Below are 57671 nucleotides of genomic sequence, written 5' to 3'. Positions count from 1 at the left end.
GAATTACCAACAAACCGGCGCCGCGCAGCCAATCGGCGAATACCACGCGGCCGCCATGCACGGCGTGAACCGCGCTGCCGGCGGAGGCGCTGATCATCACCCCATCCCACTTGGCGCGGGTGTCGTCGCCACGGGTTTCACCAAAGCGTGCCAGTAATCGACCATCAACCGGCCATGGAAGTTTGCCGCGCGCTGAAGCAAAAGGGCCGCCGAACGACTCGCCGGCGCTGGAAACCAGCGGGCCAGGGGGTGCATGCGCCGGTTTGCGCGGGGTCGGGGCGTCCGAGGTGGCTGCCAGTTCGGCCTCACGCTGGCGCTTTTTTTCGGCTTCCTGCTGGGCGATCAGCGCTTTCTGCCGCGCTTCCTCCGCCTCGCGTGCCTGGCGCGCCAGGGTTTCCTCGATGGTCTTGAGTACTTTGGCCAGGTCGGCCTGGTCCTGCTCACGGGCCTGCAGCTTGGCATCGCGGGCCTTTACGTCGTCATTGAGCTTGGCCAGGGCCAGCTGGCGCTCCTTGCGCACTTTGTCCAATTCGTTGCGCTGGGTGTCGAGGGCGCTCTTCTGATCTTGCAACTGCGACTGCTGGTTGGCGATTTCCTGCTCGACGTTGACCAACTGGCGCAACGTCTCGTTGAAGCTTTTAAGCTGCTCCAGGCGAGCTTTGCTCAGGTAATCGTAGTAGGTCAGGGTGCGCGCGAATTTCTCCGGGTTCTGCTGGTTGAGCAGCAGCTTGAGGTATTCCTGGCGGCCGTTCTGATAGGCGGCACGGGCCTGGATCGCGATCAAGCGTTGCTGTTCAACGCGTGCGCTCTGGAGTTTTTTTTTCTCAGCGTCGAGTCGCTCCAGTTCCGACTCGCTCTTCTTTAGTTCTTTTTGCAGCTCCTGGACCTGCTTCTCCAGCTTGCCCATTTCGGTTTCCGTGCCGCGCAGGTCTTTCTGCACCCCGGATTTTTCTTCCTGGAGCTTGCCCAGCAGCTTTTTCAGCTCGGCAATGTCCTGACGCGTAGCGTCCAACTGTTGTTGGGTTTGTGCACGCTCATCGGCAAACGCCGGTTGGAGCAGGCAGACAAGAGCAAGGGTAATCAAGGCGCGAAGCATAGAGGCGGGCGACACCAGGGAAAGGGACGCTCTAGTATGCCCGGCCCACGCTGCAAAAAAAACGCCCAATTCGGGCTGAGAGGCAAGATAGGTACCGAGTGGCGCTGGTATGGCGAATGGCTATCTTGGAATCGCCGCACAACCCATGTGGGAGCGCGCTTGCTCGCGAATGCGGTGGTTCAGTCAACATCTTCATCGACTGACCCTCCGCATTCGCGAGCAAGCCCGCTCCCACAATGGTTTCGCGGTGAGGCTGAAATCAGACCAGTATCGAAGTCCCGGTCATTTCCTGCGGCTTCTCCAACCCCATCAACATCAACATCGTCGGCGCCACATCCGCCAGCACGCCGCCTTCACGCACCTTGAAATCACGCTTGCCGACGTAAATGAACGGCACCGGCTCGGTGGTATGGGCGGTATGGGCCTGGCCGGTGGATTCGTCGGACATTTGCTCGCAGTTGCCGTGGTCAGCAGTGATCAACGCTTCGCCGCCAACTTTTTCCAGGGCTTCAACGATGCGGCCGACGCACAGGTCCAGGCATTCCACGGCCTTGGTCGCAGCCTCCAGGTTGCCGCTGTGGCCGACCATGTCGCCGTTGGCGTAGTTGACCACGATGACGTCGAAGCGCTGGTGCTCGATGGCGTCGACGATTTTGTCGGTGACTTCCGGCGCGCTCATTTCCGGCTGCAGATCGTAGGTGGCAACTTTAGGTGACGGGATCAGGATGCGCTCTTCGCCCGGGAATGGCTCTTCGCGCCCGCCGGAGAAGAAGAAGGTGACGTGGGCGTATTTCTCGGTTTCGGCGATACGCAGTTGGGTCTTGCCGTTTTTCGCCAGGTAGTCGCCCAGCACGTTGTCCAGGCTGCCGGCTGCAAACGCGGCCGGGGCCGGAATGCTGGCGGCGTATTGGGTCAGGCCGACGTACTGCACCTTCGGCTGGCGCGCACGCTCGAATTCCTTGAAGCCGTCTTCCACGAACACACGGCTCAGCTCGCGGGCACGGTCGGCGCGGAAGTTCATGAACACCACGGCGTCGCCGTCTTCAACTTTAACCGGCTCGCCGATGGTGGTGGCTTTGACGAACTCGTCGCTCTCGCCACGGGCGTAAGCGGCTTCCAGGCCCTGTTGGGCGGTGGCGGCGTTGAATTCTGCCTGGCCGTCGACGATCAGGTTGTAGGCCTGGGATACGCGGTCCCAGCGATTGTCGCGGTCCATGGCGAAGTAACGCCCCACGATGCTGGCGATGCGCCCCTTGCCCAGGGCGGCGAAGGTGGTATCGAGCAGTTCAATGGACGATTGTGCACTTTTCGGCGGGGTGTCGCGGCCGTCGAGGAAGGCGTGCAGGTAGATCTTGTCGGCGCCGCGCTTGAACGCCAGTTCGGCCATGGCCACCAGGTGGTCCTGATGGCTGTGCACGCCGCCGTCGGACAACAGGCCCATGAAGTGCACGGCCTTGCCGGCCGCCACTGCTTTATCTACCGCCGCGCAGATGGTCGGGTTCTCGAAGAACTCGCCATCGCGGATCGCTTTGGTCACACGGGTGAAGTCCTGATAGACCACTCGTCCGGCGCCCAGATTCATGTGGCCGACTTCCGAGTTGCCCATCTGGCCGTCCGGCAGGCCCACGTCCATGCCGGAGCCGGAGATCAGGCCGTTGGGGACGGTGGCGGTCAGGCGGTCCAGCACGGGCTTGCGCGCCGCGTATACCGCGTTGTCGTGGTGGCTTTCACTGTGTCCGAAGCCATCGAGAATTATCAGGACCAAAGGTTTAGGCGTGGTAGTCATAGATCCTCTCGCGGCGGTAATAAAGGAAGGCAATTGAAAAGGGAGTGGCAGTTTAAAGCGAAGTTCCGACCACGTCACCGCTTTACGGGGGTTGGCCCCCCCTGGCGGCTGTGTATACTTACCGCCATTTTAACGCCCTGGAACCTCCTTGATGGTTGATCACCTGATTGCATTTGCCACTGCCCACTACCTGCTTGTGGGTGCCTTCGTCATCCTGCTCGCGCTGCTGATCGCTCATGAAATGAGCCGTGGTGGCCGCAGCCTGAGCACGGCGGAGCTGACCGCGCTGGTCAACAAGGATGAAGCCGTTGTCGTCGACATCCGTCCGGCCAAGGATTTCGCCACCGGCCATATCGTCGGTGCCCTGAATATTCCGCAGGACAAGCTGATCGCGCGCCTGGCCGAGCTGGAAAAGCACAAGGCCAAGACCATCATCCTGGTCGACGCCCAGGGCCAGCACGCCGGCACTCACGCCCGCGAGATGCTCAAGACCGGTTTCACCGCCGCCAAGCTGTCCGGTGGTATCAGCAGCTGGCGCGCCGATAACCTGCCTTTGGTGAAGTGATATGAGCCAGGTTGTCGTGTATTCCAGCGATTGGTGCCCTTACTGCATGCGGGCCAAGGCCCTGCTTGAGAAGAAGGGCGTTGCCTTCGAAGAAATCAAGGTCGACGGCAAACCCCAGGTGCGCGCCGAAATGGCCCAGAAAGCCGGCCGCACGTCGGTCCCGCAAATCTGGATCGGCGACAGGCATGTCGGTGGCTGCGATGACCTGTTTGCTTTGGAGCGCGCCGGTAAACTCGATGCGCTGCTCGCCTGAAGCCCAACCCTTAAAGACCTCAAGATAGACAAGGATCTGCGATGACTGACCAACAGAATACCGAAGCAGCAGAAGCTCAAGGCCCACAGTTTTCGCTGCAGCGCATCTACGTGCGTGACCTGTCGTTCGAAGCGCCGAAAAGCCCGGCCATCTTTCGCCAGGAATGGACTCCAAGCGTTGCGCTGGACCTGAACACCCGCCAGAAAGCCCTGGAAGGCGACTTCCACGAAGTTGTGCTGACCCTGTCGGTCACCGTCAAGAACGGCGAAGAAGTGGCCTTTATCGCTGAAGTGCAACAGGCCGGTATCTTTTTGATCCAGGGCCTGGACGAAGCGTCCATGAGCCACACCCTGGGCGCGTTCTGCCCGAACATCCTGTTCCCGTATGCCCGCGAGACCCTGGACAGCCTGGTCACCCGTGGCTCGTTCCCGGCGTTGATGCTGGCTCCGGTGAACTTCGATGCCCTGTATGCGCAAGAGCTGCAGCGCATGCAACAGGAAGGTGCGTCGACCGTTCAGTAATCTCGAACCCGACGCAGATCTAAATGTGGGAGCGGGCTTGCTCGCGAATGCGGACTGTCAGTCAACTGATTTGGCGACTGATCCACCGTATTCGCGAGCAAGCCCGCTCCCACATTTGTTATGCGGTGTTATTTAAAACCGAGTTGGCGCCAGCCTTCATAGACGGCAACGGCTACGGTGTTCGATAAGTTCAAACTGCGGCAACCCTCGCGCATCGGCAGGCGCAGGCGATGAGCGTCAGGCAGTGCATCAAGCACCTCGGCCGGCAAACCGCGACTTTCCGGGCCAAACAGAAACGCGTCGCCCTCGGCAAAGCTGGCATCATGGAACGGCCGCGAACCCTTGGTGGTGAATGCGAACAAGCGTGGGTGCCCCAGGCTTTCCAGGCAGCTGGCCAAATCGGCATGGCGCTTGAGCGTGGCGTACTCGTGGTAGTCCAGCCCGGCACGGCGCAGGCGCTTGTCGTCCATGTCGAAGCCCAGGGGCTCGATCAAATGCAGGTGGCAGCCACTGTTGGCGCACAGCCTGATAACGTTGCCGGTGTTCGGCGGAATTTCTGGTTGAAAAAGGATGACGTGAAACATGCACGGCTCCGAAGGCAAAGATGCGCTGCATTCTACCCCTGAAGAAGACCCGAGGCCGAAGCTATTGCCGAGGGTCATGGGTTCATTGGCGATTGTCGGCCTCATGGTCGGCCTGATGATCGGCCGCCTGACCACCCCCGACCCGGTCGAGCTGCAACAGGTCGAAACCGCAGCGGACGGCGTGGTGGTGTGGTTCAACAGCGAGCCCAAGCTGCACGGCGAGCACATCGACGGCACCGTGGCGCTGCTGTTCGACGCGCAAGGCCAGGCTGCCAGTGGGCAACTCAAGGTCAATGGAAAGGATGTGAACTGGCGTGTGCGCAAGACCGATGCGGGCCTGTTGCTGAACCTGGTGGCGGCTCGGCCCTTGCGAGGGGTGTGGAGTGGTGAGGCGGTCGATGACCGCTGGCGGTTGGAGATCCATCTCCAGGAGCAATAAAAGAGGGAGTTCCCGGCCTGCCTGTACCAGGGCTCCCAAAACGGGGTGAAGCCTTAAGGCTTCGGTGTTAAAGAGGGGATTCTCGGCCTGCCTGTACCAAGGTCCCCGAAACTGGGTTGTACTGGGGTTATTGCAGGGTGCGTGCCAGAGTTGTTGGATCGTCCCAAAAGAATCTTGCAGAAAGCACAAAGCCCCGGAATACGGGGCTTTGGTGGTTTTGGCTTTAAGATTTTTCTTGGCGAAGCTCAGGTTTCAGGACTTGGACCCGTGCCCAATGCCGGTTCATGGTGCATTGAAGCGGTGCACGGCCCCGAAATTATGTGGAGATCCAAATGTGGATCTTCGGTGGATCAGGAAAATTGGGAATCAGCCCTCATCCCCCTCATCATCATCCCCACCGTCCACCTTCATCCCCAGTTCCTTGATCTTGCGCGTCAGGGTATTGCGGCCCCAACCCAGCAGCACGGCGGCATCGCGACGACGGCCAGCGGTGTGCTTCAGGGCCGTCTCGATCATGATCCGCTCAAACGCCGGCACGGCACTGTCCAAAAGGCTCGACTGGCCGCGTGCCAGGGCCTGGTCAGCCCATTGGCGCAGCGCCTGCTCCCAGTTGGTCACCGGTGCGGAGTCCTGTGGCAGGCTCAGCAGCTCCGGCGGCAGGTCGCTGATGTGCACTTCGCGCCCGGACGCCATCACGGTGATCCAGCGGCAGGTGTTCTCCAGTTGGCGCACGTTACCCGGCCACGGCAGGTTCTTGAGGTATTCCTCGGTTTCACTCTTGAGCAGCTTCGGCTCCACGGCCAGCTCCAGGGCGGCGCGGCTGAGGAAGTGGCGGGCGAGGGTCGGGATGTCTTCGCGGCGGTCCGACATACGCGGAATGTGGATGCGGATCACGTTGAGACGGTGGAACAAGTCCTCACGGAACTTGCCCGCGTGCACCAGGGTTTCCAGGTTCTGGTGGGTCGCCGCGATGATGCGCACATCGACCTTGACCGGCGTATGCCCGCCAACGCGGTAGAACTCGCCGTCCGCCAGCACCCGCAGCAGGCGGGTCTGGGTGTCGGCCGGCATGTCGCCGATTTCATCGAGGAACAGCGTACCGCCGTCGGCCTGCTCAAAGCGCCCGCGACGCAGGTTGGCCGCGCCGGTGAACGCGCCTTTTTCATGGCCGAACAGCTCGGACTCCATCAGGTCCTTGGGAATGGCCGCCATGTTCAGCGCAATGAACGGCGAAGCCGCCCGTGGGCTGTGACGGTGCAGGGCGTGAGCGACCAGTTCTTTACCGGTGCCCGACTCGCCGTTGATCAGCACGGTGATGTTGGAATGGCTCAAACGCCCGATGGCGCGAAACACTTCTTGCATCGCCGGCGCTTCGCCGATGATTTCCGGGGTGCGGGTCAGGGCGGGCGGGGCTTGCTGGTTCTGCTGTTCCTGGGCGTGCTGGTTGGCGCGCTTGACCAGCGCCACCGCCTCGTCCACGTCGAACGGCTTGGGCAGGTACTCAAAGGCCCCGCCCTGATAGGACGCGACAGCGCTGTCCAGGTCCGAGTGCGCGGTCATGATGATCACCGGCAGGCGCGGGTGCTGCTCGCGAATCCGCGCCAAAAGGTCGAGGCCGCTGGCGCCGGGCATGCGGATGTCGGAGATGATCACGTCGGGCTGCTGGCGCGCCAGGCGGCTCATCACCCCGTCGGCGCTGTCGAAGCTCTGGGTGGTCATGCCTTCCTGTTGCAAGGCTTTCTCCAGGACCCAGCGGATAGAACGGTCGTCGTCAACGATCCAGACAGTTTCACTACGGCTCATGTCGAGGGGGCTCCTTGTTCCAATGGCAGGAAGATCGAGAACGTGGTGTGGCCGGGATGGCTCTCACATTCGATCAGGCCCTGATGCTGGCTGATGATGTTCTGGGTAATGGCCAGGCCCAGCCCGGTACCGTCCGGGCGGCCGCTGACCATGGGAAAGAAAATGGTTTCCTGCAGTTCCGCAGGAATGCCCGGGCCGTTGTCGATGATCTCGACCTTGGTCACCAGGCGATGGCGCACATGGCCGATGGTGAACTGGCGCAGGGCGCGGGTACGCAGGCTGATGCGGCCCAGGCGCAGCTCGTTCTGGCTGCTGATGGCCTGCATGGCGTTGCGCACGATATTGAGCACCGCCTGGATCATCTGCTCGCGGTCGATCAATACGTCTGGAATGCTCGGGTCGTAATCGCGCACCAGGGTGATGCAACCCTGGCTTTCAGCCTCGACCAGTTGGCAAACACGCTCGAGCACTTCGTGAACGTTGGTCATCGCCAGGGACGGCAGCTTGTTGGAACCGAGCATGCGGTCCACCAAGTTACGCAGGCGGTCGGCCTCTTCGATGATGACGTTGGTGTAGTCCTTGAGGTGCTCTTCCGGTAGCTCGCGGGCCAGCAACTGCGCGGCGCCGCGAATACCGCCCAGCGGGTTCTTGATCTCGTGGGCCAGGCCGCGCACCAGCATCTTGCTGGTTTCCTGCTTGGACAGCTGCGCTTCCTCTTTGGTGATGCGCAGCAGGCGGTCGCGGGGGTGCACTTCGAGCAACAGCAAGGTCGCACCATTGCTCAGGATCGGGGTCACGGCGTAATCGACGGTCAACGTTTGGCCGGTCAGCGCGGTAAGCATCGCTTCGCGCTTGGTGAACGGGTGGGCCTGCTCCACCGCCTGGCGCAAGGAGCTCAAGGCCTCGGCCGACTCGGTGAACAATTCGCTGATGAACTGCCCATGGCTGCGCTGGCCACTGATGGCCAGCAGCATCTCCGCCGCCGGGTTCATGTACTCAAGACGCAGGTCGTCATTGAGCAGAATGGTCGCGGTGGTCAGGTTGTCGAGTAGCAAACGGTGCAGTGCATCGCTGATGGTCATCAGGACCTCTTTTGGAGCAAGGCGCGGGCTTGAGGCACACGCTGATACAAGGAAAATGCAAAAACCAAACCAAGGCTCCGAAAAGAAGCGCAAAGGCGCTGAAATAGGGGTTTCAAGCGCGAAACTGTGGCGTTCTGCCAGCCTTGGCGGGAAGTTTCGAACCAAAATGGTGTGAGTCGGTGGGAAGGGTGCAGAGGGTTGCACCAATATAGTGCTGTTTTGTGAAGGTTGTTCAGGAAGATAAGCAATTCAAATGTGTGGGCTTGCTTCGCGAAAGCGGTCTGTCAGTGGTTGGTGTATGACTGGCACACCGCTTTCGCGAGCAAGCCCGCTCCCACATGTTTGATTGGGTTTGCAGCTTTAGCTCTTGTAAATGCACAGCTCGGCCGTGGCGCGAATCATCGCCAGCTGGCGCAACGGGTCATTCAGCGGTTCATGCACCGCTTCGGCCAGCCACTTGGGGCACTGCGGGTCGGTGCGCTGCGGGGTGAAGTCCGCCAGTTGCTGCAGCAGGCTTTTTTGCAGTTGGTCCAATTGCGGACGAATCTGCTTCACCAGGTCCGGGCGCGAGTCATCAGGCGCCTTGCCTTGGAACTGCCAGTCGGACAGGTGGGTGTACTGCACCAGTTTGTTCGCCTCAATCTGGGCCGAAAAAAACTGCTCGGCGGCGGCGGGGTCCAGTTTGTAGCTCGGTGCCTGGGCGATAACGCTGGCGATTACCTCCTGCTCGCGCTTCTTGTCCTCTACGGGCTTGTGGCTGTCCCATTTGCTCAGGGCGACCTGGTCGGCGATCTCCAGGCGTTCGGCGATGCTGTTGAGCAGAGGCTCAAGGGTGGGCGGCGCAGCGCTCGCACTGGCGCTGAAAAATAACAAAGCGAACGCAAGTCGATGTTTCAAAGCGGATCTCCTGTGGGAGCTGGCTTGCCTGCGATGCAGGCAACTCGGTACATCAGGTATACCCAGCTGATGCCATCGCAGGCAAGCCAGCTCCCACATTTTTGATTGGGTTTGCAGATTGGGCAGTGTGTCAGTCAGAGGCTACCTTAACTTGCGTGCTTGCCTACAGGTGCGCCAGAATCCGCCGGCTTGTACGGCTGGCTTGTCGTCTCTAAGGTTGCTCGGTTGCTGCTCATCAGCGATCAGGTTTAGTAGCCTGAGGGTCAAGTTAAGCGTGTACCGCACCGTTCTTTATGGCGGCTGTGTGCAGGGCATCTTTGGATGCGCCGGTTTTTGCTTAACTTCCCCGGTCTACTAACCTGCGCACAGCTGCCACCTAATCGTTTAGTAGCGAGTCGATGGCGGCCTCATTCGAGGAAGTTAAGACATGTTCAAGCCAACCCCAAATCCACCCCCATCCGTCTTCACCATCGCCGCCGATATCGACGACGAAGCCCTGATGATCAACAGCTTCGAAACCTTCTCTTCGGTCAGCACCTTGTTGCTGGACCTGTCCGAAGACCTGGACGGCAAGCACCGCGATGTCGCGCTGGCCATTCACCAATTGAGTGCCATGGGCACGTTGATGGTCAGTCGTATGCTCGACCGCCAAGCAGCCACCTGACAATCCCCAGGCAAAAAAAGACCTCCCGAGGGAGGTCTTTTCGCATCACGCCACCTTAAGCGGCGCTACCGGATCAGCAGCTGTAGTACAGCTCGTATTCCAGTGGGTGCACGAAGGTGCGCACTTTGATTTCTTCTGCACTTTTGAGCTCGATGTAAGCGTCGATGAAGTCGTCGCTGAACACGCCGCCTTTGGTCAGGAACGCACGGCCCTTGTCCAGCTCTTCCAAGGCTTCTTTCAGGCTGCCGCACACTTGTGGGATCTCTTTGGCCTCTTCAGGCGGCAGGTCGTACAAGTTTTTGTCGGCGGCGTCGCCTGGGTGGATCTTGTTTTGGATGCCGTCCAGGCCGGCCATGACCAGGGCAGCGAAGGCCAGGTACGGGTTGGCAGCCGGGTCCGGGAAGCGCGCTTCGATACGGCGAGCGCGCGGGCTCGACACGTAAGGAATACGGATCGAGGCAGAGCGGTTGCGCGCCGAGTAGGCCAGCATTACCGGAGCTTCGAAACCTGGGACCAGACGCTTGTAGGAGTTGGTCGACGGGTTGGTGAAACCGTTCAGGGCCTTACCATGCTTGATGATGCCGCCGATGAAGTACAGGGCGGTGTCCGACAGGCCGGCATAACCTTCGCCAGCGAAGGTGTTCTTGCCATCTTTGGCGATGGACAGGTGAACGTGCATGCCCGAACCGTTATCGCCGTACAGTGGCTTGGGCATGAAGGTCGCGGTACGGCCGTAGGCAACGGCAGTGTTGTGTACGCAGTACTTCAGGGTCTGGACTTCGTCAGCCTTGGCCACCAGGGTGTTGAACTTCACACCGATTTCGTTCTGGCCGGCAGTCGCCACTTCGTGGTGGTGCACTTCGATGACCAGGCCCATGTCTTCCATGGCGTTGCACATGGAGGTACGGATTTCGTGGTCGTGGTCGAACGGTGGAACCGGGAAGTAGCCGCCTTTGATGCCTGGACGGTGGCCATGGTTGCCGCCTTCCACGTCCTGGTCGGACATCCACGAGCCTTGCTCAGAGTAGATCTTGAACATCGAGCCGGAAATGTCGGACTTGAACTTGACCTGGTCAAAGATGAAGAACTCTGGCTCCGGGCCTACGAATACGGTGTCGCCGATACCGGTCGACTTCAGGTATTCCTCGGCACGCTTGGCGATTGCACGTGGGTCGCGGTCGTAGCCTTGCATGGTCGACGGCTCGATGACGTCGCACACCAGGATCAGGGTCGGCTCTTCGGTGAACGGGTCCAGCACGGCAGTGCTGTCGTCCGGCATCAGGATCATGTCGGAAGCTTCGATGCCTTTCCAGCCGGCAATGGAGGAACCGTCGAACATTTTGCCTTCTTCGAAGAACGCATCATCCAGCGCATCGCGAGCCGGCATGGTCACGTGGTGCTGAGTGCCTTTGGTGTCCGTGAAGCGCAGATCAATCCATTTGACGTCATGATCTTTGATGAGTTGAACCGACTTCGACATAGTGTCCTCCGGGTGGCTTCGGGCTGGGGTAGTGGAGTTAGCCCTTAGAATGTGGGTGATGCCGGCGCGGATAGTCCGCCATGGCAACCTGCCTCACAAGAGAGCAAATTGCATGCCAGTGCGCCAACATGGGTTTTGTGCTCCAAAAGCGACCCTATAAAGGTGCATTGCGACAAAAGCCAGAAAATAGCGCACTGCAATGTGGCGCGACTACCTGCGAACGCACCGCTTTAGTGCGCGGTGGTTGCTGTGCATATTAACTGGTTAAACCTTGAGCGATTTCCGCTATAATCCGCGCCCCCCTTTTTCAGCAGGCCCGGCACGCGCTGTTTCCATGAAATTAATCGTTAAAGTCTTCCCCGAGATCACCATCAAGAGCCGACCGGTACGGATGCGTTTCATCCGTCAGTTGGCCAAGAACATCCGTGCCGTGCTCCGCGATCTGGACCCGGCTGTGGTGGTGAATGGCGTGTGGGACAACCTCGAGCTGGAAACCCGCCTGACCGACGCCAAAGCCTTGAAGGACATGACCGAGCGCCTGAGCTGCATGCCGGGCATCGCGCATTTCCTGCAAGTAGACGAGTACCCGCTGGGTGACTTCGACGACATCACCGAAAAGTGTAAACAGCACTTCGGTAATGAGCTGGAAGGCAAGATTTTTTCGGTGCGTTGCAAGCGCGCCGGCAAGCACCCGTTCAGCTCCATGGATGTGGAGAAATACGTCGGCAGCAAGCTGCGGCGCGAGTGCGGCGCCGTCGGAATTTCCCTGAAAGCACCGCAAATTGAAGTGCGCATGGAAATTCGCGACCAACGGTTGTTTGTGATCCACAGCCAGCACAACAGCATCGGCGGCTACCCGCTGGGCGCCCTGGAACAGACCCTGGTATTGATGTCCGGCGGTTTCGATTCCACGGTCGCGGCCTACCAGATCATGCGGCGCGGCCTGATGAGCCACTTCTGTTTCTTTAACCTGGGCGGGCGTGCACACGAATTGGGCGTGATGGAAGTGGCGCACTTTATCTGGAAGAAGTACGGCAGCTCCCAACGCGTGCTATTTGTAAGCGTACCGTTCGAAGAAGTGCTGGGCGAAATTCTCGGCAAAGTCGATAACAGTCATATGGGCGTGGTTTTGAAGCGTATGATGTTGCGCGCCGCATCCCGGATCGCCGACCAGCTGCAGATCGACGCGCTGGTGACCGGTGAAGCGATCTCCCAGGTCTCGAGCCAGACGCTGCCTAACCTGTCGCTGATCGACTGCGTGACCGAGAAACTGGTGCTGCGCCCACTGATCGCCAGCCACAAACAGGACATTATCGACCTGGCAGAAGAAATCGGCACCGCCGACTTTGCCAAGCATATGCCTGAGTACTGCGGGGTCATCTCGGTGAACCCCAAGACCCACGCCAAGCGCAACCGCGTGGAGTACGAAGAACAACAGTTCGACATGGCGGTTCTGGAGCGTGCGCTCGAGAACGCCAAACTGGTCCCGATCGATCGCGTCATCGACGAGCTGGGCCAGGATGTGCAGATCGAAGAAGTCAGCGAAGCCCTGGCCGGCCAGATCATCATCGACATCCGTCACCCGGATGCCGCTGAAGACGAGCCGCTGGAAATTCCTGGCATCGACGTACAAACGCTGCCGTTCTATGCATTGAACGCGCGTTTCAAGGAACTGGATGACAGCCGTCAGTACCTGCTGTATTGCGACAAAGGCGTGATGAGTCGCCTGCATGCCCACCATTTGCTCAGTGAGGGGCATGCCAATGTGCGCGTTTATCGACCGAGCTAAGAGCCCGGGGCTGTTTGCCTGTGGCCTGCGTCACCGGCCCCCCGACTCTGCCGTCAAGCTGTAACGGCAAGGCCTGACTCTACTGTAAATCGCTGCCACGACCTGTCAGCACACCGAATCCTCTGATCGAGATACACAAGTGATCGAAAATCTACGTAACATCGCCATCATTGCTCACGTTGACCATGGTAAAACCACCCTGGTAGACAAACTCCTGCGTCAATCCGGCACCCTGGAGCGCAACGAGCTCAACGACGAGCGCGTGATGGACTCCAACGACCAGGAAAAAGAGCGCGGTATTACCATCCTGGCAAAAAACACCGCAATCAACTGGAACGGCTACCACATCAACATCGTGGACACCCCGGGCCACGCCGACTTCGGCGGCGAAGTAGAACGCGTAATGTCGATGGTCGACTCCGTTCTGCTGCTGGTTGACGCTCAAGACGGCCCTATGCCGCAAACCCGTTTCGTGACCAAGAAGGCTTTCGAAGCCGGCCTGCGTCCGATCGTGTGCATCAACAAGGTTGACCGTCCAGGCGCGCGTCCGGACTGGGTTCTGGACCAGATCTTCGACCTGTTCGACAACCTCGGCGCCACCGAAGAACAACTGGACTTCCAGGTGATCTACGCCTCGGCCCTGAACGGCATTGCCGGTCTGGAACACACCGCCATGGCCGAAGACATGACCCCGCTGTACCAGGCGATCGTTGACCACGTTCCACCTCCGAAGGTTGACCGTGAAGGCCCGTTCCAGATGCAAATCTCGGCACTGGACTACAACAGCTTCCTGGGTGTTATCGGCGTTGGCCGTATTGCTCGCGGCAGCGTCAAGCCGAACACCCCGGTTGTCGCCATTGGCGCCGACGGCAAGAAGCGCAACGGTCGTATCCTGAAGCTGATGGGTCACCACGGTCTGCACCGCATCGACGTTGAAGAAGCTTTTGCCGGCGACATCGTGTGCGTGAGCGGTATGGACTCGCTGTTCATCTCCGACACCCTGTGCCAGCCGGACACCGTCGAGGCGATGAAGCCTCTGACCGTCGACGAGCCAACCGTTTCCATGACCTTCCAGGTAAACGACTCGCCGTTCTGCGGTAAGGAAGGCAAGTTCGTGACCTCCCGTAACATCAAGGAGCGTCTGGACAAAGAGCTGCTTTACAACGTTGCCCTGCGCGTTGAAGAAGGCGACTCGGCCGACAAGTTCAAGGTTTCCGGCCGTGGTGAGCTGCACCTCTCGGTACTGATCGAAACCATGCGTCGCGAAGGCTTCGAAATGGGTGTGGGTCGTCCTGAAGTGATCATCCGTCAGGTTGACGGCGTGAAGCAGGAACCGTTCGAAAACGTCACCATCGACACCCCTGAAGAATCCCAGGGCAAGGTCATGGAAGAGATGGGCCTGCGTAAAGGCGACCTGACCAACATGGTGCCGGATGGCAAGGGCCGTGTGCGTCTGGAATACAACATCCCTGCGCGTGGTCTGATCGGTTTCCGTAACCAGTTCCTGACCCTGACCAACGGTGCTGGCATCCTGACCTCGATCTTCGATCGCTACGACACCATGAAGTCCGGCGACATGTCCGGCCGTCAGAACGGTGTTCTGGTCTCGGTAGAAACCGGCAAGGCGCTGACCTACTCCCTGGAAACCCTCCAGGCGCGTGGCAAGCTGTTCGTTGAGCACGGTCAAGAGATCTACAACGGTCAGATCGTTGGCTTGAACAGCCGTGACAACGACATGGGCGTCAACCCAACCAAAGGCAAGAAGCTCGACAACATGCGTGCTTCGGGCAAAGACGAAACCATCGCTCTGGTCCCACCTGTTCGCTTCACCCTGGAACAGGCCCTGGAATTCATCCAGGACGACGAACTGTGCGAAGTTACGCCTAAGTCGATCCGCCTGCGTAAGAAGATCCTGGACGAAGGCGAGCGTACCCGCGCTGCCAAGAAAGCCAAGAACTGAGTTAACTCAGGCTGAATGAAAAACGCCCCCGGTCGAAAGGCCGGGGGCGTTTTTTTATGCCTGATCGTTCCCACGCTACGCGTGGGAATGCCTCTTGGGACGCTCCGCGTCCCGCTTTCAGGGGCGGACGCAGAGCGCCCAGGGCTGCATTCCCACGCGGAGCGTGGGAATGATCGGATCAGAACTTATCGAGCGTCTTTAACTTGGTCTCGCGCACCACTTCCTTGGGCTTATACGCACAATACCCCGGCCGCGGCCCGATCTTCGGATGATTGCGGCAAGTATCCGGGCGCTTGTCGTAAATGGTGCAGAAGCGCGTCTTGCGATCCAGGTACAAGCAATCGTTGTTGCTCATGCGCTGCAGGGTAAAAATTTCGGACTTGGAATTGAAGCGCTCGACGATGCCTTCCTTCTGCAAGCGCTTGGCGATGTTCTTCGGCGGGTCGCCGCGCTCGAACTCGTCAACGATGCCAATGCGGATCAGGTCCTTGATCTTCACTTCGACCGGCAGCGTGCAGCAGCTGGACACGCAGCCGCCGCACATGTGGGCGGAATATTTCTGCCAGGTCTCGAGACGGTCGAGTTCCGCGGCGGCGATCAATTGAGGCTTCATCGGGGTTCCAAAAGGTGGGGCTGTATCCGGGCGCGCGATCATACCGGGATTGGTGATTTTTTGAACAATATTTTCAAGATTTTATCTTTGCTCGAAGATCGGGCACGACCCCTGCATCTAATCCTTTCAACAGTGAATGAGTTAAAAAACTGACGAACCAGCGCCTACGCCGTGTGTCAGAGCGTCTAGGCTCTAGCAACTCCTTCTATCTCGCCCGAGGTCGCATTTGATGTCTCAGGAACCACTTGCACGAGAAGCAGAGGTAGCCGCGTTCCGCGATGCCGTCTTGACCAAGCTCACCTATGCGGTGGGCAAGGACCCGGATCACGCCTTCGACCATGACTGGTTCGAAGCCATAGCCTTGGCCGCCCGCGACCAGATGGTCGACCACTGGATGGACCATACGCGGCGTATTTACCGCAAAGGCCAGAAACGGGTCTATTACCTTTCCCTGGAATTCCTCATCGGCCGCCTGCTCTATGACAGCCTGAGCAATCTCGGCGTGCTCGAGATCGCACGCGACGCGCTGTCCGAGTTGGGCGTGGACCTTGAGCGCATCCGTCTGCTGGAACCCGATGCGGCGCTTGGCAACGGTGGCCTGGGGCGCTTGGCTGCCTGCTTTATGGAAAGCATGTCGACACTGGGCATTGCCGGCCACGGCTACGGCATTCGCTATGAACATGGCTTGTTCCGCCAGGCAATTGTCGATGGCTGGCAACAGGAGCAGACCGAACGCTGGCTGGATTTCGGCAACCCGTGGGAATTCGAGCGGGCCGAAGTGATTTACCCGATCGGTTTTGGCGGCAGCGTCGAAACCCTGCCGGACGCTTCCGGCAAGCTGATCCAGGTGTGGACGCCCAGCGAAACGGTACGTGCCGTTGCCTACGACACCCCGGTGGTCGGCTGGCGCGGCGCCAGCGTCAATACCTTGCGCCTGTGGCGCGCACGGGCGGTCGAAGACCTGCACCTGGAACGCTTCAACGCCGGTGATCACCTGGGCGCCGTCGCCGAAGTGGCGCGCGCCGAGAGCATCTCGCGCGTGCTGTACCCGGCTGACAGCACGGAAGCGGGGCAGGAACTGCGCCTGCGCCAGGAATACTTCTTTGTCGCGGCCTCGTTGCAAGACCTGCTGCGCCGCCACAAGAACATGCACGGCTCGGTGCTGAGCCTGGGCGAACACGCGGCGATCCAGCTCAACGACACCCACCCGTCCATCGCGGTGGCCGAGCTGATGCGTCAATTGGTTGACCTGCACGACATCCCGTGGGAAGCCGCATGGGACGTCACCGTCGAAACGCTTTCCTACACCAACCACACCCTGCTGCCCGAAGCCCTGGAAACCTGGCCGGTCGGGCTGATGGAGCGCATGCTGCCGCGCCACATGCAGATCATTTACCTGATCAACGCCCAGCACATCGACTCGCTGCGCGCCAAAGGCGTGCACGATTTCGACGTACTGCGCGCGGTATCGCTGATCGAAGAAGACAACGGCCGTCGCGTGCGCATGGGCAACCTGGCGTTCCTCGGTTCCCACAGCGTCAACGGCGTGTCCGGCCTGCACACCCAGCTGATGCGCAGCACGGTGTTCTCCGAACTGCACAAGCTGTACCCGGAGCGCATCAACAACAAAACCAACGGCATCACCTTCCGTCGCTGGTTGTACCAGGCCAACCCCAAGCTCACCTCGATGCTGGTGGAGGCATTGGGCCCGGACATCCTCGACACCATGGAAACCCGCCTGGGCGAGCTGGAAACCTTTGCCGAGAAGCAGACGTTCCGCAAAGCCTTCGCCGATCAGCGCCTGCACAGCAAGCGCGCGCTGGCCGAGATCATCCATGAGCGCCTGGGCATTTCGGTGAACCCGGCGGCGATGTTCGACGTACAGGTCAAGCGGATCCACGAATACAAGCGCCAGTTGCTCAACCTGTTGCACACCGTGGCGCTGTACCAGGCGATCCGTGCCGAACCCGAGGTCGACTGGGTGCCGCGCGTGAAGATCTTCGCCGGCAAGGCGGCGGCGAGTTATCACCAGGCCAAGCTGATCATCAAGCTGACCAACGACATCGCACGCACCGTCAACAACGACCCGACCGTGCGTGGCTTGCTCAAGGTGGTGTTCCTGCCCAACTACAACGTCAGCCTGGCGGAAAGCATCATTCCGGCGGCGGATTTGTCAGAGCAGATTTCCACCGCCGGCTTTGAAGCGTCGGGCACCAGCAACATGAAATTCGGCCTCAACGGCGCGCTGACCATCGGCACCATGGACGGCGCCAACGTGGAAATGCACGAGCGTGTCGGCGCCGAGCACATGTTTATCTTCGGTCTCAGCGCGCAGCAGGTGGAAGCCCGCAAACAGGCCGGTGAATTCAGCGCCGGGCCTGATATCGCGGCGTCGCATCGACTCAACGATGTGCTGCAAGCGATCCGTGGCGGGGTGTTCTCGCCGGATGATCCAGGGCGCTACGTGGGCTTGATCGACGGGCTGATCGACTACGACCGGTTTCTGGTGTGTGCCGACTTCGATTCGTACTGGGACGCCCAGGCCAAGGTCGAAGCGCATTGGCATGACTCCAAGGCCTGGTGGCGCTCGGCGGTGCTGAATACGGCGCGGATGGGCTGGTTCAGCTCGGATCGGACAATCCGCGAATACGCCACCGAAATCTGGAAAGCTCTCGACTAAACACCGCAATGCCCCCTGTGGGAGGGGGCTTGCTCGCGAATGCGATATGTCAGTTAACAAATATGTCGACTGGCACACCGCATTCGCGAGCAAGCCCGCTCCCACATTAGTTGCGCGTCGATATACTAGGCCCCGGTTTGCCCGCCTCGGGCTGCTCAGGGAATATCGACCATGCAATGGATTTTCATGCTACTGGGCCTGGTGCTCGGTTGGACGCTCGACGAGTCGTTCAGCGATGCGGGCATCGGTGCGCTGTTGGGGCTCGGCATCGGCCAGGCCATCCGCCTGGCCAAGCTGTCGGCCCAGGCGGATCAGCAAGCGCTTGCGTTGGAAACCACCCAGAAGGCACTGATCGCGCTGGGCGAGCGTCTGCGACTGCTGGAAGTGCCCGCGTCGTCAAGCAATGTCATTGTCGAAGCACCCACTCCTGAACTTGCCCCTGAACCGGTACCTGCCGCCGAGGCGCCCGAATTGGTCTGGGAGTTGCCGACCGCAGTGGCGCCCATGGCGAAGGTCACCGAGGCGAGCCAAGCGTTACCGGAACATGTCTGGACACCTCTCCCAACCCTCCATGTGCCGCAAGAGCCGGTCATCCCGCGCGGTCCCAACCTGATCGAACGTGCCATCAGCGGCGCGCGCAATTGGCTGTTCGGCGGCAACACGGTGCTGCGCGTCGGTGTGGTGCTGTTGTTCCTTGGCCTGGCCTTCCTGCTGCGCTATGCCACCGAAGGCATGGTGGTGCCGATCGAGGTGCGTTACGCCGGCGTAGCCGCGGCCGCACTCGGCCTGCTGGGCCTGGGCTGGTGGCTACGGCTGCGCAACAGCAACTACGGGTTGATGCTGCAAGGCACCGGCATTGCGGTGTTGTACCTGACGGTATTCGCCGCGATGCGCCTGCATCCGCTGATCGACCCGAGCGCGGCCCTGGGCCTGCTGGTGGCGGTCACGGTGTTTTCGGCGATCCTGGCGATTACCCAGGACGCGCTGGGGTTGGCTTGCGCGGCGGCATTGGGCGGTTTTGCCGCCCCGATTCTTACGTCCACCGGCGCCGGCAACCATGTGGCGCTGTTCAGTTATTTCGCCTTGCTCAATACCGGCATCCTTGCCATCGCCTGGTTCAAGGCCTGGCGCTTGCTCAACCTGATCGGTTTTGTTGGGACTTTCGGCATCGGCTTCGCGTGGGGCATGCGTTCCTACACGCCGGAACTGCTGTGGAGTACCGAGCCGTTCCTGATCCTGTTCTTCCTGATGTATCTGGCGATCGGCCTGTTGTTCGCCCGGCGCAAGCTGGTGGAAATGGGTGATGCCCCCGAAGGGCGTGATGCGTTGCTGCGTTGGTCGGCAGCCAAAGGTGATTACGTCGACGGCAGTATGCTGTTCGGCCCGCCGCTGGTGGGCTTTGGCTTGCAGTTTGCGCTGGTGCAGCACCTGGAGTTCGCCGCCGCGTTCAGTGCGCTGGGCCTGGGTATTATCTACATGGGCCTGGCGCGGTTGCTGAGCGGCGGGCGTGCCTTGCTGCTGGCGGAAACCTGCCTGGCCCTGGGCGTGATCTTTGCCAGCCTGGCAATTCCCCTGGGCCTCGATGCGCGCTGGACCGCTGCGGCGTGGGCGGTGGAAGGCGCCGGGATCTTCTGGCTGGGCCTGCGTCAACAGCGGCCACTGGCGCGGGCTTTCGGCTTGTTGCTGCAAGTGGGCTCGGCGCTGGCGTTCCTCAGCGAGCTAAGCCTCGGCGAGCACACCTTGCTCGATGGCGCCCCATTGGGTGCGCTGATGCTGGGCGCGGCGTTGCTGTTCAGCTTTGATCAGTTGCGCAAGGCGTCCCCTGAACAGGCGACGGCATCGGAACGTAAAGGCCTGCCGGTTTTGGCGAGCCTTGGCTTGAGCTTTTTGTACCTGCTTGCTCCCATGCTGCTCGATACCCAGGGCACGGCGGTCAGTTGGGCGCTCGCGGGCCTGGCGACGCTGTTCGTTGGCCTGCGCATCGGTTCGCGTACGTTCCTGTTCACGGCGTTTGGCGTGCAGTTGCTCGGCGGTGCGTTGTTCCTGCTGCACCTGCAAGGTGGCGACGGGACGGCGGTGTTCAATGCCGGCTGGAGTGGCTTGCTCACGGCCTCGCTGATCGGGCTGGCCTTGATCGGCGGGATGCTGATGGCGGCGCGCGATGACCAGGTGCGCGGCGATGTGCGCCTGTTGCGCGGCTTGTCGGTGGTGCTGCTTGCGGGCCTCGTCCTGATCAATCTCGCCGTGCTGTTCGTGCTGCCATGGCAAAGCGCTAGCGGTGTGTGGGCGGCCAGCGGTTTGTTGATCATTTGGCTCAGCCTGTACCTGCAACAGCGCGTCAGCTTTGTGTTCGGCTTGCTGTTGCAACTGATTGGCGGCGGCTCATTCCTGCTGTCGGTACCGGAGCTGCTCGGGCCGTTGACCGGTGAAGGCTTGCGCCCATTGGCCCACAGTGGTTTCTGGACGCCGATGGTGCTGGGCCTGGCCGCATTGGTCGGTGCCTGGCGCTTGCAGCGTGAGCCTCATGCGCCCGTGTTCGCCGTGTTGAAACTGCAACGCTTGTCCGACTTGCTGCTGGTGTGGGGGACGGCGTGGTGGACGATGGCGCTGGCCGGTGAAGTGCTGCGGTTTGTTCCAAATGAACTGCGCGGTGCTTTCCTGCTCGGCATCGCTGTCGCCAGCGTGGCGATCTGGACGCTGTTGGCGGCACGTCTGCGTTGGGCGTCGCTGGGCATGCTCTGCACCTTGCTGATGCCAGCGGCGGGCTTGGTGCTGCTGGTCTCGGCGCACACCTATTACCACCCGGCGGCGCAGTACGGCTGGCTGGCCTGGCCGGCCGTGTTCGTGGTGCATTTTGTTTCGCTGCGGCGCTTGGCAACGGTGGTGCCGGGCAGGGCGCTGGGCATCGCCCATGTGCTGGGCTGCTGGATGTTGATCGGCCTGCTGGCGCTGGAATTGCGCTACGGCCTGCTGCGTTTCTCGGCCGAATACAACGCCTGGCGCTGGTTGGGCTGGGCAATTCTGCCAAGTCTCTACCTGGTACTGGCCGCCGCGCCGCGCAACTGGCCGTGGCCGGTGTCGGCCTATCCGCGCGAATATCGCGTGCTCGCGGCACTGCCATTGGCCGTGCTGATGCTCGGTTGGTTCTGGCTGGCAAACAGCTTCAGCGACGGCACGGCCGACCCGTTGCCCTATGTGCCGTTGTTAAACCCGCTGGACCTGGGTCTGTTGTTCGCGCTGCTGGGAGTGTACGTGTGGTCGCGCAGCGTGGCGCCGCAACGCGGGCCGCGGGCCGAGTTGCTTGCCCAAGGCGTGGCGGGGCTTTCACTGTTTGCGTTCTTCACCACGCTGGTGATGCGCACCGCGCACCATTGGGGCGCGGTGCCGTTTGAGCTGGACGCGTTGCTCGAATCGATGTTGGTGCAAGCCGGCCTGTCTATCATATGGACCTTGATCGCCCTGGGCCTGATGATCGGCGGCCACCTGCGCCATCGTCGCGAGGTGTGGTTGATCGGCGCGGCGCTGATTGCGGTGGTGGTGGCCAAGTTATTCTTTGTCGAACTGAGCAATCGTGGCGGCCTGGCGCGGATCGTGTCGTTTATTGGCGTCGGCGGCTTGTTGCTGGTGGTGGGCTATTTTGCGCCGCTGCCGCCCAAGCGTGCCGAACCTGTGCTGGAAACTGAAGGAGCAGCCTCTTGATCGGTAAGTTGAGCGTGGCCCTGTTGGGCATGTGTGCGACGTGGTCGGCGTGGGCCCAGGAGCGCCCGGCGGATTTCGCCAGCCAGGTGCCACTGAGCATCAGCGGCAACGGCCCTTGGTATCGCCTGGAATTGCCGTTGGACGTGCAATTGAATGCGCGTCAGGCCGACCTGAGCGATGTGCGTGTCTTCAACGCGGCCGGGGAACCTCAGGCGTATGCGTTGTCGCGCCAGTCGTCCCAGCGCACCGAAAGCCGCAATGTCACGGACGTGAAGTGGTTCCCGCTGTACGCCGCCGACACCCGGCAGGCCTTGCCCGGCGTGGTGATGAAAACCACCCGCGAAGGCACCCTGGTGGAAATCAAGCCGGGCACGGCGGCGAAAACCGGCAAGCAGGTCCTGCGCGGTTGGGTGCTGGACGCCAGCGCGATCAAGGCGCCCTTGCAGCAACTGAGCCTGGACTGGAGCGGCGAGCAAGATGGCTTCCAGCGTTTCAGCATTGAAGCCAGCGACGACTTGCAGCACTGGCAATCCTGGGGCGATGGGCAAGTGGCGCGCTTGTCGTTTGCCGACGAGCGCGTCGAGCAGCATGACGTCAGCCTGCCGGGGCAATCGGCGCGGTACCTGCGTCTGGTGTGGCAAGGCCAGGCGGCGCCGCTGCTGACCTCCGCCAAACTGGCAAGCGCCACCAGCAGCAGCCTGCCGGCCCCGCTGGGGTGGTCGCAGCCGTTGGCTGGCACGCGACTCAAGGCCGGCGAATACAGCTGGCAGTTGCCCACGGGTCTGAATGTGGAGCGCGTGCGTATCGAACTGAAGCAACCCAACACGCTGGCGCCGGTGACGGTGTCGGGGCGAGGTGATGCCAAGCAAGCGTGGCAGCCCTTGAGCAATGGGTTGTTGTACCGCCTGTCCCAGAACGGCCAGGACCTGGTGCAGGATGAGTTGCAGTTGCCGGGCCAGGTCGTCAGTCAGCTCAGGGTGCAGGTTGACGAGCGCGGCGGTGGCCTGGGCGCGCAAGCGCCAGCTTTGCGTTTCGCGGTACGCACGACCCAGCTGGTGTTCCTGGCGCGGGGAGAGCCGCCGTTCAGCCTGGCATTGGGGAATGCCTCGGTGAAGGCCGCCAACCTGCCGCTGTCGACGCTGATCCCGGACTACAGCGCCGAGCGCCTCAAGGCGCTGGGGCAAGCCAGCATTGCGGGGGCGGTCGCCGTCACGTCGCCTGCGGTTGTGGCGGCTGTCGAGAGCGGGCCGAACTGGAAAAAACTCGGCCTGTGGGCCGTATTATTGCTGGGCGTGGCCGCGCTGGGCGCCATGGCCTACAGTTTGCTGCGCAAGCCGCCGGCGGCAGGTTAAATAAAGTCCATGAACTCTATTGGGTTTAAATCCTCTGATAGGAGGAAATACGCCCAGACTCGCGCTAAACTGCGCGGGTTTTCAAGCCCCCCCATTGTCCGGAGCCTTACATGTCCCGCGTTACCTTGAGTCGCTATTTGATCGAGCAGACCCGCAGCAACAACACGCCTGCCGATCTGCGCTTCCTTATCGAAGTGGTGGCGCGTGCCTGCAAGGAAATCAGCCACGCCGTGTCCAAAGGCGCACTGGGTGGTGTCCTGGGCAGCATGGGCACTGAAAACGTGCAGGGCGAAGTACAGAAGAAGCTCGACGTGATCTCCAACGAGATCCTGCTCGAGGCCAACGAATGGGGCGGTCACCTGGCCGGCATGGCGTCCGAAGAAATGGACAATGCCTACCAGATCCCGGGCAAATACCCCAAAGGCGCCTATTTGCTGGTGTTCGACCCACTGGACGGCTCGTCCAACATCGACATCAACGCCCCGGTCGGCACCATCTTCTCGGTACTGCGTTGCCCGAACGAATACCTGAGCCAGAACGAAGCCCTGAACGAAAAGGCCTTTTTGCAGCCAGGCACCGAGCAGGTCGCTGCCGGCTACGCGATCTACGGCCCGCAGACCATGCTGGTGCTGACCCTGGGCGACGGGGTCAAGGGCTTCACCCTGGACCGTGAAATGGGCAGCTTCGTGTTGACCCACGAAGACATCACCATTCCTGCGTCCACCCAGGAATTCGCGATCAACATGTCCAACCAGCGCCACTGGGAAGCACCCGTCACCCGCTACGTGGGCGAGTTGATGGCCGGCGAAGAAGGCCCGTTGAAGAAAAACTTCAACATGCGCTGGGTCGCCGCGATGGTAGCCGACGTGCACCGCATCCTGACCCGTGGTGGCTTGTTCATGTACCCACGCGACAGCCGCGAGCCATCCAAGCCGGGCAAGCTGCGCCTGATGTACGAAGCCAACCCGATGTCCTTCCTGGTCGAACAGGCCGGCGGCGCCTCCACCGACGGCCACCAGCGCATCCTCGACATCCAGCCCGAAGGCCTGCACCAGCGTGTGGCGGTGTTCCTGGGTTCCAAGGAAGAAGTTGAGCGTGTGACGGCTTACCACAAGAAGTAAGTTGCCGCGATGAGTGATCGGCGTTGTTGTGAGCCGGTTCACCCTTGAAGAAGCCCCGAAACGTTTCAGCGTTTGCGGGGCTTTTTTGTTTTCGTTCGTCGGGAACCAGACACCTCTTTTCCCTTCTAAGCTTCTGGCAGATACCCAGGCTGCTTCGTCCCTCCAGGAGTTTTTCCATGTCGTTACGCCGTCTCGCTCTGCTGGCTTTTTGCGTGCTGTTGGCCGCTTGCAGCAAGGTCAATCAAGAAAACTACGAAAAATTGTCGGCTGGCATGGCCAAGGCAGAGGTGGAGTCGTTGTTGGGCAAGCCGACCGATTGTTCCGGCGCACTGGGCATGTCCAGCTGCACCTGGGGCGATAAAAACAGCTTTATCAGCGTTCAATATGCCGGTGACAAGGTTCTGATGTTTTCCGGGCAAGGCCTGAAGTAAACCGGGGCGAGAGCCTGCGGGAGAAGAAGAATGATGCGTTTTGTTTTGTTCCTTTGCGCCAGCCTGTTTTTGGCGGGCTGCGCCAGCCATTCTGGCGATGATCTGCAACCCAAGACCGCGAACAACGTCAACCTTAAGCGTTACCAGGGCACCTGGTATGAGTTGGCGCGATTGCCGATGTACTTCCAGCGCAACTGTGCGCAGTCCGAAGCCCGCTACACGCTGTTGCCCGATGGCGACATGTCGGTGTTCAACCGCTGCCTGACGACTGAGTGGAAGTGGGAAGAAGCCAAGGGTACCGCCACGCCGCAAGTGCCGGGCAAGACCGATAAGCTCTGGGTGGAATTCAACAACTGGTTTACCGCGTTGTTGCCCGGCGTCGCCAAGGGCGATTACTGGGTGTTGTATGTGAGCGACGACTACAAGACCGCGCTTGTCGGCAGCCCGAGCCGACGCTACATGTGGGTCTTGTCGCGCACGCCGACGGTGAGCGCCGATACTCGCGAAGACCTGCTGAGCAGGGCGCGGCAACAGGGGTATGACACTACGCGATTGATCTGGCGTACTTCGGACAAGCAGATGGCGAAGACCTCGCAGTAATCCAGGATCACCGCTGATCAAACTGTGGGAGCGGGCTTGCTCGCGAATGCAGTCTGTCAGTTGATGAATAAGTCGACTGACACTCCGCATTCGCGAGCAAGCCCGCTCCCACATTGGTTATGCGTCGTTCTTAACCCAGCAGTTCTCTCAAGACTTGCGTAAACGCCCGGCTGCTTTCCTCTTCGCCGGCATGCCGCCCATCGCGCACTACCCACTTTCCGTTCACTAGCACATCACGCACCTGGCGATCGCCACCCGCAAACAACCAGCGGTTGAGAATCCCATCCTCCGTCGCCGTTGCCAGGTACGGATCGTTGCCATCCAGCACCAGCCAATCTGCACGCCTGCCCACTTCCAATCGGCCGATCGACTGGCCCAGTGCCTGGGCGCCACCATCCAGTGCGGCATCGAATAGCGTACGGCCGACCATTGGCTGATCATTGCGATACAGACGATTGCGCCGTTGATCGCGCAGGCGCTGGCCATATTCAAGCCAGCGCAGTTCTTCCACCACGCTCAATGACACATGGCTGTCGGACCCGATGCCCATGCGCCCGCCCTGTGCGAGAAAATCCACCGCCGGGAAAATCCCGTCGCCCAAATTGGCCTCGGTGGTCAGGCACAAACCGGCAATCGCGCGGCTCCGGGCCATGCGCGTGACTTCATCCGCATCGGCGTGAGTGGCGTGCACCAGGCACCAGCGCTCATCCACGTCGACATTGTCATATAGCCATTGCAGCGGGCGCTTGCCGCTCCAAGCCAGGCAATCGTCGACTTCTTTCTGCTGCTCGGCGATGTGGATATGCACCGGGCAGGCTTTATCGCTGGCGGCGAGCACGTGATTGATTTGCTCGGGCGTGACCGCACGCAACGAGTGAAAGCAAAGGCCCAATTGCTGGGCCGGCTGGGCGGCTAGGAGTGGCTTGAGGCGCGCCTGCAGGTCCAGATAATGCTCGGTGCTGTTGATGAACCGCCGCTGGCCTTCATTCGGCGCCTGGCCACCAAACCCCGAGTGGGTATAGAGCACGGGCAGCAACGTCAGGCCGATGCCGCTGTCCGCCGCCGCCTGGCTGATTTGCCGCGACAGCTCGGTACGATCGGCGTACGCCTGGCCCGTGACATCGTGATGGACGTAATGAAACTCGGCAACCGAGGTATAGCCGGCCTTGAGCATCTCGATATACAGCTGACGCGCGATCACCTGCAATTGCTCCGGGCTGATCTGGCCGACCATGCGGTACATCAAGTCGCGCCAGGTCCAGAAACTGTCATTCGGGTTACCGGCCACTTCGGCCAAACCGGCCATGGCGCGTTGGAATGCATGGGAGTGCAGGTTCGGCATGCCCGCCAACACCGGGCCTCTCAGCCTTTCGGCGGCATCGAAGCTGGCATTGGCCTCGACCTTTGTCAGCAGGCCTTCGGCACTGACTTCAAGGCGTACATCATTGGCCCATCCACTAGGCAGCAGCGCGCGTTCGGCGAAAAAAGCGGACATGATCAGAACACTCCGGTCGTGTGTTTATTTGTATATACATATACAGACGTTTGCCTGCTCGGTAAACTCCGGCAATCTATGCATCTTTTCCCCTTGCAAGGATTCCCTGTGCCGACTCCGCCCGCCAAGTCTTCGCTGGCTGCCCACATGGACGAAAGTCCGGCGCCCTTGTATGCCCGCGTCAAACAGATGATCAGCCAGCAGATCCTCAGCGGCAACTGGCCACCCCATTACCGCGTACCGTCCGAGAGTGAACTGGTCAGCCAGCTGGGTTTCAGCCGCATGACCATCAACCGCGCCCTGCGCGAGCTCACCGCCGAAGGTCTGCTGGTGCGCATGCAGGGCGTCGGCACCTTCGTCGCCGAGCCCAAGAGCCAGTCGGCGTTGTTCGAAGTGCATAACATTGCCGATGAGATCGCTTCGCGCGGTCACCGGCATACCTGCCAGGTCATCCACCTGGGCGAGGAGGCTGCCGGTTCCGAGCGCGCTGTTGCCCTGGAAATGCGCGAAGGCGGGCGGGTGTTTCATTCGTTGATCGTGCACTTCGAAAACGATATTCCCGTGCAAATCGAGGACCGTTTCGTCAACGCCCTGGTCGCCCCGGAATACCTGCAACAGGATTTCACCCAGCAAACGCCGTACGCCTATCTCAACCAGGTTGCACCGCTGACCGAAGGCGAGCACGTGGTCGAAGCCATTCTTGCCGATGCGGCCGAGTGCAAGCTGCTGCAGATCGAGCCTACCGAACCCTGCCTGTTGATCCGCAGGCGCACTTGGTCGGGCCGCCAGCCAGTGACCGCCGCGCGTTTGATCCACCCCGGTTCCCGCCACAGCCTGGAAGGACGGTTCAGTAAATGAGTACGCTAAACATCCGGCGCGCCGCCGACTATGTGCGCATGCCATGGAAAAATGGCGGCGGCAGTACTGAAGAAATCACCCGGGATGCCGGCGAGGGCCTTGAGGGCTTTGGCTGGCGCCTGTCGATCGCCGACATCGCCGAGTCGGGCGGTTTCTCCACCTTCGCCGGTTACCAGCGTGTCATCAGCGTGATCAAAGGCGCGGGCATGGTCCTGACCGTGGATGGCGAAGAGCAGCGCGGCTTGTTACCGCTGCAGCCCTTCGCGTTCAAGGGTGACAGCCAGGTGTCATGCCGCTTGATTACCGGGCCGATCCGCGATTTCAACCTGATCTATTCGCCCCAGCGATACCACGCGCGCTTGCAGTGGATGGATGGCGTGCAGCAGTTTTTCAGCACGGCGCAGACGGTGCTGGTGTTCAGTGTGGCGGATGAGGTGAAGGTGTTGGACCAGACGTTGGGTCATCACGATTGCCTTCAGATTGACGGTAACACCGGCTTGCTCGATATCTCTGTCAGTGGCCGCTGCTGCATCATCGAACTGACCGCACGTGGTTAAAAATGTGGGAGCGGGCTTGCTCGCGAATGCGGTGTATCAGTAGCAGATAAGCTGGCTGACCCACCGCATTCGCGAGCAAGCCCGCTCCCACATTGGGTTCTACATCACTCTCACGTCCTGTTTCCAGTGCGCACCATTTTGTTACCGAATGCCCCAGCGTGGCGCAAAACCGCGCTGCCGTGACAAGCCGCCCTCCCAGCAAAACCCCTCAACAAGAAGTTTCATCAGGCCTCAAAGCCCAGATTTTCAAGGCCCCCACGCACTTTCCCGAAAAATCCCAACCGCTCCCCGCAAAAGTTGGCCGCTTGATTGCATATGCTTGTATGTACAAGTAAAGGTGTGTGCGTAAGAGTCGTCTTCGCACCAAAGCATGCGCATCGATCGAGGAGTTTTTGTTGTGACCAAGCCTACTAAATACCGTGATGTCGAAATCCGCGCCGCTCACGGTAACAAGCTCACCGCCAAAAGCTGGCTGACCGAAGCGCCGCTGCGCATGCTGATGAACAACCTCGACCCGCAAGTGGCCGAGAACCCCAAGGAACTGGTGGTATACGGCGGCATCGGCCGGGCCGCGCGTAACTGGGAATGCTACGACCAGATCGTCGAGAGCCTCACGAACCTGAACGACGACGAAACCCTGCTGGTGCAATCCGGCAAACCGGTCGGCGTGTTCAAGACCCACAGCAACGCCCCGCGTGTGCTGATCGCCAACTCCAACCTGGTGCCGCACTGGGCCAGCTGGGAGCACTTCAACGAACTGGATGCCAAGGGCCTGGCCATGTACGGCCAGATGACCGCCGGCAGCTGGATCTACATCGGCAGCCAGGGCATCGTCCAAGGCACTTACGAAACGTTCGTCGAAGCCGGTCGCCAGCATTACGACAGCAACCTCAAAGGCCGTTGGGTGTTGACCGCAGGTTTGGGCGGCATGGGCGGCGCACAACCGTTGGCCGCCACCCTGGCCGGCGCGTGCTCGCTGAACATCGAGTGCCAGCAGGTCAGCATCGATTTCCGTTTGAACAGCCGCTATGTCGACGAGCAAGCCACCGACCTCGACGACGCCCTGGCGCGCATCGCCAAGTACACCCAGGAAGGCAAGGCCATCTCCATCGCTCTGCTGGGTAACGCGGCTGAAATCCTGCCGGAGCTGGTCAAGCGCGGTGTGCGCCCGGACATGGTCACCGACCAGACCAGCGCCCACGACCCACTTAACGGCTACCTGCCGGCCGGTTGGACCTGGGACGAGTACCGCGCCCGAGCGAAGACCGAACCGGCGGCCGTGATCAAGGCCGCCAAGCAATCGATGGCGGTGCACGTCCAAGCCATGCTGGACTTCCAGAAGCAAGGCATCCCGACCTTCGACTACGGCAACAACATCCGCCAGATGGCCCAGGAAGAAGGCGTGCAGAACGCCTTCGACTTCCCTGGCTTCGTACCGGCCTACATCCGCCCGTTGTTCTGCCGTGGCATCGGCCCGTTCCGTTGGGCGGCGCTGTCCGGCGACCCGCAAGACATCTACAAGACCGACGCCAAGGTTAAAGAGCTGATCCCGGACGACGCCCACCTGCACAACTGGTTGGACATGGCCCGCGAGCGCATCAGCTTCCAGGGCTTGCCGGCGCGGATCTGCTGGGTCGGCCTGGGCCAGCGCGCCAAGCTGGGCCTGGCCTTCAACGAAATGGTGCGCAGCGGCGAATTGTCGGCGCCGGTAGTGATCGGCCGTGACCACCTCGACTCCGGCTCGGTCGCCAGCCCCAACCGCGAAACCGAAGCCATGCAGGACGGCTCCGACGCCGTGTCCGACTGGCCACTGCTCAATGCCTTGCTCAACACCGCCAGCGGCGCGACCTGGGTCTCGCTGCACCACGGCGGCGGCGTGGGCATGGGCTTCTCCCAGCATTCGGGCATGGTCATTGTTTGCGACGGTACCGATGAAGCAGCCGAGCGGATTGCCCGCGTGCTGCACAACGACCCGGCCACCGGCGTGATGCGTCATGCAGACGCGGGCTATCAGATTGCGATCGATTGCGCCAAGGAGCAGGGCCTGAACCTGCCGATGATCAAATAACGATTGGTTCGGTTTCTGTGGGAGCTGGCTTGTGTGGGAGCTGGCTTGCCTGCGATGGCATCACCTCGGTTTGACTGAGAAACCGAGTCGCCTGCATCGCAGGCAAGCCAGCTCCCACAAAAAACAGCGCTCCCACAGAAAAACAATGTGCACACCTGACAATCCACCAGAGGTTGAACACACATGGCTGCAAACGACACCACCCCGTTGATCGAAAGGCGTTCGATCGACTACATCCCGGAAGCGGAAAGACACGGTCGTCTCTTGAGCCAATTCACCCTGTGGATGGGCGCCAACCTGCAGATCACCGCGATTGTCACCGGGGCCCTGGCCGTGGTGCTGGGCGGTGATGTGTTCTGGTCATTGATCGGCCTGTTGATCGGCCAACTGATCGGCGGCGGCGTCATGGCGTTGCATGCGGCGCAAGGGCCCAAGCTTGGCCTGCCGCAGATGATCTCCAGCCGCGTGCAATTCGGTGTCTATGGCGCGGCGATTCCGATCGTGCTGGTCTGTTTGATGTACCTCGGCTTCACCGCCACCGGTACCGTGCTGTCCGGCCAGGCGCTGGGCCAGTTGTTCGGGGTCAGCGACAGCGTGGGTATCCTGATCTTCGCCAGCGTCATCGTGCTGGTTACGGTGCTCGGTTACCGGGTGATCCATTTCATTGGCCGTGTCGCCAGCATCATTGGCGTGATTGCCTTTGTTTATCTGTTCAGCCGTCTGATCAGCCAGACCGACGTTGGCGCACTCCTGCAAATCCGTCACTTCAGTTGGAGCAGCTTTCTGCTGGCGGTATCGCTCGCGGCCTCCTGGCAAATCGCCTTCGGCCCTTATGTGGCGGACTATTCACGCTACTTGCCGAGCACTACCTCTTCGGTGAAAACCTTTCTCGCCGCGGGCGCAGGTTCCGTGATTGGCGCCCAGGTGGCGATGGTGCTCGGCGTGTTTGCCGCGGCCATGTCCAACGGCCAATTCGCCGGTCATGAAGTGGCTTACATCGTTGGCCTGAGTGGTACGGGGGCCACCGCTGCGCTGCTGTATTTCAGCATTGCCTTCGGCAAGGTCACCATCTCGACGCTGAACTCCTACGGCAGCTTCATGTGCATCGCGACCATCATCAGCGGCTTTCGCGGACGGCTGGAGGTCACACGGTTGCAGCGCCTGGTGTTCGTGCTGGCCATCGTCGGTACGGCGACCCTGATCGCGCTGCTCGGCCAGCACTCGTTCCTCGGTGCGTTCAAGTCGTTCATTCTGTTCCTGCTGGCGTTCTTCACGCCCTGGAGCGCGATCAACCTGGTGGACTACTACTGCATTACCCGCGAGCGCTATGACGTGCCGGCGCTGGCCGACCCGAACGGTCGCTATGGCCGCTGGAACCTGCTGGGTATCGGCGTGTACGTCTTCGGTGTGCTGGTGCAGTTGCCGTTCATCTCCACCAAGTTCTACACAGGCCCCCTGGTGGCCGCGCTGGGTGACGTGGATATCTCCTGGATCATCGGCCTGGTGCTTCCCGCCGCCGTGTATTACTTGTGCGCGAAAAAATGGCACAGCGCTGTACCCGATCAACTGATCCTGCCGCCAGAGCAGGGCACTACACCCATAAAAGCCGGGCTGGCCGTACAAGCCTGATGGGACGTGGACAGGGCAGGACGCCTACTGACTGCCGTAATCCATTTCAAGATTGGGAGCGTCACAACAATGAAAATGACTAAGACCCTGTTGGCCACACTGTTTGCTACGGGCTTACTGGCCTCTGCGGGCGCCCAGGCGGCCGGTTGGTGCGAATCGGGCAAGCCGGTGAAATTCGCGGGCTTGAACTGGGAAAGCGGCATGTTGCTCACCGACATCCTGCAGACCGTGCTGGAAAAAGGCTACGACTGCAAAACCGACAGCCTGCCGGGCAATTCCATCACCATGGAAAACGCCCTGAGCAGCAACGATATCCAAGTGTTCGCCGAAGAATGGGTCGGCCGCAGTGAAGTCTGGAACAAGGCCGAGAAGGCCGGCAAGGTCATCGGCGTCGGCGCACCGATTGTTGGCGCGATCGAAGGCTGGTACGTGCCGCGTTATGTGATCGAAGGCGACGCCAAGCGCAAGCTTGCGCCTAAGGCACCTGACCTGAAAAACATCGCCGACCTGGCCAAGTACGCCTCAGTGTTCAAGGACCAGGAAGAGCCGTCCAAGGGCCGCTTCTATAACTGCCCGGCCGGCTGGACCTGCGAGCTGGACAACAGCGAAATGCTCAAAAGCTACGGCCTGGAAAGCACTTACACCAACTTCCGCCCAGGCACCGGCCCGGCGCTGGATGCGGCAGTGCTGTCGAGCTACAAGCGTGGCGAGCCGATTCTGTTCTACTACTGGTCGCCCACGCCATTGATGGGCCAGGTCGACCTGGTCAAGCTGGAAGAAAAACCCGGTGTGGATAAAACCGTGAGCATCAAGGTCGGCCTGTCCAAGACCTTCCACGAGCAGGCCCCGGAACTGGTGGCCGTGCTGGAAAAGGTCAACCTGCCGATCGACCTGCTCAACCAGAACCTGGGGCGCATGGCCAAGGAGCGCATCGAATCGCCGAAACTGGCGAAGATCTTCCTCAAGGAACATCCTGAAGTCTGGCACGCCTGGGTCAGTGAAGACGCCGCCAGGAAAATCGACGCGGCCTTGTAGGTCGAGCGCGCCCGGCTACCCTCAGAGGTGGCCGGGCGACTGGCCGCACCCCACTGGATCGAGAGCACGCTATGTTTCCTGAGAGTTTTACGTTTTCCATCGCCGACTGGGTCAACGGTTGGGTGGACTCGCTGGTCACCAACTACGGTGATGTGTTCCGGCATATCTCCGACACTCTGCTATGGGCCATCGTCAACCTGGAAGGCTTGCTGCGCGCAGCGCCCTGGTGGCTGATGCTCGCCATCGTCGGCGCCGTGGCCTGGCACGCCACGCGCAAGGTGGTGACCACGGCGGTGATCGTCGGCCTGCTGTTCCTGGTCGGCGCGGTCGGCCTGTGGGACAAGCTGATGCAGACCCTGGCCTTGATGCTGGTCGCCACGGTGATCTCGGTGCTGATCGGCATTCCGCTGGGCATCCTGTCGGCGCGCAGCAATCGCCTGCGTTCGGTGCTGATGCCGCTGCTGGACATCATGCAAACCATGCCCAGCTTCGTGTACCTGATCCCGGTGCTGATGCTGTTCGGCCTGGGCAAGGTTCCGGCGATCTTCGCCACGGTTATCTACGCCGCGCCGCCGCTGATCCGCCTCACCGACCTGGGCATTCGCCAGGTCGACGGCGAAGTCATGGAAGCCATCAACGCCTTTGGCGCCAACCGCTGGCAACAACTGTTCGGCGTGCAACTGCCGCTGGCGCTGCCCAGCATCATGGCCGGCATCAACCAGACCACCATGATGGCGTTGTCGATGGTGGTAATCGCCTCGATGATCGGCGCCCGTGGCCTGGGTGAAGACGTACTTGTCGGCATCCAGACCCTCAACGTTGGCCGTGGCCTCGAAGCCGGGCTGGCGATCGTGATTCTCGCTGTGGTCATCGACCGCATTACCCAGGCCTATGGTCGTCCACGGCACGAGGCGAACAAATGACTACTGTCAGCAAAATCGAAGTCAAGAACGTCTTCAAGATCTTCGGCAATCGCGCCAAGGATGCGCTGGCCCTGATTGGTCAGGGCAAGACCAAGGACCAGGTGCTGGCCGAGACCGGTTGCGTGGTCGGCGTCAACGACCTGTCGCTGAGCATCGCCACCGGAGAGATCTTCGTGATCATGGGCTTGTCGGGCTCCGGCAAGTCGACCCTGGTGCGCCACTTCAACCGGCTGATCGACCCCACCAGCGGCGCGATCCTGGTGGACGGCGAAGATATCCTGCAACTGGACATGGAAGCCCTGCGCCAATTCCGTCGGCACAAGATCAGCATGGTGTTCCAGAGCTTCGGCCTGCTGCCCCACAAGAGCGTCCTCGACAATGTCGCCTACGGCCTCAAGGTGCGTGGCGAAACCAAGCAGGTGTGCGCCGAACGCGCATTGCACTGGATCGAAACCGTGGGCCTCAAGGGCTACGAAAACAAGTACCCGCACCAGCTATCCGGCGGCATGCGCCAGCGCGTCGGCCTGGCCCGCGCGTTGGCGGCGGATACCGACATCATCCTGATGGACGAGGCCTTCAGCGCCCTCGACCCGTTGATTCGCGCCGAGATGCAGGACCAATTGCTGGAGCTGCAAAAGACCTTGCACAAGACCATCGTATTCATCACCCACGACCTCGACGAGGCGGTGCGCATCGGTAACCGCATTGCGATCCTCAAGGACGGTAAGCTGATCCAGGTCGGCACGCCGCGCGAGATCCTGCATTCGCCGGCGGATGAGTATGTGGATCGGTTTGTCCAGCGGCGGGCGGCGGTGGTCTGACCCGGTTTTTGTGGTGAACCGGCTGGCGCCATCGCGTGCAAGCCCGGCTCCCACATTTGATCGGGTTCACACAGTCCACATGTGGGAGCTGGCTTGCCTGCGATAGGGCCGGTAAGGCTGCAAAAGAACTCAAGAAGGTGTGAAGATGCCCCAGGCACAAACAATCACCATCGCCGACACCCCGCTACGCTGGCAGGACGTGGTCGCCGTCGCCCGCCACGGTGCATTGCTCGAACTTTCGGGCCAGGCCTGGGCGCGTATCGACAATGCCCAGGCCATCGTGCAACGCATCGTCACCAGCGGCGAGCGTGCCTATGGCGTGAACACCGGCCTGGGTGCGCTGTGCAATGTGTCGCTGCAAGGCGAACAACTCAGTGAACTGTCGCGCAATACCCTGCTCAGCCATGCCTGCGGTGTCGGGCCGGTGCTCAGTGATGAGCAGACCCGCGCGATCATCTGCGCCGCCATCATCAACTACAGCCACGGCAAATCCGGGCTGCATCCGCAGGTGGTGCACGCGCTGCTGGCGCTGCTCAACCACGGCATCACGCCACAGGTGCCGTCCCAGGGTTCCGTGGGTTACCTGACCCATATGGCCCATGTCGGCGTGGCGCTGCTCGGCGTCGGCGACGTCAGCTATCGCGGCCAGGTGGTGACAGCGCAGGAGGCATTGGCCGCCGAAGGTTTGCAGCCGGTGGTACTGGGCGCCAAGGACGGCCTGTGCCTGGTCAACGGCACGCCGTGCATGACCGGCCTGAGCTGCCTGGCCCTGGCTGACGCGCATCACCTGCTGCAATGGGCCGACGTGATCGGCGCCATGAGCTTCGAAGCCCTGCGCGGTCAGATCGATGCCTTCGATGCAGAAATCATCGCGCTCAAGCCGCACCCTGGCATGCAACAAGTGGGCATCAACTTGCGCGCCTTGCTCGATGGCAGCGAAGTGATCGCCAGCAGCAAAGGCATCCGCACCCAGGACGCCCTGAGCCTGCGCTCGATCCCGCAGATCCACGGCGCGGCCCGCGATCAGGTTGAACACGCGACCCGCCAGATCGACACCGAACTCAATAGCGCTACCGACAACCCATTGTTGCTCGGCACGCCGGAGCATTACCGCGTGGTGTCGCAGGCCAACCCGCACGGGCAGTCCGTGGCGCTGGCGGCCGACCTGCTGGCGATCGCCATGGCCGAAATCGGCTCGGTGGCCGAACGTCGCCTCGACCGCCTGATCAACCCGCACGTCAGCGGTTTGCCGGCGTTTCTGGTCAGCAACCCTGGAGTCAATTCCGGGATGATGATCGTGCAGTACGTCGCCGCTTCCCTGTGCGCGCAGAACCGCCAGTTGGCGCAACCGGCGGTACTCGACAACTTTGTCACCTCGGGTTTGCAGGAAGACCACCTGAGCATGGGCACCAATGCTGCGCTCAAGCTGCACCAACTGCTGGCCAACGTTACGCAGATCCTCGCCATCGAGTACTTGCTGGCGGCCCAGGCATTCGAGTTCCTCAAGGACCAGCGCTTCGGCACCGGCACCGACCGCGCCTGGCGCTTGCTGCGTAAAGGGGTCCCCGCGTACGAACAGGATCGCTGGCTGGCGCCGGATATTGCCAGCGCCGCCGATGTGATCAAAAACACCGCACTGCCGGATGTGCACTGAACACTGATTTTTTCAAAAGAAGTATTCAAAAGAACAATTCACAAGGAGAACGAATGTGACTGCGCTAAACCTGATTCCAGGCCAACTGAGCCTCGCCCAACTGCGTGCCATCTACCGGCAGCCGGTAACCCTCAGCCTGGATGACAGCGCCACGGCGCAGATCGACGCCAGTGTGGCCTGCGTGGAACAGATTCTCGCCGAGAACCGCACCGCCTACGGCATCAACACCGGTTTCGGCCTGCTGGCCTCGACCCGCATCGCCAGCGCCGACCTGGAAAACCTGCAGCGTTCGCTGGTGCTGTCCCATGCCGCCGGCGTCGGTGAGCCGATCAGCGACGCGCTGGTGCGCCTGGTCATGGTGCTCAAGGTCAACAGCCTGAGCCGTGGCTTCTCCGGCATTCGCCGCCAGGTGATCGACGCGTTGATCGCACTGATCAACGCCGAGGTATACCCGCACATTCCGTTGAAGGGCTCGGTCGGTGCATCCGGCGACTTGGCGCCGTTGGCGCACATGTCCCTGGTGCTGCTGGGCGAAGGCAAGGCGCGCTACAAAGGTGAGTGGCTGGAGGCGCCCGAAGCGCTGAAAGTCGCCGGCCTCACGCCGCTGACCCTCGCCGCCAAGGAAGGCCTGGCGTTGCTCAACGGCACCCAGGTGTCGACCGCCTATGCCTTGCGTGGCCTGTTTGAAGGCGAAGATTTGTTCGCCGGCGCTTTGGTGTGCGGCGGACTCACCGTCGAAGCCGTGCTGGGTTCGCGCTCACCGTTCGATGCGCGTATTCATGCCGCGCGCGGCCAGCGCGGGCAGATCGATTCCGCGGCGGCCTATCGCGAGCTACTGGGCGAAAGCAGCCAGGTTTCCCAATCGCACCAAAACTGCGACAAGGTGCAGGACCCTTACTCCCTGCGCTGCCAGCCCCAAGTCATGGGCGCCTGCCTGACCCAGTTCCGCCAGGCCGCCGAGGTGCTGGTGGTGGAAGCCAACGCCGTGTCGGACAACCCGTTGGTGTTTGCAGCCGAGGGCGACGTGATCTCGGGCGGCAACTTCCACGCCGAACCGGTGGCCATGGCTGCCGATAACATGGCGCTGGCGATCGCTGAGATCGGCTCGCTGAGCGAGCGACGTATCTCGCTGATGATGGACAAGCACATGTCGCAACTGCCGCCGTTCCTGGTCGGCAATGGCGGCGTCAACTCCGGTTTCATGATCGCCCAGGTGACGGCCGCCGCGCTCGCCAGCGAGAACAAGGCGCTGGCCCATCCCCATAGTGTCGACAGCCTGCCGACGTCCGCCAACCAGGAAGACCATGTGTCCATGGCCCCGGCGGCCGGCAAGCGCTTGTGGGAAATGGCGGAGAACACCCGTGGCGTTCTGGCGGTTGAATGGCTGGCAGCCTGCCAGGGCCTGGACCTGCGCGACGGCCTGAAAACCTCGCCTGTGCTTGAACAGGCACGCGCCATCCTGCGCGACAAAGTGGCGTTCTACGACAAGGACCGTTTCTTCGCCCCGGACATCATCGCCGCCAGCGAACTGCTCGCCAGCCGCTGTCTGAATGAGCTGGTGCCGGCCAAGTTGCTGCCAAGCCTGTAGCCGAGGAGAGGTTCATGAAAACCCTTTGGCAACACTGTCACGTCGCAACCATGGCCCACGGCAACTACTCGATCATCGAGGATGCCGCCATGGTGACTGCCGGTTCGCTCATCGAGTGGATCGGCCCCCGCAGCCAGCTACCCACGGCGGATTACGCCCAGGTGCATGACCTGCAAGGCGCGTGGGTCACGCCCGGGCTGATCGACTGCCACACGCACACGGTGTTTGGCGGTAACCGCAGCGGCGAATTCGAGCAGCGTCTGCAAGGCGTGAGCTACGCCGAAATCGCGGCCAAGGGCGGCGGTATCGCCAGCACCGTGCGTGCAACCCGTGCCGCGACGGAAGATGAGCTGTTTGTCAGTGCTGAAAAACGCCTGCGCAGTCTGTTGCGCGACGGTGTTACTACCGTGGAGATCAAGTCCGGCTACGGCCTGGACCTGGTCAATGAGCGCAAGATGCTGCGGGTGGCGCGGCGTCTCGGCGAAGCGCTGCCGGTCAGCGTGCGCGCCACGTGCCTGGCGGCCCACGCGTTGCCGCCGGAGTACAAGGACCGCGCCGACGACTACATCGACCACATTTGCGCCGAGATGCTGCCCGCATTGGCAGCAGAAGGGCTGGTGGACGCGGTGGATGCGTTCTGCGAATACCTGGCGTTTTCCACCGAACAGGTGGAACGCGTGTTCAAGGTTGCCCTGCAACTTGGCCTGCCGGTGAAGCTGCACGCCGAGCAACTCTCGTCGTTGCACGGCTCCAGCCTGGCTGCGCGGTACCACGCGTTGTCGGCGGATCACCTGGAATTCATGACTGAAGAAGACGCCATCGCCATGGCCGCCGCCGGCACCGTCGCGGTATTGCTGCCGGGCGCGTTCTATTTCCTGCGTGAAACCCAGTTGCCGCCGATGGAGGCCTTGCGCAAGCACGGGGTGAAGATCGCTATCGCCAGCGACCTCAACCCCGGCACCTCACCGGCCTTGTCGGTGCGCCTGATGCTCAACATGGCCTGCACCCTGTTTCGCATGACCCCGGAAGAGGCCCTGGCCGGCGCCACGCAACATGCGGCCACCGCGCTGGGCATGGGCGACACCCATGGCTCCCTGGAAGCGGGCAAGGTCGCCGATTTCGTGGCCTGGCAGATTGATCGCCCCGCCGACCTGGCTTACTGGCTGGGTGGCGAGTTGGATAAACGCGTCGTGCGCCATGGCGTCGACGTCACTGTTTAAACTGCCTTGTGAATAAGGAGACTGTTGTGGATAAGGTCCTGAATTTCCAACAAGGCCGCGTGCCGCTGCTGATCAGCATGCCCCACGCCGGCCTGCGCCTCACGCCTGCGGTCGAGGCCGGGCTGATCGCCGAGGCGCAAAGCCTGCCGGACACCGACTGGCACATCCCCACGCTGTATGACTTTGCCCAATGGCTGGGCGCCAGCACCCTGGCGGCGGAGTACTCGCGGTTCGTCATCGACCTGAACCGGCCGTCCGATAACACGCCGCTCTACGCGGGCGCCACCACCGGCCTGTACCCGGAGACGCTGTTCGACGGCGTGCCGTTGTTTCGTGAGGGGCAGACCCCGAGCGAGACTGAGCGCGCCAGTTACCTGCAGAAGATCTGGGGCCCGTATCACCGCACGCTGCAGGAAGAGCTCGCCCGCCTCAAGGCCGAGTTCGGTTATGCGCTGTTGTTCGATGCGCACTCGATCCGCTCGGTGATCCCGCACCTGTTCGACGGCAAGCTGCCTGACTTCAACCTCGGCACCTTTAATGGCGCGGCGTGTGATCCTGAACTGGCCAGCCAGTTGGAAGCCATCTGCGCCGCGCATCCCCAGTACACCCATGTGTTGAACGGGCGCTTCAAGGGCGGCCATATCACTCGGCACTATGGTGACCCGGCGCAGGATATCCACGCGGTGCAGCTGGAGTTGTGCCAGAGCACGTACATGGAAGAGGTTGAGCCATTTCCCTATCGCCCGGATCTGGCCGAGCCGACGCGGGTGGTGTTGAAGCAACTGCTGGAAGGGTTGCTGGCCTGGGGGCAGAAGCGTTACGGCTGAAATCGCTATCGCAGGCAAGCCAGCTCCCACACTTGGATGTGTTCACAAATCAAAAGGTGGGAGCTGGCTTGCCTGCGATAGCGGCCCCACAGTCGCCGCAGTGCAACTGCCGGTCGCCACAGGTCGTGTTGCTCAAGGCCTCACTGGGTAAGGTTGTGAACTGAAAACCGCCGAGTGAGCCGCCACCCATGAAAAAACTGTTGTTGACCCTCACCGGCGCCGCACTGCTCAGTGCGCAAGCCATGGCCGCAGAACCTGCCTCTTGCAAGAACATCCGCATGGGGGTGGTCAGCTGGACTGACGTAGTCGCCACTTCCGGCATGGCCGACGTGCTGCTCAATGGCCTGGGTTACAACAGCAAACAGACCAGCGCCGTGCAGCAAATCATCTTTGCCGGCATCCGCGACAAGCGCCTGGATATCTTCCTCGGCTACTGGAAACCGGCGATGGACAACAACATCGCGCCGTTCCTGGCGGCCAGGCAGGTCAAGGTATTAGCCGCCCCGAGCCTCGCCGACGCCCAGGCCACCCTGGCCGTACCCCAGTACGTGGCCGATGCGGGCTTGAAGACCTTTGCCGACATTGCCCGTTTCAAGGACAAATTGGGCGGCAAGCTCTATGGTATCGAGCCAGGCAGCGGCGCCAACACCGATATCCAGAACATGATCGACACCAACCGCTTCGGCCTTGGCGGCTTCAAGTTGGTAGCCTCGGGCGAAGCAGGGATGTTGGCCGCTGTGCAGCGAGCGGTGAACCGCAAGGAGTTCGTGGTGTTCGTTGGCTGGACCCCGCACCCGATGAACATCAACATGAAAATGGCCTATCTCACCGGCAGTGAAGGTGTGTTCGGCCCTGACGAAGGCCGGGCCACCGTCTCCACCGTCACCGCGCCGGACTTTGCCGAGCGCTGCCCCAATGCCAACCGCTTGCTGGAAAACCTCACCTTCACCGCCGCCCAGGAAAGCCAGTTGATGGTACCGATCATGGAGCGTGAATCGCCCCAGGACGTGGCCAGGCAATGGTTGCGCGATCATCCCGGGGATTTGCAGCGCTGGCTCAAAGGCGTAACGGCGTTCAATGGCACGGACGGCATGGCAGCCGTGCAGGCCAGCCTCGAACTCTGAGCCGAACGTTCCAGCCAGAACAACACCGGACACCTGTGGGAGCCGGGCTTGCCCTAATGCCAGTCAGTTAAGCGCAATCCCCTGTGGGAGCGGGCTTGCTCGCGAAAGCGGTGGGTCAGTCAACATCAATGTTTGCTGTGCCGACGTCTTCGCGAGCAAGCCCGCTCCCACATTTGATCTTCGTTGCTTTAAGCATTGCGTTCGCTTAACTGATCGGCATTAGGGCTTGCCCGCGATGGCGGTGGGCCAGTCACCGGACATGTCGGCTGAAAGGCCGCTATCGCAGGCAAGCCAGCTCCCACATTGAATCCCGGCGCTCAGGAGATTCATGCATGTACCCGATTTCTGCGCAACTTGCGGCCTTCGTCGCCCAAACCGAGTCCTTCATCGGTGATGATTCCTCCCTGGCCGGCCTGCGCCAGAACTACAACCGCATGTGCCAGGCGTTCACCCCGCCCGTGCCTGGGGACGTGCGTGTGTCGGACTTTTCACTTGCCGGCGTGGATGTGCGTAGTTATCTCCCCGAGGGTCCCGCCCCGACGGAGGGCTGGCCATGCCTTCTCTATATACACGGCGGCGGCTGGGTTGTTGGCGGCCTGGACTCCCACGACTTCATTTGCTTCGAGCTGGCCGCTGCGTTGCACATACTGGTCATCGCCATCGATTACCGGCTGGCTCCCGAACACCCGTTCCCGGCCGCCTATCAGGATTGTCGCGCCGTATGGCAGGCCATCCACGCCGGGCATGGGCCACATGCCATCAACCTGCAGCGCCTGTTGGTGGCGGGCGACAGTGCGGGCGGCAATCTGGCGGCGGCGTTGTGCCTGGGCTTGCGCGACGCCGGGCAACCGCAGCCTCGGGCCCAGGTTTTGATTTACCCCGCGTTGGGCGGCCCCTGCGACTTGCCGTCGCGGCTTGACTGCAGGGACGCGCCATTGCTCAGCAGCGCTGACAGCGACGCTTACCTGGCGCTGTACCTGTCGGGTAGCGGCGAGCCGTCGCCCTACGCCATGCCACTGCTGGCCGAAAATTTCAGCGGCTTACCCAAGGCCTTCATCGCCGTGGCCCAGTTCGACCCGCTGCGCGACGACGGCATGCTCTACGCTGAACGCCTGCAAGCATCTGGCGTGGCCACCGTGTTGCACCCCGGCAAGGGCCTGGTCCACGGCTGCCTGCGGGCGAGGCACCAGGTGCCCGAGGTGGACCGGCTCTACGATGACCTGTTGAATTACCTGAGGAACGAAGGGCTGACACAGGTCTAAGCGCTCAAGAACATGCTCATTGCACAATTCGGGTTTATAGTGCCAAACGGCAAAATAAAAGACGTCCCCCCAGGGATGAACCCGACCCCCTACGGAGCGCGCAATGCAGACTTGGTACCCGCAGATCAAACCCTACGCCCGGCATGATCTGGCAGTCGATGACACCCACACGCTGTACGTCGATGAAAGTGGCTCCCCCGAAGGCTTGCCCGTCGTATTCATCCATGGTGGTCCTGGCTCCGGTTGTGATGCCCAGAGCCGCTGCTATTTCGACCCGAACCTGTACCACATCGTCACGTTCGACCAGCGTGGCTGCGGACGCTCCACCCCGCGCGCCAGTCTGGAAAACAACACCACCTGGGACCTGGTCGCCGACCTTGAGCGCATCCGCGAGCACCTGGGTATCGAAAAATGGGTGCTGTTCGGTGGTTCCTGGGGCTCGACCCTGGCCCTGGCCTATGCGCAAACCCACCCAGATCGTGTGCACGGCCTGATCGTGCGCGGCATTTTCCTGGCACGCCCGCAGGATATCGAATGGTTCTACCAGTCCGGCGCGAGCCGCCTGTTCCCGGATTACTGGCAGGACTACATCGCGCCGATCCCTGTCGAGGAGCGCCACGACATGATCGCGGCCTACCACAAGCGCCTCATCGGCAACGATCAGATCGCCCAGATGCACGCGGCCAAGGCCTGGTCGGGCTGGGAAGGGCGCATGCTCGGCCTGTGTCCGAGCCCGCAGCATGTGGAGCGGTTTTCCGAGCCGCAGCGCGCCCTGTCCATCGCGCGGATCGAGTGCCATTACTTCACCAACAACTCTTTCCTGGAGCCCAACCAGCTGATTCGCGACATGCACAAGATCGCCCATCTGCCTGGCGTCATCATTCATGGGCGCTACGACATGATCTGCCCGCTGGATAATGCCTGGGAATTGCACCAGGCCTGGCCCAACAGCGAGCTGCAGGTGATTCGCGAAGCTGGCCATGCAGCGTCCGAACCCGGCATCACCGATGCCTTGGTGCGTGCGACCAGCGAAATGGCGCGGCGCTTGCTCGATCTGCCGCCAGAAGAAGCATGAAGGGCTTGCTGCAACGGGTGCGAGGCGCCCGGGTCGAGGTGGCGGGCGAAATCGTCGGGGCGGTCGACCAGGGATTGCTGGTGCTGGTGGCCGTCGAACCTTCAGATACGCCCGAGAGCGCCGATAAACTGTTGCACAAGCTGTTGAACTACCGGGTGTTCAGCGACGGCGAAGGCAAGATGAACCTGTCATTGAAGGACGTTGACGGCGGTTTGTTGCTGGTATCGCAGTTCACCCTGGCGGCGGACACCAAAAGCGGGCTGCGGCCGAGCTTCTCCACGGCGGCCCCGCCGGCCCTGGGAGCGGCGCTTTTTGATCACTTGCTGTTACAAGCGCAACAATTGCATGGCAAGGTGGCGTCGGGGCGTTTTGGCGCCGATATGCAGGTGCATTTGGTCAATGACGGGCCTGTCACCTTCCTCCTACAGACGTGAATGTATTGAAAACGACTTTAAATGCCTAAAAACGCAGGGTTTCGCTACAAATACTTCGTTATCCCTGATGCGTTGTTTCGCGGGCTACTAGATAATCGCGCGCTACGGTGATCAGCGTTGTTTGGTCCATTTTTGACTTAGGTAGAGACTTGTCCGACGACCGATGGGGAATCATTTTGCCCAGCAAGAGTCGGAACAATGCTCGCCAACCTGGCATATAGATAGCTGGCCGTTGGTTTTTTGATCTGTTTTCGGCGAGGGTTGCTCGTGATTGTTAGTCCCTGTAATGCACCAAAATTGTCTGCCAAACGGTTACGAAACGCACTGGTGACGGGCTCTGCCCTGTTTTGCCTGTTCGGCGCGGGTCAACTGTGGGCATTCAGTCTGGATGATGTGTCGGCCAAGGCGAAAGAGCTGGCCGGGCAGAAATACGAAGCTCCGCGCAGCAATCTGCCGAACGAATTCCGCGAAATGAAATTCGCGGACTACCAGAAGATTCGTTTCCGCAACGAAAAAGCCGAGTGGGCCGATCAGAACACCCCGTTCAAGCTGTCCTTCTATCACCAGGGTATGCATTTCGATACGCCGGTGAAAATCAACGAAGTGACCGCCGACAGCGTCCAGGAAATCAAATACGACCCGTCGCGTTTCGATTTCGGCGACGTGAAGTTTGATCCCAAAGCCACCGAACAGCTGGGTTATGCCGGTTTCCGTGTGCTGTACCCGATCAACAAGGGCGACAAGCAAGACGAAATCATGACCATGCTCGGCGCCAGCTATTTCCGCGTCGTCGGCAAGGACCAGGTCTATGGCCTGTCCGCCCGTGGCATGGCTATCGATACCGCGCTGCCGTCCGGTGAAGAGTTCCCGCGGTTCACCGAGTTCTGGATCGAACGTCCAAAGCCGGGTGACAAGCACCTGGTGATCTTCGCCCTGTTGGACTCGCCGCGCGCTACCGGTGCTTATCGCCTGATCCTGCGCCCGGGCACCGACACGGTCGTCGACGTGAAATCCCAGATGTTCCTGCGCGACAAGGTCAGCAAGCTGGGCGTTGCCCCGCTGACCAGCATGTTCCTGTTCGGCGCCAACCAGCCGTCCAAGGTCCTCAACTACCGTCGCGAACTGCACGACTCCAGCGGCTTGTCGATCCATGCCGGTAACGGCGAGTGGATCTGGCGCCCACTGAACAACCCTAAACACCTGTCGGTCAGCAATTTCAGCGTCGAAAACCCGCGCGGTTTCGGCCTGCTGCAACGTGGCCGCAACTTCAGCCACTACGAAGACCTGGACGACAACTACGACAAGCGCCCAAGCGCCTGGATCGAGCCCGAAGGCGATTGGGGCAAGGGTTCCGTCGATCTCGTCGAGATCCCGACCGCCGATGAAACCAACGACAACATCGTTGCCTTCTGGAGCCCGGAAAAACTGCCGGAAGTCGGCCAGCCACTGGATGTAGCCTATCGCCTGCACTGGACCTTGGATGACGCAGCGTTCCACTCGCCGGACAGTGCCTGGGTCAAGCAGACCCTGCGCTCCACCGGTGACGTCAAGCAGTCCAATCTGATCCGTCAGCCGGATGGCAGCGTCGCTTACCTGGTGGACTTCGAAGGCCCGTCCCTGAAAAAACTGCTGCCGGACGCTCCGGTGCGCAGCCAGGTGAGTGTCGGTGACAATGCTGAACTCGTTGAAAACAGCGTGCGTTACAACGAACACACCAAAGGCTGGCGTCTGACCCTGCGCATGAAGATCAAGGACGCAGGCAAGCCGACCGAGATGCGTGCCGCGCTGGTGCAGGATATTCCTCAGTCCGAGCCTGAAAGCGCCTCGACCCATGTGCTTAAGGCCGACAAAGTCCTGGCCAAGCAGCACGAGAAACAGGCCAAGAAAGACGCCAAGGACAAGGAAGCCAAGCAGCCAGAAGCTGTCCCAGCCACGCCGGAGCCGATCAAGACCGAACAAGTCCTGACCGAGACCTGGAGCTATCAGTTGCCTGCCGATGAGTAATTCTCAAGTAACGCCCGAGACTTTGTCCGAGTATCTGGCGCATCTTCCGATGACCGCTGAGCAGCGCGCCGAACTGGCGGGCTGCTCATCCTTCAGCGAATTGCACGAGCGCTTGTCGTCGAAGGCATTCGACGCACCTGCCGATGCCGCCCAGGCCTCGGTGGGTCGGCGCTTGACCCTCAACACCGCCGAAGAGCTGCAAGACGCCGAAATGCTGGCGCTCGACGCCAGTGGCCGTGTGTGCCTGAAGGCCACGCCGCCGATTCGGCGTACCCGCGTGGTACCGGAGCCGTGGCGCACCAATATCCTGGTGCGCGGCTGGCGCCGTATTACCGGGCGCAGCAACCCGCCGAAACCGCCGAAGGATGAACGGGTATTGCCGGCTGCGCGCTGGCGCACCGTCGGTTCGATCCGCCGCTACATCCTGCTGGTGCTGATGCTGGGCCAGACCATCGTGGCCGGCTGGTACATGAAAGGCATCATGCCGTACCAGGGCTGGTCGCTGGTCGACTTCGACGAGATCCGCAACCAGACCCTGCTGCAAACCGCGACCCAGGTACTGCCCTACGCCCTGCAAACCAGCATCCTGATCATGTTCGGGATCTTGTTCTGCTGGGTGTCGGCGGGTTTCTGGACGGCGTTGATGGGCTTCCTGGAGTTGCTCACCGGTCATGATAAATACCGGATTTCAGGGAAAAGTGCCGGCGACGAGCCGATTCCGAAAGACGCCCGCACCGCGCTGGTGATGCCGATCTGCAACGAAGACGTGCCCCGGGTATTCGCCGGTCTGCGCGCCACGTTCGAATCGGTGGCCGCCACCGGTGACCTGGATCGCTTCGACTTCTTCGTACTCAGCGACAGTAATGACGCCGATATCTGCATCGCCGAACAGCAAGCCTGGCTCGACGTGTGCCGTGAAGCCGGTGGTTTCGGCAAGATCTTCTATCGTCGTCGTCGCCGTCGCGTAAAGCGCAAGAGCGGCAACCTCGACGACTTCTGCCGTCGCTGGGGCGGTGACTACAAATACATGGTCGTGCTCGACGCCGATAGCGTCATGAGCGGCGAATGCCTGACCAGCCTCGTGCGCCTGATGGAAGCCACGCCGGACGCCGGGATTATCCAGACCGCGCCACGTGCGTCGGGCATGGACACCCTGTATGCGCGCATGCAGCAGTTCGCCACGCGCGTATACGGCCCGCTGTTCACCGCCGGCCTGCACTTCTGGCAGTTGGGTGAATCCCACTACTGGGGTCACAACGCGATCATCCGCATGAAGCCGTTTATCGAGCACTGCGCCCTGGCGCCATTGCCGGGTAAAGGCGCGTTTGCCGGCTCCATCCTGTCCCACGACTTCGTTGAAGCAGCGCTGATGCGCCGTGCCGGCTGGGGCGTGTGGATTGCCTATGACCTGCCGGGCAGCTACGAAGAGTTGCCGCCGAACCTGCTGGACGAACTCAAGCGTGACCGTCGCTGGTGCCACGGCAACCTGATGAACTTCCGCCTGTTCCTGGTCAAGGGCATGCACCCGGTGCACCGCGCGGTGTTCCTGACCGGCGTGATGTCCTACCTGTCGGCGCCGTTGTGGTTCCTGTTCCTGGTGCTGTCCACGGCCTTGCTGGCGGTGAACACGCTGATGGAGCCGCAGTACTTCATGGCCCCGCGCCAGTTGTACCCACTGTGGCCTCAATGGCATCCGGACAAGGCGGTGGCGCTGTTCTCCACCACCATCGTGTTGCTGTTCTTGCCGAAACTGCTGAGCATCATCCTGATCTGGGCCAAGGGCGCGAAAGAGTTCGGCGGCAAGTTCAAGGTGACGATGTCGATGCTGCTGGAGATGCTGTTCTCCATGCTGCTGGCGCCGGTGCGGATGATTTTCCACACCCGCTTCGTGCTCGCGGCGTTCCTTGGCTGGGCCGCCACCTGGAACTCGCCCAAGCGTGACGACGACTCGACCACCTGGGGCGAAGCGTTCAAGCGTCACGGCACCCAGACTCTGCTTGGCTTCCTGTGGGCGCTGCTGGTGGTGTGGTTGAACCCCAGCTTCCTGTGGTGGCTGGTGCCAATCGTCGGTTCGCTGATGCTGTCGATTCCGGTATCGGTGATTTCCAGCCGCGTGAACCTGGGCCTGAAGTCGCGCGACGCGAGCCTGTTCCTCATCCCTGAGGAATACAATCCGCCGCAGGCGTTGCTGTCCACCGACAAGTACACCCACGAAAACCGTTGGCACGCGCTGCACGACGGCTTTGTGCGCTCGGTGGTCGACCCGCAGCAGAACGCCCTGGCCTGTGCCCTGGCGACCTCGCGTCACGGTAAAGCCGAGCCGATCGAGTACCTGCGTGCCGAGCGCGTGCGCCATGCGTTGAAAGTCGGCCCTGCCGGCCTTAACAATGCCGAGCGCGTAGCCTTGCTCAGCGATCCGGTCGCCCTGGCCCGCTTGCACGAGCAGGTCTGGAGCGAAGGTCACCCCGAGTGGCTTGCCGCCTGGCGCGACTCGATCAAGGCTGACCCGCACGCGCCGTTGCTGCCACTGCAACCGCAATTGGCCCTGGCCCAACCGGCCTGATTCAGACACCCCCGAGGGTTCACCTCGGGGGTGTTTGACGCTGCGGTCCTACAGCGTCCCCTGCGCTTTCCGCGCCGCCCTAACCCCTTGTTATTTCGAAACAAAAGACCCTCGTCCGAGGTGTATTGCCGTGCCTGCCGCTGAGTTAGCATCGCCCCGAATTTGACTTGGCCACGGGGATATTCATGAGCAAGGGCTTTTGTTCGGCGCTGCTGATAAGCGCTGTCGCATTGATTCACATGGGCCTCGCGCAGGCGGGCGCGATTGACGACGCCGTTCGGCGTGGCGTGCTGAAAGTAGGCACCACGCCCACCTACGTTCCTTTCGAAATGACGGATAAACAGGGGCACATCGTCGGCTTCGAAATCGACCTGCTCAAGGTCATGAGCCAAGCGCTCGGGGTGGAGCTGGAGTTGGTCGCGGTGCCCTACACCGAGTTGGTGGCGGGGCTGCTGGCGAAAAAATTCGACCTGATCGGCAGCGGCATGACCGTCACCCAGGAGCGCAACCTCAAGCTCAACTTCAGCGATTCGTTCATCGTGGTCGGCCAGTCGGTGTTGTTGCACCCGCGCCTTGCGGGCAAGGTCAGCAGTGTCGAAGACCTGGACGACGCCAGCTACCGGATCGCAACCACCGAAGGCACCACCGGTGAGTCAGCCGCGCGACGGTTCCTGGGCGCGGCCCGGCTCAGCACCTTTGCAACGCCGGAGGAGGGCGTGCGCCAGGTGGTGCTGGGCCAGGTCGATGCCTTCATTCATGACGCGCCCTATAACCTGATCGCCTTGAGCCGCCCGGAAAACGGCGCGCTGCTGGCGCTCGAGCAACCCTTCACCTTTGAGCCGCTGGCCTTCGGCTTGAAGAAAGGCGATTTCGACAGCCTCAACTGGATCAACCATTTTCTCAACCAGGTCGCCCAGGACGGGACCTACGATCACCTGCACGACAAGTGGTTCAGGGACACCGCCTGGATGAAAGAAATCGATTGAAAGTCATAACTGCTTACACATCAATCCGTTGCCGCCGCCCTCGGCGCGCGCGTCTACGCCTGCGTTCTGTCGCACCCTTGTGGAGCTTTTCCGACATACGCTGATAACAAATAGCCGTGAAACCTTTGTGGCACGAGACGAGTGGGTTAGGATCGCACCCCGAAATGGTGCAGCCCTTTTTGCGCGCCGACCTTACAAGAATCGTTCAGGGGACTTGATGATGAAAAAGTATCTTTCGATGCTGCTGCTTGGCGTCACCGCGCTGGTCGCAGCCAACGCCGCCCAGGCCGGTGCGATCGATGATGCGGTCAAGCGCGGCACGCTCAAGGTCGGCATGGACCCGACCTACATGCCGTTCGAAATGACCGACAAGCGCGGTGAAATCATCGGTTTTGAAGTGGACATCCTCAAGGCCCTGGCCAAGTCCATGGGCGTCAAGCTGGAGCTGGTGTCCACCGGCTACGACGGCATCATCCCGGCCTTCCTGACGGGCAAGTTCGACATGATCGGCAGCGGCATGACCCTGACCCAGGAACGCAACCTGCGCCTGAACTTCAGCGAACCCTTCATCGTGGTCGGCCAGACCCTGCTGATTCGCAAGGAGCTCGAAGGCACCATCAAGTCCTATAAAGACCTGAACGACGAGAAATACCGCCTCACCTCCAAGCTCGGCACCACTGGTGAGATGGTCGCCAAGAAGCTGATCTCCAAGGCCAAGTACCACGGCTACGACAACGAGCAGGAAGGCGTGCTGGACGTGGTCAACGGCAAGGCCGATGCCTTTGTGTATGACGCGCCGTACAACGTGGTGGCCGAGAAGAAAGTCGGCAACGGCAAGCTGGTGTTCCTGGAAGAACCCTTCACCTTCGAACCCTTGGCGTTCGGCCTGAAGAAAGGCGACTACGACAGCGTCAACTTCATCAACAACTTCCTGCACCAGATCAAGAACGACGGCACCTACGATCGTATCCATGACAAGTGGTTCAAGAGCTCCGAGTGGCTCAAGGACATGGAATAAAGGCTGACACCCTGATCGTTCCTACGCTCCGCGTGGGAATGCAGCCCGTGACGCTCCGCGTCACAAAGCGGACGCAGAGCGTCCAGTGATGCATTCCCACGCAGAGCGTGGGAACGATCGCAAATCCCGGAACTTGAAATGAAACAGAAAAAAGCCCAATGGCCCTGGCACCTGCTGACCGTGGTCGTGCTGGTCGGCCTGGCGGGCGCCTTGTACTACGCCACGTCGATGATGTCCTACGAATGGCGCTGGAACCGCGTCCCGCAGTATTTCGCCTATCAGGCTGAAGAGGCCCAGCGGGCGGCGGATATCTCGACCGTGATCGAGCTGGTCCGCAAAGGTGACGTGGCCGAAGTCACCCTGCGCAACGACGCGGGCGCCGAGCAAAAGGTGACGGTCGCCGACAACAGCCTGCAAGTGGGGCGCGGCGATGACGTGGCCGAAGGCGATGTCATCGGCGTCAACCGCCACTGGGCGCTGGGTCCGCTGATGTGGGGCTTGTGGACCACGCTGTGGCTGTCGGTGGTGTCCGGTATCCTTGGCCTGGCGATCGGCTTGGCGACCGGCCTGTGCCGTTTGTCGAGCAACCCGACCCTGCGCGATCTGTCGACGATCTACGTCGAACTGGTGCGGGGCACGCCGCTGTTGGTGCAGATCTTCATTTTCTATTTCTTCATCGGCACGGTCCTCAACCTGTCCCGGGAGTTCGCCGGGATCGCCGCGCTGTCGCTGTTCACCGGCGCGTATGTCGCGGAGATCGTGCGCGCCGGGGTGCAGTCCATCACCCGTGGCCAGGACGAGGCTGCTCGTTCCCTAGGCTTGAGCGCCAGCCAGTCGATGCGCCATGTGGTACTGCCGCAGGCGTTCAAGCGCGTGCTGCCGCCGCTGGCCGGGCAATTCATCAGCCTGGTGAAAGACACCTCGCTGGTTTCGGTGATTGCGATCACCGAGCTGCTCAAAAGCGGCCGCGAAGTGATCACCACCTCGTTTTCGCCGTTTGAAATACTGTTCTGTGTGGCAGGCCTGTACCTGCTGATCAACCTGCCGCTGTCGAAAATGGCCAGCCGGCTTGAGCGGAGGCTCGCGCAAAGTGATTGAAGTCCGCGATCTGGTAAAAGTCTTCGATACCCGTGGCCATGTGGTCCGCGCGGTCGACCACGTCAGCACCAGGGTGGCGAAGGGCGAAGTGCTGGTCGTGATCGGCCCGTCCGGCTCCGGCAAATCCACGTTCCTGCGCTGCCTCAATGGCCTGGAGGAATTCGACTCAGGCTCGGTGAGCATCGACGGCCTGCAACTGGCTGACCCGAAGACCGACGTCAACGCTTATCGCCGTGAAGTCGGCATGGTGTTCCAGCATTTCAACCTGTTCCCTCACATGACCGTGCTGGAAAATCTTTGCCTGGCGCAAAAGGTCGTGCGCAAGCGCGGCAAGCAAGAGCGCGAAGCCAAGGCCCTGGCGCTCCTGGAAAAGGTCGGCATTGCGCAGAAGGCCAATGAGTTTCCATCGCGCCTGTCCGGCGGCCAGCAGCAGCGTGTCGCGATTGCTCGCGCATTGGCGATGGCGCCCAAGGTGATGCTGTTTGACGAGCCCACCTCGGCGCTGGACCCGGAAATGGTCGGCGAAGTGCTGGATGTGATGAAGACTCTGGCCCTGGAAGGCATGACCATGGTTTGCGTCACCCACGAGATGGGCTTTGCCCGTGAAGTGGCCGACCGCGTGCTGTTCTTCGACCATGGCAAATTGCTGGAAGATGCGGCGCCGGCCGCGTTCTTCGAGGCACCGAAAGACCCGCGGGCCCAGGCCTTCCTGCGTCAGGTCCTATAACCTGAACTTGCCGACCAGGGCCTGCAGGTCCACGCTCAACTTCGTCAACTGAACGCTGGCGGCCGCGGTTTCCTCACTCGCGGTCGCGGTCATTTGCGACACATCCCGCACCTTCATGACGCTGCGATTGATTTCCTCGGCGACGGCACATTGCTGCTCGGCGGCTGCGGCAATCTGCGGGTTCATTTCCTGGATGATCGAGACCCTGAGGATAATCGCCGCCAATGCATCGCCGACATCGCGGCTCAGGTCGACGCTGTAGTCGGTCAAGGCGCGGCTGCCGTCCATGATATCCGCCACCTGCTGGGTGCCGGTGTGCAGCCCGCTGATCAGTCCCTCGATTTCTTCCGCCGATTCCTGCGTGCGCTGGGCAAGGCTGCGCACTTCATCGGCGACCACGGCGAACCCTTCGCCGGCGGCCCCTGCGCGCGCGGCTTCAATGGCGGCGTTAAGGGCCAGCAGGTTGGTCTGTTGCGACACCGATTTGATGACGTCCAGCACGCCGCCGATCTTTTGGCTCTCGCGTTGCAAGGCAATCATCGCCTGGCTGGCGCGCGCCATTTCATGGGCCAGGTGGCCAATTTGTTCCACGGCTTGCCCCACGACCTGGTCGCCGGCGGTGGCCTGCTGATCGGCCTCATTGGCCGCTTTTGAGGCCTCTTCGGCATGTCGCGCGACCTCCTGGGCGGTGGCGAGCATTTCGTTCATCGCGGTCGCCACCTGGTCTGTTTCATCCTTCTGGTTGCTGATGCCTGCGCGGGTCTGCTCGGTGACGCTCGACAGCTGTGTGGCGGCGCTGGCGATCTGCCGGGCGCTGTCACCGATGCCGCTGATCAGCCTGCGCAGGTTGCGGGTCATGTCGCCGATGGTTTGCTGCAGTTGGCCTAGCTCATCTCGGCGCTCAACCTGTATGTCGTGGCTGAGATCGCCTTGCGCGATGCGGTTGGCCCAGGCCAGCACTTGGCGCAGCGGCATCGCGATCTGCCGGGCGATCCACCAGGCAGCCAGCGCGCCGAGCAACAGGGCTGCAACGGTGACGCTGATGAGCAGCGTCCGGGTGTGGTCTGCTTCCCTGTCGCGCTTGAGGGTCTGGCTCTGGTCCACGGCTTCGCTGTGTTCAAGCAGTTGGTTGAGTTGCTGTTCAAACCGGTTCTGCGCGGTTTCGGTGTTGAGTTGAGCCTCCTTGAGCATTATCAACTGCGCGTGATAGTTCGCCAGGTCGGTTTTTAGCAAGGTTGAGTCGGCGGGCAGGCTGGTCACGGCGGCCTGAGCGACGTCCAGGGCATCGAGGGCATTGCCGACCGCTTCGGCATAGGCTTGCAACGAATCGGCGCTCCAGGCAGGGCTTTGGGCCTTATCCTCGGCTTGCTCCATGGCTTGGCGCAGGTTTTCGATGGCATCCAGTGCCTTCTGGTCTTGTTGGTCAGGCAGTTCACTGGCCAGCTGTGCGAGGGTGTCACTGGCCTGCAGTGCGGTTGCATGGAGTGGCGGGCGAATGCTGTCGCGTTGTTCGATCAACGGCGGCAACTCGACGAGCGCCGCTTTGAAATCATCGACAAGGCGTTCCGCCGCTTGAATGCGCTGCAGGTCGCCTGGGTCTTTCAGGTGGGTGGCCAGATAACCCAGATGCTGGTCGATGGTTTCGATCTGCCGGGCCATCTTGCCCAGGCTGGCGGCGTCGGTGAGGGTGCGGTAAACGATGCGGTCGGCGCGCATGGCCTCCGCGACCGCCGTCAATTGGCCCAGGGCCGACAGGTTGCTTGAGCGAAAAAGTACCTGGTTCAAGGCCTGCCAGCCAGTTACGGCAATGACCAGGCTGAGAAGCAGCACCTGGCCGAAGCCCAGGGCGAGTTTGATGCGGACGCTGGCGTTCGCCAGCAAGCGGGTCAGCCGAGGAAACATGGTGAACCTCCAGATCTGAAAAAGCGTGTCGACCAACGCTAAATCGATTCGGAGTGATGGCGGGCTGATAACTGCGTAGGAATTTTCACAAGTTGCGGCGGCCGAGAGTGGCCGCCGCGTAGGAGGGGTCAGATACGGAAGCGCCCGACCAGGGTCTGCAGGTAGATGCCCAGGCGCGCCAGCTCCGCGCTGGACGCGGCGGTTTCTTCACTGGCCGCCGAGGTTTGCTCCGACACATCGCGCACGTTCAGCACGCTGCGGTTGATCTCTTCGGCCACCGCGCTTTGCTGCTCGGCGGCTGTGGCGATCTGCGAGTTCATCGCCTGGATGGTCGAGACCGTGCGGGTGATGTTCGCCAGTGCGCTGCCGGCACGGCGGGTCAGCTCGACGCTGCTGTCGGTCAGGCCACGGCTGTTGTCCATGATGGTTGCGACCTGCTGGGTGCCGCTTTGCAGGCCGACGATCAGCTCTGCGATCTCCTCGGTGGACTTCTGCGTACGCTGAGCCAGACTGCGCACTTCATCGGCCACCACGGCGAAGCCACGCCCGGCTTCACCGGCACGCGCGGCTTCAATGGCGGCGTTGAGGGCCAGCAGGTTGGTTTGCTGGGCCACCGACTTGATCACGTCGAGCACGCTGCCGATCTTGTCGCTTTCGCGCTTGAGGTCGCCCATGGCAACCGTGGAGTTGCCCACTTCGGTGGCCAGGCGTTCGATCTGGGCGATGGCTTCGCCGACCACCTTGTCGCCCTCGCGAGCCTGCTGGTCGGCGGCCACGGCGGCTTCGGAGGCTTCCTCGGCGTTGCGCGCCACTTCCTGCACGGTGGCGGCCATTTCATTCATGGCGGTGGCGACCTGGTCGGTCTCGATCTTCTGACTGTTGACCCCGGCGCTGGTCTGCTCGGTGACGGCGGATAATTGCTCGGCGGCGCTGGCAATCTGAGTGACGCCTTCGCTGATGCCACCGATCAGCTCACGCAGGCCGACCGTCATGTTTTGCATGGCGCGTTGCAACTGGCCCATTTCGTCCTGGCGCTCGGAGATCAGGTTGTGGCTCAGGTCGCCCGAGGCGACCCGCTCGGCCACGTTGAGCGTCTGCGCCAGCGGCACGATGATCTGCCGGGTGATGACCCAGGCGGCAACCAGACCGAAGATCAGCGCCAGTACCGCAGCCAGCAGCAACAGTTGCTTGGCGTTCGCAGCGTCCGCGTCACGCACCACCGTTTGCGAAAGGGTCAACTTGTTACTGCGGTCCAGCAGTAGGTCGCCTTGGGTGCCCATGATTTTCAACGCTGCGGCGCTGGCCACCTGAGAGTCGCGGTATTGGCTGACCGCCGCGCGATAGGCTTGCAACGACACGCTGGCCTGTTGCAGGTTGGTCGAATATTGTTCAGGGAGTTGACCGTTGAGGCCGGTGATTTTCTTCAGGGCGTTATCGATGGCGTCCAGCGCGGGTTGTTCGGCCTCGACCTTGCCGCTGTAGGTATAGCCGCGCACCTGGAACCGGGCTTGCTGGATCAGTTTGCTCAACTCGACGATGCTGTTGAACTGGCTGACGCTGTCGCCCTGCAGCAGGGCTTTTTCGACGTCGCCGACCTTTTGCACCGCGTTGTCGGCGGTATCGCCCAATTTGCTGCGAGCGTTTTCTCGATTGGCCCCGGCCTGGACCATGGCGTCAAACGCGCGCTTGTACTGGTCGACTGCGGCCAGTTGGTCGTCGATCAAGGCAATATCGGCGGGCTGTTCAATCAACGTGCGGGCTGTCTTCAGGCCGCTGTCCAGCTTGCCCAAGTAGTCATTGACCGCCGCCGGGCCCTGTTCGCCACGGCGCATTTCAAAGTCCAGGCGCGCGATGCGCAAGTCCTTGGTCAGGTCGTTGAGGCTGGCGATATAGCCCAGCTTGTCCCCGCGACTGATCACGCCGGAGAGTCCGGTCCAGCCGGTGAAGGTGATCATCAGCGTGAGCAGCAACACCAGGCCAAAGCCTACGCCCAGCTTGGTTTTGACGCTGACATTCCCCAGCTTTTCGGCTAACCAACGATACATGCTGCAAACTCCCTTGGAACAAGGTTTGGACTTATTGCAGGGCTATCGGCACGAGCGCAGGATTCTATAGCGACACAAATCCAATGTGGGAGCGGGCTTGCTCGCGAATGCAGAGTGTCAGCCGATACATATTCGACTGATACACCGCATTCGCGAGCAAGCCCGCTCCCACATTTTGTTATGTGTCAGACAGTTAGAAGAGCCGGGCGAGCAGGGCGGTGACGGCGGTTTCGACCCGCAGGATGCGCGCGCCGAGTTGGACCGGTTGCAGGCCGGCCTTGGCCAGCAGGTCCACTTCGTAGGGAATCCAGCCGCCTTCCGGGCCAATCGCCAGGGTGACCGGCTCGTCCAGCCCGCGCGGGCAGGCCGGGTAATCACCGGGGTGGCCGATGAGCCCCAGGGTGCCTTCGGTCAGCGCGGGCAGGCGGTCTTCGACGAACGGTTTGAAGCGCTTTTCGATGACGATCTCGGGCAGCACCGTATCCCGCGCCTGTTCCAGGCCCAGGATCAATTGCTCGCGAATCGCCGCGGGTTCCAGGAACGGGGTTTGCCAGAAGCTCTTTTCGACGCGATAGCTGTTCACCAGCACCACCTTGGGCACGCCCATGGCGGCCACCGTCTGCAACACCCGGCGCAGCATTTTCGGACGCGGCAGGGCCAGCAGCAGGGTCAGTGGCAGTTTGGGCGGCGCTGGCTGGTCGAAGCCTACTTGCAGTTCGGCTTCGCCGGCCTCCAGTCGCAGCAGTCGGGCATTGCCCATCAGCCCGCCGATACGACCGACGCGTAGGCTGTCACCTACGGCCGCGCGGTGCACGTCCTGCATATGCACCAGGCGCCGATCACGCAGCACCACGCGGTCGGCCGCGATGAAATCGGCCTGCTCAAGCAGCAGCAGGTTCACGGCTGGGTCGCTGGCGGCTGGTCGTCGTCGGCGGGTTGGTCATCCGGGTGCTCGCCACGCTTGCTGATCAGTGCGCTGAACAGGATGCCGATCTCGAACAGCATCCACATCGGCACGGCCAGCAGGGTCTGGGAGAAGATGTCCGGCGGCGTAAGGATCATGCCGACCACGAAGCAACCGATGATCACGTACGGGCGGATCTTTTTCAGGTACGCCACGTTGACCACGCCGATCCACACCAGCAGCACCACGGCTACCGGGATTTCGAAGGCCACGCCAAAGGCGAAGAACAGCGTCATCACGAAGTCGAGGTAGCTGGTGATGTCGGTCATCATCTCCACGCCGGCCGGGGTGGCGGCGGCGAAGAACTTGAAGATCAGCGGGAACACCAGGAAGTAGGCGAACGCCATGCCTGTGTAGAACAGCAGGATGCTCGACACCA

At 61.5% G+C, this 57671-nt stretch carries 47 protein-coding genes and 1 pseudogene (2 of these 48 running past the window's edge); 34 read left to right on the top strand and 14 right to left on the bottom strand.

What is annotated here, in order from left to right:
• Positions 1–1096, bottom strand: partial view of a murein hydrolase activator EnvC family protein gene (locus tag ACLH0H_RS07305; RefSeq protein ID WP_411381520.1) — the 5' portion only. The gene continues 200 nt to the left of window position 1, outside the view; 1096 of the gene's 1296 nt are visible here — the first part of the coding sequence; the start codon lies at positions 1094–1096; its stop codon lies off the left edge, out of view.
• Between the two features lie 259 nt (positions 1097–1355).
• Positions 1356–2882, bottom strand: a complete 1527-nt coding sequence (gpmI, locus tag ACLH0H_RS07300; protein ID WP_411381519.1) for a 2,3-bisphosphoglycerate-independent phosphoglycerate mutase — start codon at positions 2880–2882, stop codon at positions 1356–1358.
• 151 nt (positions 2883–3033) lie between these two features.
• Between gpmI and ACLH0H_RS07295 the strand changes: the two genes are divergently transcribed.
• The 3 genes from ACLH0H_RS07295 to secB are packed head-to-tail and all read left to right on the top strand — an operon-like array spanning position 3034 to position 4221.
• Positions 3034–3447: a rhodanese-like domain-containing protein gene (locus ACLH0H_RS07295; protein WP_076951659.1), complete on the top strand. Its 414-nt coding sequence runs from the start codon at positions 3034–3036 to the stop codon at positions 3445–3447.
• A gap of 1 nt (position 3448) precedes the next feature.
• Positions 3449–3700, top strand: a complete 252-nt coding sequence (grxC, locus tag ACLH0H_RS07290; RefSeq protein WP_307387668.1) for a glutaredoxin 3 — start codon at positions 3449–3451, stop codon at positions 3698–3700.
• A gap of 41 nt (positions 3701–3741) precedes the next feature.
• On the top strand, positions 3742–4221 hold the full coding sequence (gene secB / locus ACLH0H_RS07285) for a protein-export chaperone SecB (protein ID WP_024072893.1): 480 nt from the start codon (positions 3742–3744) through the stop codon (positions 4219–4221).
• 128 nt (positions 4222–4349) lie between these two features.
• Here the strand turns inward: secB and ACLH0H_RS07280 are convergent, their stop codons facing one another.
• Entirely contained in the window at positions 4350–4805 is a 456-nt protein-coding gene (locus ACLH0H_RS07280; RefSeq protein ID WP_411381518.1) for a tRNA (cytidine(34)-2'-O)-methyltransferase, read from the bottom strand.
• Between ACLH0H_RS07280 and ACLH0H_RS07275 the strand changes: the two genes are divergently transcribed.
• Complete coding sequence (locus tag ACLH0H_RS07275) at positions 4804–5244, top strand: hypothetical protein (protein WP_411381517.1); 441 nt, start codon at positions 4804–4806, stop codon at positions 5242–5244. The genes ACLH0H_RS07280 and ACLH0H_RS07275 overlap by 2 nt on opposite strands.
• 366 nt (positions 5245–5610) lie before the next feature.
• On the opposite strand, the gene ntrC is transcribed toward ACLH0H_RS07275, so the two are convergent.
• The 3 genes from ntrC to ACLH0H_RS07260 all read right to left on the bottom strand — a co-directional run bounded on the left by ntrC (position 5611) and on the right by ACLH0H_RS07260 (position 9026).
• The gene (ntrC, locus tag ACLH0H_RS07270) at positions 5611–7047 is read right to left on the bottom strand and encodes a nitrogen regulation protein NR(I) (RefSeq protein ID WP_076951662.1); all 1437 of its coding nucleotides are present in this window, start codon (positions 7045–7047) and stop codon (positions 5611–5613) included.
• The gene (glnL, locus tag ACLH0H_RS07265) at positions 7044–8129 is read right to left on the bottom strand and encodes a nitrogen regulation protein NR(II) (RefSeq protein ID WP_056860661.1); all 1086 of its coding nucleotides are present in this window, start codon (positions 8127–8129) and stop codon (positions 7044–7046) included. Before glnL ends, ntrC begins: the two co-directional genes overlap by 4 nt.
• A 360-nt stretch (positions 8130–8489) precedes the next feature.
• Positions 8490–9026, bottom strand: a complete 537-nt coding sequence (locus ACLH0H_RS07260; protein WP_411381516.1) for a chorismate mutase — start codon at positions 9024–9026, stop codon at positions 8490–8492.
• Between the two features lie 427 nt (positions 9027–9453).
• Here ACLH0H_RS07260 and ACLH0H_RS07255 point away from each other — a divergent pair, with 427 nt between their 5' ends.
• Positions 9454–9690 (top strand): DUF6124 family protein, encoded by a 237-nt coding sequence (locus tag ACLH0H_RS07255; RefSeq protein WP_307387662.1) that lies wholly within the window; start codon positions 9454–9456, stop codon positions 9688–9690.
• A gap of 73 nt (positions 9691–9763) precedes the next feature.
• Here ACLH0H_RS07255 and glnA read toward each other — a convergent pair whose 3' ends face one another.
• Positions 9764–11170, bottom strand: coding sequence for a type I glutamate--ammonia ligase (gene glnA / locus ACLH0H_RS07250; protein ID WP_012721762.1), 1407 nt, complete (start codon positions 11168–11170; stop codon positions 9764–9766).
• Between the two features lie 334 nt (positions 11171–11504).
• On the opposite strand from glnA, the gene thiI reads away from it, so the two are divergent.
• Together thiI and typA are read left to right on the top strand one after the other, a co-directional pair.
• A complete protein-coding gene (gene thiI, locus ACLH0H_RS07245; protein WP_411381515.1) occupies positions 11505–12959 on the top strand; it encodes a tRNA uracil 4-sulfurtransferase ThiI in 1455 nt (484 codons plus the stop codon).
• A 139-nt stretch (positions 12960–13098) separates the two neighbouring features.
• Positions 13099–14919, top strand: a complete 1821-nt coding sequence (gene typA / locus ACLH0H_RS07240; protein ID WP_017478180.1) for a translational GTPase TypA — start codon at positions 13099–13101, stop codon at positions 14917–14919.
• Positions 14920–15097: 178 nt separating this feature from the next.
• Here typA and ACLH0H_RS07235 read toward each other — a convergent pair whose 3' ends face one another.
• Positions 15098–15532: a YkgJ family cysteine cluster protein gene (locus ACLH0H_RS07235; RefSeq protein ID WP_068935359.1), complete on the bottom strand. Its 435-nt coding sequence runs from the start codon at positions 15530–15532 to the stop codon at positions 15098–15100.
• A 229-nt stretch (positions 15533–15761) separates the two neighbouring features.
• On the opposite strand from ACLH0H_RS07235, the gene ACLH0H_RS07230 reads away from it, so the two are divergent.
• The 6 genes from ACLH0H_RS07230 to ACLH0H_RS07205 all read left to right on the top strand — a co-directional run bounded on the left by ACLH0H_RS07230 (position 15762) and on the right by ACLH0H_RS07205 (position 25415).
• A complete protein-coding gene (locus tag ACLH0H_RS07230) occupies positions 15762–18212 on the top strand; it encodes a glycogen/starch/alpha-glucan phosphorylase (RefSeq protein ID WP_411381514.1) in 2451 nt (816 codons plus the stop codon).
• A 171-nt stretch (positions 18213–18383) separates the two neighbouring features.
• Positions 18384–21911 carry a DUF2339 domain-containing protein gene (locus tag ACLH0H_RS07225; RefSeq protein WP_411381513.1) on the top strand — a complete coding sequence of 1176 codons (3528 nt, stop codon included), beginning with the start codon at positions 18384–18386 and terminating at the stop codon, positions 21909–21911.
• Positions 21911–23263, top strand: coding sequence for a DUF3999 domain-containing protein (locus ACLH0H_RS07220; protein ID WP_411382381.1), 1353 nt, complete (start codon positions 21911–21913; stop codon positions 23261–23263). Before ACLH0H_RS07225 ends, ACLH0H_RS07220 begins: the two co-directional genes overlap by 1 nt.
• A 110-nt stretch (positions 23264–23373) precedes the next feature.
• Positions 23374–24384 carry a class 1 fructose-bisphosphatase gene (locus ACLH0H_RS07215; protein ID WP_411381512.1) on the top strand — a complete coding sequence of 337 codons (1011 nt, stop codon included), beginning with the start codon at positions 23374–23376 and terminating at the stop codon, positions 24382–24384.
• 176 nt (positions 24385–24560) lie between these two features.
• The gene (locus tag ACLH0H_RS07210; protein WP_076951672.1) at positions 24561–24815 is read left to right on the top strand and encodes a hypothetical protein; all 255 of its coding nucleotides are present in this window, start codon (positions 24561–24563) and stop codon (positions 24813–24815) included.
• A gap of 30 nt (positions 24816–24845) precedes the next feature.
• Complete coding sequence (locus tag ACLH0H_RS07205; RefSeq protein ID WP_411381511.1) at positions 24846–25415, top strand: lipocalin family protein; 570 nt, start codon at positions 24846–24848, stop codon at positions 25413–25415.
• Between the two features lie 130 nt (positions 25416–25545).
• On the opposite strand, the gene ACLH0H_RS07200 is transcribed toward ACLH0H_RS07205, so the two are convergent.
• A complete protein-coding gene (locus ACLH0H_RS07200; RefSeq protein WP_411381510.1) occupies positions 25546–26910 on the bottom strand; it encodes a formimidoylglutamate deiminase in 1365 nt (454 codons plus the stop codon).
• A 147-nt stretch (positions 26911–27057) separates the two neighbouring features.
• Here ACLH0H_RS07200 and hutC point away from each other — a divergent pair, with 147 nt between their 5' ends.
• The 21 genes from hutC to ACLH0H_RS07095 all read left to right on the top strand — a co-directional run bounded on the left by hutC (position 27058) and on the right by ACLH0H_RS07095 (position 52381).
• A complete protein-coding gene (hutC, locus tag ACLH0H_RS07195; RefSeq protein WP_197678495.1) occupies positions 27058–27768 on the top strand; it encodes a histidine utilization repressor in 711 nt (236 codons plus the stop codon).
• On the top strand, positions 27765–28325 hold the full coding sequence (locus ACLH0H_RS07190; RefSeq protein ID WP_411381509.1) for a HutD family protein: 561 nt from the start codon (positions 27765–27767) through the stop codon (positions 28323–28325). The genes hutC and ACLH0H_RS07190 overlap by 4 nt, the downstream gene beginning before the upstream one ends.
• A gap of 397 nt (positions 28326–28722) precedes the next feature.
• A complete protein-coding gene (hutU, locus tag ACLH0H_RS07185; RefSeq protein WP_411381508.1) occupies positions 28723–30393 on the top strand; it encodes a urocanate hydratase in 1671 nt (556 codons plus the stop codon).
• A gap of 183 nt (positions 30394–30576) precedes the next feature.
• Positions 30577–32022: a purine-cytosine permease family protein gene (locus ACLH0H_RS07180; protein WP_411381507.1), complete on the top strand. Its 1446-nt coding sequence runs from the start codon at positions 30577–30579 to the stop codon at positions 32020–32022.
• Positions 32023–32091: 69 nt separating this feature from the next.
• Positions 32092–33057, top strand: a complete 966-nt coding sequence (locus ACLH0H_RS07175; RefSeq protein ID WP_411381506.1) for an ABC transporter substrate-binding protein — start codon at positions 32092–32094, stop codon at positions 33055–33057.
• A gap of 71 nt (positions 33058–33128) precedes the next feature.
• The gene (locus ACLH0H_RS07170) at positions 33129–33980 is read left to right on the top strand and encodes an ABC transporter permease (RefSeq protein WP_076951684.1); all 852 of its coding nucleotides are present in this window, start codon (positions 33129–33131) and stop codon (positions 33978–33980) included.
• The gene (locus tag ACLH0H_RS07165; RefSeq protein ID WP_411381505.1) at positions 33977–34801 is read left to right on the top strand and encodes a quaternary amine ABC transporter ATP-binding protein; all 825 of its coding nucleotides are present in this window, start codon (positions 33977–33979) and stop codon (positions 34799–34801) included. Before ACLH0H_RS07170 ends, ACLH0H_RS07165 begins: the two co-directional genes overlap by 4 nt.
• 145 nt (positions 34802–34946) lie before the next feature.
• Positions 34947–36455, top strand: coding sequence for an HAL/PAL/TAL family ammonia-lyase (gene hutH / locus ACLH0H_RS07160; protein ID WP_411381504.1), 1509 nt, complete (start codon positions 34947–34949; stop codon positions 36453–36455).
• Between the two features lie 55 nt (positions 36456–36510).
• Positions 36511–38043, top strand: coding sequence for a histidine ammonia-lyase (hutH, locus tag ACLH0H_RS07155; protein ID WP_411381503.1), 1533 nt, complete (start codon positions 36511–36513; stop codon positions 38041–38043).
• 14 nt (positions 38044–38057) lie between these two features.
• Positions 38058–39263 (top strand): imidazolonepropionase, encoded by a 1206-nt coding sequence (gene hutI / locus ACLH0H_RS07150; RefSeq protein ID WP_411381502.1) that lies wholly within the window; start codon positions 38058–38060, stop codon positions 39261–39263.
• A 26-nt stretch (positions 39264–39289) separates the two neighbouring features.
• On the top strand, positions 39290–40090 hold the full coding sequence (gene hutG / locus ACLH0H_RS07145) for an N-formylglutamate deformylase (protein ID WP_411381501.1): 801 nt from the start codon (positions 39290–39292) through the stop codon (positions 40088–40090).
• 188 nt (positions 40091–40278) lie between these two features.
• Positions 40279–41214 (top strand): choline ABC transporter substrate-binding protein, encoded by a 936-nt coding sequence (choX, locus tag ACLH0H_RS07140; protein ID WP_411381500.1) that lies wholly within the window; start codon positions 40279–40281, stop codon positions 41212–41214.
• A gap of 332 nt (positions 41215–41546) precedes the next feature.
• Positions 41547–42476, top strand: coding sequence for an alpha/beta hydrolase (locus tag ACLH0H_RS07135; protein WP_411381499.1), 930 nt, complete (start codon positions 41547–41549; stop codon positions 42474–42476).
• 103 nt (positions 42477–42579) lie between these two features.
• Complete coding sequence (gene pip, locus ACLH0H_RS07130; protein ID WP_411381498.1) at positions 42580–43551, top strand: prolyl aminopeptidase; 972 nt, start codon at positions 42580–42582, stop codon at positions 43549–43551.
• Positions 43548–43985 carry a D-aminoacyl-tRNA deacylase gene (gene dtd, locus ACLH0H_RS07125; protein ID WP_411381497.1) on the top strand — a complete coding sequence of 146 codons (438 nt, stop codon included), beginning with the start codon at positions 43548–43550 and terminating at the stop codon, positions 43983–43985. The genes pip and dtd overlap by 4 nt, the downstream gene beginning before the upstream one ends.
• Before the next feature lie 324 nt (positions 43986–44309).
• Positions 44310–45989, top strand: a complete 1680-nt coding sequence (locus tag ACLH0H_RS07120) for a glucan biosynthesis protein G (protein WP_394329484.1) — start codon at positions 44310–44312, stop codon at positions 45987–45989.
• Positions 45982–48552 (top strand): glucans biosynthesis glucosyltransferase MdoH, encoded by a 2571-nt coding sequence (gene mdoH, locus ACLH0H_RS07115; RefSeq protein ID WP_076951702.1) that lies wholly within the window; start codon positions 45982–45984, stop codon positions 48550–48552. The genes ACLH0H_RS07120 and mdoH overlap by 8 nt, the downstream gene beginning before the upstream one ends.
• Before the next feature lie 185 nt (positions 48553–48737).
• Positions 48738–49538: a transporter substrate-binding domain-containing protein gene (locus tag ACLH0H_RS07110; RefSeq protein WP_411381496.1), complete on the top strand. Its 801-nt coding sequence runs from the start codon at positions 48738–48740 to the stop codon at positions 49536–49538.
• Between the two features lie 220 nt (positions 49539–49758).
• Positions 49759–50556 carry a transporter substrate-binding domain-containing protein gene (locus ACLH0H_RS07105; protein WP_411381495.1) on the top strand — a complete coding sequence of 266 codons (798 nt, stop codon included), beginning with the start codon at positions 49759–49761 and terminating at the stop codon, positions 50554–50556.
• A 138-nt stretch (positions 50557–50694) separates the two neighbouring features.
• Positions 50695–51654: an amino acid ABC transporter permease gene (locus ACLH0H_RS07100; protein WP_411381494.1), complete on the top strand. Its 960-nt coding sequence runs from the start codon at positions 50695–50697 to the stop codon at positions 51652–51654.
• On the top strand, positions 51647–52381 hold the full coding sequence (locus ACLH0H_RS07095; protein ID WP_411381493.1) for an amino acid ABC transporter ATP-binding protein: 735 nt from the start codon (positions 51647–51649) through the stop codon (positions 52379–52381). The genes ACLH0H_RS07100 and ACLH0H_RS07095 overlap by 8 nt, the downstream gene beginning before the upstream one ends.
• Here ACLH0H_RS07095 and ACLH0H_RS07090 read toward each other — a convergent pair.
• The 5 genes and pseudogenes from ACLH0H_RS07090 to tatC form a co-directional block, all read right to left on the bottom strand.
• Complete coding sequence (locus tag ACLH0H_RS07090) at positions 52376–54283, bottom strand: methyl-accepting chemotaxis protein (protein ID WP_411381492.1); 1908 nt, start codon at positions 54281–54283, stop codon at positions 52376–52378. The genes ACLH0H_RS07095 and ACLH0H_RS07090 overlap by 6 nt on opposite strands.
• 128 nt (positions 54284–54411) lie before the next feature.
• Positions 54412–55275, bottom strand: coding sequence for a methyl-accepting chemotaxis protein (locus tag ACLH0H_RS07085; RefSeq protein WP_370879632.1), 864 nt, complete (start codon positions 55273–55275; stop codon positions 54412–54414).
• Positions 55270–56238, bottom strand: a pseudogene (locus ACLH0H_RS07080) (methyl-accepting chemotaxis protein); the annotation flags it as partial. The pseudogene ACLH0H_RS07080 and the gene ACLH0H_RS07085, both read right to left, overlap by 6 nt.
• 283 nt (positions 56239–56521) lie before the next feature.
• The gene (locus tag ACLH0H_RS07075; protein ID WP_411381491.1) at positions 56522–57229 is read right to left on the bottom strand and encodes a 16S rRNA (uracil(1498)-N(3))-methyltransferase; all 708 of its coding nucleotides are present in this window, start codon (positions 57227–57229) and stop codon (positions 56522–56524) included.
• Positions 57226–57671, bottom strand: the 3' portion of a protein-coding gene (gene tatC / locus ACLH0H_RS07070; protein WP_411381490.1) for a twin-arginine translocase subunit TatC. Its footprint extends 346 nt past the window's final position; the window shows 446 of its 792 coding nt (coding positions 347–792); the start codon falls outside the window, past its right edge; it ends in the stop codon at positions 57226–57228. Before tatC ends, ACLH0H_RS07075 begins: the two co-directional genes overlap by 4 nt.

The sequence above is a fragment of the Pseudomonas sp. MPB26 genome (assembly GCF_046605355.1).
Lineage (GTDB): Bacteria > Pseudomonadota > Gammaproteobacteria > Pseudomonadales > Pseudomonadaceae > Aquipseudomonas > Aquipseudomonas cedrina.
This window is presented reverse-complemented; position numbering and strand designations above follow the sequence as displayed.

Coding starts and splice junctions, on each gene's coding strand:
- gpmI (WP_411381519.1), bottom strand. CDS start 2,882: ATGACTACCACGCCTAAACCTTTGGTCCTGATAATTCTCGATGGCTTC.
- ACLH0H_RS07295 (WP_076951659.1), top strand. CDS start 3,034: ATGGTTGATCACCTGATTGCATTTGCCACTGCCCACTACCTGCTTGTG.
- grxC (WP_307387668.1), top strand. CDS start 3,449: ATGAGCCAGGTTGTCGTGTATTCCAGCGATTGGTGCCCTTACTGCATG.
- secB (WP_024072893.1), top strand. CDS start 3,742: ATGACTGACCAACAGAATACCGAAGCAGCAGAAGCTCAAGGCCCACAG.
- ACLH0H_RS07275 (WP_411381517.1), top strand. CDS start 4,804: ATGCACGGCTCCGAAGGCAAAGATGCGCTGCATTCTACCCCTGAAGAA.
- ACLH0H_RS07280 (WP_411381518.1), bottom strand. CDS start 4,805: ATGTTTCACGTCATCCTTTTTCAACCAGAAATTCCGCCGAACACCGGC.
- ntrC (WP_076951662.1), bottom strand. CDS start 7,047: ATGAGCCGTAGTGAAACTGTCTGGATCGTTGACGACGACCGTTCTATC.
- glnL (WP_056860661.1), bottom strand. CDS start 8,129: ATGACCATCAGCGATGCACTGCACCGTTTGCTACTCGACAACCTGACC.
- ACLH0H_RS07255 (WP_307387662.1), top strand. CDS start 9,454: ATGTTCAAGCCAACCCCAAATCCACCCCCATCCGTCTTCACCATCGCC.
- glnA (WP_012721762.1), bottom strand. CDS start 11,170: ATGTCGAAGTCGGTTCAACTCATCAAAGATCATGACGTCAAATGGATT.
- thiI (WP_411381515.1), top strand. CDS start 11,505: ATGAAATTAATCGTTAAAGTCTTCCCCGAGATCACCATCAAGAGCCGA.
- ACLH0H_RS07235 (WP_068935359.1), bottom strand. CDS start 15,532: ATGAAGCCTCAATTGATCGCCGCCGCGGAACTCGACCGTCTCGAGACC.
- ACLH0H_RS07230 (WP_411381514.1), top strand. CDS start 15,762: ATGTCTCAGGAACCACTTGCACGAGAAGCAGAGGTAGCCGCGTTCCGC.
- ACLH0H_RS07225 (WP_411381513.1), top strand. CDS start 18,384: ATGCAATGGATTTTCATGCTACTGGGCCTGGTGCTCGGTTGGACGCTC.
- ACLH0H_RS07215 (WP_411381512.1), top strand. CDS start 23,374: ATGTCCCGCGTTACCTTGAGTCGCTATTTGATCGAGCAGACCCGCAGC.
- ACLH0H_RS07210 (WP_076951672.1), top strand. CDS start 24,561: ATGTCGTTACGCCGTCTCGCTCTGCTGGCTTTTTGCGTGCTGTTGGCC.
- ACLH0H_RS07205 (WP_411381511.1), top strand. CDS start 24,846: ATGATGCGTTTTGTTTTGTTCCTTTGCGCCAGCCTGTTTTTGGCGGGC.
- ACLH0H_RS07200 (WP_411381510.1), bottom strand. CDS start 26,910: ATGTCCGCTTTTTTCGCCGAACGCGCGCTGCTGCCTAGTGGATGGGCC.
- hutC (WP_197678495.1), top strand. CDS start 27,058: ATGGACGAAAGTCCGGCGCCCTTGTATGCCCGCGTCAAACAGATGATC.
- ACLH0H_RS07190 (WP_411381509.1), top strand. CDS start 27,765: ATGAGTACGCTAAACATCCGGCGCGCCGCCGACTATGTGCGCATGCCA.
- ACLH0H_RS07180 (WP_411381507.1), top strand. CDS start 30,577: ATGGCTGCAAACGACACCACCCCGTTGATCGAAAGGCGTTCGATCGAC.
- ACLH0H_RS07175 (WP_411381506.1), top strand. CDS start 32,092: ATGAAAATGACTAAGACCCTGTTGGCCACACTGTTTGCTACGGGCTTA.
- ACLH0H_RS07170 (WP_076951684.1), top strand. CDS start 33,129: ATGTTTCCTGAGAGTTTTACGTTTTCCATCGCCGACTGGGTCAACGGT.
- ACLH0H_RS07165 (WP_411381505.1), top strand. CDS start 33,977: ATGACTACTGTCAGCAAAATCGAAGTCAAGAACGTCTTCAAGATCTTC.
- hutH (WP_411381504.1), top strand. CDS start 34,947: ATGCCCCAGGCACAAACAATCACCATCGCCGACACCCCGCTACGCTGG.
- hutI (WP_411381502.1), top strand. CDS start 38,058: ATGAAAACCCTTTGGCAACACTGTCACGTCGCAACCATGGCCCACGGC.
- choX (WP_411381500.1), top strand. CDS start 40,279: ATGAAAAAACTGTTGTTGACCCTCACCGGCGCCGCACTGCTCAGTGCG.
- ACLH0H_RS07135 (WP_411381499.1), top strand. CDS start 41,547: ATGTACCCGATTTCTGCGCAACTTGCGGCCTTCGTCGCCCAAACCGAG.
- pip (WP_411381498.1), top strand. CDS start 42,580: ATGCAGACTTGGTACCCGCAGATCAAACCCTACGCCCGGCATGATCTG.
- dtd (WP_411381497.1), top strand. CDS start 43,548: ATGAAGGGCTTGCTGCAACGGGTGCGAGGCGCCCGGGTCGAGGTGGCG.
- mdoH (WP_076951702.1), top strand. CDS start 45,982: ATGAGTAATTCTCAAGTAACGCCCGAGACTTTGTCCGAGTATCTGGCG.
- ACLH0H_RS07110 (WP_411381496.1), top strand. CDS start 48,738: ATGAGCAAGGGCTTTTGTTCGGCGCTGCTGATAAGCGCTGTCGCATTG.
- ACLH0H_RS07105 (WP_411381495.1), top strand. CDS start 49,759: ATGAAAAAGTATCTTTCGATGCTGCTGCTTGGCGTCACCGCGCTGGTC.
- ACLH0H_RS07100 (WP_411381494.1), top strand. CDS start 50,695: ATGAAACAGAAAAAAGCCCAATGGCCCTGGCACCTGCTGACCGTGGTC.
- ACLH0H_RS07090 (WP_411381492.1), bottom strand. CDS start 54,283: ATGTTTCCTCGGCTGACCCGCTTGCTGGCGAACGCCAGCGTCCGCATC.
- ACLH0H_RS07085 (WP_370879632.1), bottom strand. CDS start 55,275: ATGACGGTCGGCCTGCGTGAGCTGATCGGTGGCATCAGCGAAGGCGTC.